This is a genomic window from Metallosphaera javensis (ex Hofmann et al. 2022), from assembly GCF_022064045.1.
GTDB lineage: Archaea > Thermoproteota > Thermoprotei_A > Sulfolobales > Sulfolobaceae > Metallosphaera > Metallosphaera javensis.
This window is the reverse complement of the sequence record NZ_JAKNCW010000003.1, coordinates 1-55,859: the sequence shown is the minus strand read 5'-3', so window position 1 is coordinate 55,859 and position 55,859 is coordinate 1. Positions and strand designations below refer to the sequence as shown.

Annotated in this window: 63 protein-coding genes (1 of these 63 running past the window's edge); 32 read left to right on the top strand and 31 right to left on the bottom strand. The window is 47.5% G+C overall.

Annotation, left to right across the window (positions count from 1 at the left end; translation table 11 throughout):
* Positions 1–25, top strand: partial view of a hypothetical protein gene (locus tag L3N51_RS03340; RefSeq protein ID WP_238025447.1) — the 3' portion only. The gene continues 269 nt to the left of window position 1, outside the view; the window shows 25 of its 294 coding nt (coding positions 270–294); its start codon lies beyond the left edge, outside the window; its stop codon occupies positions 23–25.
* Positions 26–180: 155 nt separating this feature from the next.
* On the opposite strand, the gene L3N51_RS03335 is transcribed toward L3N51_RS03340, so the two are convergent.
* The 3 genes from L3N51_RS03335 to L3N51_RS03325 are packed head-to-tail and all read right to left on the bottom strand — an operon-like array spanning position 181 to position 2,354.
* On the bottom strand, positions 181–411 hold the full coding sequence (locus tag L3N51_RS03335; RefSeq protein ID WP_238025446.1) for an Lrp/AsnC ligand binding domain-containing protein: 231 nt from the start codon (positions 409–411) through the stop codon (positions 181–183).
* 36 nt (positions 412–447) lie between these two features.
* On the bottom strand, positions 448–1,626 hold the full coding sequence (locus tag L3N51_RS03330) for an ABC transporter permease (protein ID WP_238025442.1): 1,179 nt from the start codon (positions 1,624–1,626) through the stop codon (positions 448–450).
* Complete coding sequence (locus tag L3N51_RS03325; protein ID WP_238025439.1) at positions 1,623–2,354, bottom strand: ABC transporter ATP-binding protein; 732 nt, start codon at positions 2,352–2,354, stop codon at positions 1,623–1,625. The genes L3N51_RS03330 and L3N51_RS03325 overlap by 4 nt, the downstream gene beginning before the upstream one ends.
* Before the next feature lie 43 nt (positions 2,355–2,397).
* Between L3N51_RS03325 and L3N51_RS03320 the strand changes: the two genes are divergently transcribed.
* Both L3N51_RS03320 and panB read left to right on the top strand, forming a co-directional pair.
* Positions 2,398–3,075 carry a hypothetical protein gene (locus L3N51_RS03320; protein ID WP_238025639.1) on the top strand — a complete coding sequence of 226 codons (678 nt, stop codon included), beginning with the start codon at positions 2,398–2,400 and terminating at the stop codon, positions 3,073–3,075.
* Positions 2,969–3,757 carry a 3-methyl-2-oxobutanoate hydroxymethyltransferase gene (panB, locus tag L3N51_RS03315; protein WP_238025437.1) on the top strand — a complete coding sequence of 263 codons (789 nt, stop codon included), beginning with the start codon at positions 2,969–2,971 and terminating at the stop codon, positions 3,755–3,757. Before L3N51_RS03320 ends, panB begins: the two co-directional genes overlap by 107 nt.
* On the opposite strand, the gene L3N51_RS03310 is transcribed toward panB, so the two are convergent.
* Positions 3,736–4,536, bottom strand: a complete 801-nt coding sequence (locus L3N51_RS03310; RefSeq protein ID WP_238025434.1) for a 4-phosphopantoate--beta-alanine ligase — start codon at positions 4,534–4,536, stop codon at positions 3,736–3,738. The two genes, panB and L3N51_RS03310, sit on opposite strands and share 22 nt — an antisense overlap.
* Entirely contained in the window at positions 4,491–5,234 is a 744-nt protein-coding gene (locus L3N51_RS03305) for a GHMP kinase (protein ID WP_238025433.1), read from the bottom strand. The genes L3N51_RS03310 and L3N51_RS03305 overlap by 46 nt, the downstream gene beginning before the upstream one ends.
* 52 nt (positions 5,235–5,286) lie before the next feature.
* Here L3N51_RS03305 and L3N51_RS03300 point away from each other — a divergent pair, with 52 nt between their 5' ends.
* On the top strand, positions 5,287–7,545 hold the full coding sequence (locus L3N51_RS03300) for a 4Fe-4S dicluster domain-containing protein (protein ID WP_238025432.1): 2,259 nt from the start codon (positions 5,287–5,289) through the stop codon (positions 7,543–7,545).
* A complete protein-coding gene (locus L3N51_RS03295) occupies positions 7,542–8,105 on the top strand; it encodes a nucleotidyltransferase family protein (RefSeq protein ID WP_238025431.1) in 564 nt (187 codons plus the stop codon). The genes L3N51_RS03300 and L3N51_RS03295 overlap by 4 nt, the downstream gene beginning before the upstream one ends.
* On the opposite strand, the gene cutC is transcribed toward L3N51_RS03295, so the two are convergent.
* From cutC to L3N51_RS03260, 7 genes are all read right to left on the bottom strand, one after another.
* Entirely contained in the window at positions 8,050–8,562 is a 513-nt protein-coding gene (gene cutC / locus L3N51_RS03290) for a glyceraldehyde dehydrogenase subunit gamma (RefSeq protein WP_238025430.1), read from the bottom strand. The two genes, L3N51_RS03295 and cutC, sit on opposite strands and share 56 nt — an antisense overlap.
* Positions 8,563–8,567: 5 nt before the next feature.
* Complete coding sequence (gene cutB, locus L3N51_RS03285) at positions 8,568–9,404, bottom strand: glyceraldehyde dehydrogenase subunit beta (RefSeq protein WP_238025429.1); 837 nt, start codon at positions 9,402–9,404, stop codon at positions 8,568–8,570.
* Between the two features lie 33 nt (positions 9,405–9,437).
* The gene (locus tag L3N51_RS03280) at positions 9,438–9,569 is read right to left on the bottom strand and encodes a YHS domain-containing protein (protein WP_425597987.1); all 132 of its coding nucleotides are present in this window, start codon (positions 9,567–9,569) and stop codon (positions 9,438–9,440) included.
* A gap of 17 nt (positions 9,570–9,586) precedes the next feature.
* Positions 9,587–10,324 (bottom strand): uroporphyrinogen-III C-methyltransferase, encoded by a 738-nt coding sequence (gene cobA / locus L3N51_RS03275; protein WP_238025428.1) that lies wholly within the window; start codon positions 10,322–10,324, stop codon positions 9,587–9,589.
* Positions 10,325–10,387: 63 nt separating this feature from the next.
* Positions 10,388–10,978, bottom strand: coding sequence for a hypothetical protein (locus L3N51_RS03270; RefSeq protein ID WP_238025427.1), 591 nt, complete (start codon positions 10,976–10,978; stop codon positions 10,388–10,390).
* Between the two features lie 5 nt (positions 10,979–10,983).
* Positions 10,984–11,226, bottom strand: coding sequence for a hypothetical protein (locus L3N51_RS03265; protein ID WP_238025426.1), 243 nt, complete (start codon positions 11,224–11,226; stop codon positions 10,984–10,986).
* A gap of 9 nt (positions 11,227–11,235) precedes the next feature.
* Entirely contained in the window at positions 11,236–12,054 is an 819-nt protein-coding gene (locus L3N51_RS03260; RefSeq protein WP_238025425.1) for a hypothetical protein, read from the bottom strand.
* A gap of 172 nt (positions 12,055–12,226) precedes the next feature.
* Between L3N51_RS03260 and L3N51_RS03255 the strand changes: the two genes are divergently transcribed.
* Together L3N51_RS03255 and taw21 are read left to right on the top strand one after the other, a co-directional pair.
* A complete protein-coding gene (locus L3N51_RS03255; protein ID WP_238025424.1) occupies positions 12,227–13,348 on the top strand; it encodes an amidohydrolase family protein in 1,122 nt (373 codons plus the stop codon).
* A complete protein-coding gene (gene taw21, locus L3N51_RS03250; RefSeq protein ID WP_238025423.1) occupies positions 13,311–14,081 on the top strand; it encodes a tRNA 4-demethylwyosine(37)-methyltransferase Taw21 in 771 nt (256 codons plus the stop codon). The genes L3N51_RS03255 and taw21 overlap by 38 nt, the downstream gene beginning before the upstream one ends.
* Before the next feature lie 6 nt (positions 14,082–14,087).
* Here the strand turns inward: taw21 and L3N51_RS03245 are convergent, their stop codons facing one another.
* Positions 14,088–14,315, bottom strand: a complete 228-nt coding sequence (locus L3N51_RS03245; protein ID WP_238025422.1) for a hypothetical protein — start codon at positions 14,313–14,315, stop codon at positions 14,088–14,090.
* Positions 14,316–14,398: 83 nt separating this feature from the next.
* On the opposite strand from L3N51_RS03245, the gene L3N51_RS03240 reads away from it, so the two are divergent.
* Both L3N51_RS03240 and L3N51_RS03235 read left to right on the top strand, forming a co-directional pair.
* Complete coding sequence (locus L3N51_RS03240; protein ID WP_238025421.1) at positions 14,399–15,685, top strand: glutamine synthetase family protein; 1,287 nt, start codon at positions 14,399–14,401, stop codon at positions 15,683–15,685.
* Positions 15,685–16,662, top strand: a complete 978-nt coding sequence (locus L3N51_RS03235) for an alcohol dehydrogenase catalytic domain-containing protein (RefSeq protein ID WP_238025420.1) — start codon at positions 15,685–15,687, stop codon at positions 16,660–16,662. Before L3N51_RS03240 ends, L3N51_RS03235 begins: the two co-directional genes overlap by 1 nt.
* Here the strand turns inward: L3N51_RS03235 and rtcA are convergent.
* Positions 16,643–17,647, bottom strand: a complete 1,005-nt coding sequence (gene rtcA / locus L3N51_RS03230; RefSeq protein ID WP_238025419.1) for an RNA 3'-terminal phosphate cyclase — start codon at positions 17,645–17,647, stop codon at positions 16,643–16,645. The genes L3N51_RS03235 and rtcA overlap by 20 nt on opposite strands.
* Before the next feature lie 12 nt (positions 17,648–17,659).
* Here rtcA and L3N51_RS03225 point away from each other — a divergent pair, with 12 nt between their 5' ends.
* Positions 17,660–18,103, top strand: a complete 444-nt coding sequence (locus tag L3N51_RS03225) for a hypothetical protein (RefSeq protein ID WP_238025418.1) — start codon at positions 17,660–17,662, stop codon at positions 18,101–18,103.
* Here L3N51_RS03225 and L3N51_RS03220 read toward each other — a convergent pair.
* Together L3N51_RS03220 and L3N51_RS03215 are read right to left on the bottom strand one after the other, a co-directional pair.
* Positions 18,077–19,126: a DNA polymerase IV gene (locus L3N51_RS03220; RefSeq protein WP_238025417.1), complete on the bottom strand. Its 1,050-nt coding sequence runs from the start codon at positions 19,124–19,126 to the stop codon at positions 18,077–18,079. The genes L3N51_RS03225 and L3N51_RS03220 overlap by 27 nt on opposite strands.
* Complete coding sequence (locus L3N51_RS03215; protein ID WP_320056937.1) at positions 19,123–19,953, bottom strand: PfkB family carbohydrate kinase; 831 nt, start codon at positions 19,951–19,953, stop codon at positions 19,123–19,125. Before L3N51_RS03215 ends, L3N51_RS03220 begins: the two co-directional genes overlap by 4 nt.
* 207 nt (positions 19,954–20,160) lie before the next feature.
* Here L3N51_RS03215 and L3N51_RS03210 point away from each other — a divergent pair, with 207 nt between their 5' ends.
* Complete coding sequence (locus tag L3N51_RS03210; protein ID WP_238025416.1) at positions 20,161–21,519, top strand: RuvB-like helicase; 1,359 nt, start codon at positions 20,161–20,163, stop codon at positions 21,517–21,519.
* Here the strand turns inward: L3N51_RS03210 and L3N51_RS03205 are convergent.
* Both L3N51_RS03205 and L3N51_RS03200 read right to left on the bottom strand, forming a co-directional pair.
* Positions 21,505–21,975, bottom strand: coding sequence for an NUDIX hydrolase (locus L3N51_RS03205; RefSeq protein WP_238025415.1), 471 nt, complete (start codon positions 21,973–21,975; stop codon positions 21,505–21,507). The two genes, L3N51_RS03210 and L3N51_RS03205, sit on opposite strands and share 15 nt — an antisense overlap.
* Positions 21,976–22,043: 68 nt before the next feature.
* On the bottom strand, positions 22,044–22,640 hold the full coding sequence (locus L3N51_RS03200; protein ID WP_238025414.1) for a hypothetical protein: 597 nt from the start codon (positions 22,638–22,640) through the stop codon (positions 22,044–22,046).
* Positions 22,641–22,855: 215 nt separating this feature from the next.
* Between L3N51_RS03200 and L3N51_RS03195 the strand changes: the two genes are divergently transcribed.
* From L3N51_RS03195 to L3N51_RS03175, 5 genes are all read left to right on the top strand, one after another.
* Positions 22,856–23,731 carry a mechanosensitive ion channel family protein gene (locus L3N51_RS03195; RefSeq protein ID WP_238025413.1) on the top strand — a complete coding sequence of 292 codons (876 nt, stop codon included), beginning with the start codon at positions 22,856–22,858 and terminating at the stop codon, positions 23,729–23,731.
* 86 nt (positions 23,732–23,817) lie between these two features.
* Positions 23,818–26,406 (top strand): COG1361 S-layer family protein, encoded by a 2,589-nt coding sequence (locus L3N51_RS03190; protein ID WP_238025412.1) that lies wholly within the window; start codon positions 23,818–23,820, stop codon positions 26,404–26,406.
* Between the two features lie 35 nt (positions 26,407–26,441).
* Positions 26,442–26,585: a hypothetical protein gene (locus L3N51_RS03185; RefSeq protein WP_238025411.1), complete on the top strand. Its 144-nt coding sequence runs from the start codon at positions 26,442–26,444 to the stop codon at positions 26,583–26,585.
* Entirely contained in the window at positions 26,570–27,292 is a 723-nt protein-coding gene (locus L3N51_RS03180; RefSeq protein WP_238025410.1) for a helix-turn-helix transcriptional regulator, read from the top strand. The genes L3N51_RS03185 and L3N51_RS03180 overlap by 16 nt, the downstream gene beginning before the upstream one ends.
* Complete coding sequence (locus L3N51_RS03175) at positions 27,289–27,702, top strand: hypothetical protein (RefSeq protein ID WP_238025409.1); 414 nt, start codon at positions 27,289–27,291, stop codon at positions 27,700–27,702. The genes L3N51_RS03180 and L3N51_RS03175 overlap by 4 nt, the downstream gene beginning before the upstream one ends.
* On the opposite strand, the gene L3N51_RS03170 is transcribed toward L3N51_RS03175, so the two are convergent.
* Both L3N51_RS03170 and L3N51_RS03165 read right to left on the bottom strand, forming a co-directional pair.
* On the bottom strand, positions 27,699–28,127 hold the full coding sequence (locus L3N51_RS03170; protein ID WP_238025408.1) for a PaREP1 family protein: 429 nt from the start codon (positions 28,125–28,127) through the stop codon (positions 27,699–27,701). The genes L3N51_RS03175 and L3N51_RS03170 overlap by 4 nt on opposite strands.
* A gap of 47 nt (positions 28,128–28,174) precedes the next feature.
* Positions 28,175–29,473: an APC family permease gene (locus L3N51_RS03165; protein ID WP_238025407.1), complete on the bottom strand. Its 1,299-nt coding sequence runs from the start codon at positions 29,471–29,473 to the stop codon at positions 28,175–28,177.
* Positions 29,474–29,559: 86 nt separating this feature from the next.
* On the opposite strand from L3N51_RS03165, the gene L3N51_RS03160 reads away from it, so the two are divergent.
* The 3 genes from L3N51_RS03160 to L3N51_RS03150 are packed head-to-tail and all read left to right on the top strand — an operon-like array spanning position 29,560 to position 31,238.
* Entirely contained in the window at positions 29,560–29,952 is a 393-nt protein-coding gene (locus L3N51_RS03160; RefSeq protein WP_238025406.1) for a hypothetical protein, read from the top strand.
* Between the two features lie 29 nt (positions 29,953–29,981).
* The gene (locus L3N51_RS03155) at positions 29,982–30,461 is read left to right on the top strand and encodes an AAA-associated domain-containing protein (RefSeq protein WP_238025405.1); all 480 of its coding nucleotides are present in this window, start codon (positions 29,982–29,984) and stop codon (positions 30,459–30,461) included.
* Between the two features lie 42 nt (positions 30,462–30,503).
* Positions 30,504–31,238 (top strand): VIT1/CCC1 transporter family protein, encoded by a 735-nt coding sequence (locus L3N51_RS03150; protein ID WP_238025404.1) that lies wholly within the window; start codon positions 30,504–30,506, stop codon positions 31,236–31,238.
* Here the strand turns inward: L3N51_RS03150 and L3N51_RS03145 are convergent.
* The gene (locus tag L3N51_RS03145; protein WP_238025403.1) at positions 31,216–32,145 is read right to left on the bottom strand and encodes an MBL fold metallo-hydrolase; all 930 of its coding nucleotides are present in this window, start codon (positions 32,143–32,145) and stop codon (positions 31,216–31,218) included. The genes L3N51_RS03150 and L3N51_RS03145 overlap by 23 nt on opposite strands.
* Before the next feature lie 59 nt (positions 32,146–32,204).
* On the opposite strand from L3N51_RS03145, the gene L3N51_RS03140 reads away from it, so the two are divergent.
* The 7 genes from L3N51_RS03140 to L3N51_RS03110 all read left to right on the top strand — a co-directional run bounded on the left by L3N51_RS03140 (position 32,205) and on the right by L3N51_RS03110 (position 37,837).
* Complete coding sequence (locus L3N51_RS03140; RefSeq protein ID WP_238025402.1) at positions 32,205–33,536, top strand: DEAD/DEAH box helicase family protein; 1,332 nt, start codon at positions 32,205–32,207, stop codon at positions 33,534–33,536.
* The gene (locus L3N51_RS03135; RefSeq protein WP_238025401.1) at positions 33,523–34,968 is read left to right on the top strand and encodes a DUF790 family protein; all 1,446 of its coding nucleotides are present in this window, start codon (positions 33,523–33,525) and stop codon (positions 34,966–34,968) included. The genes L3N51_RS03140 and L3N51_RS03135 overlap by 14 nt, the downstream gene beginning before the upstream one ends.
* A 5-nt stretch (positions 34,969–34,973) precedes the next feature.
* Positions 34,974–35,588: an HAD family hydrolase gene (locus L3N51_RS03130; RefSeq protein WP_238025636.1), complete on the top strand. Its 615-nt coding sequence runs from the start codon at positions 34,974–34,976 to the stop codon at positions 35,586–35,588.
* A gap of 43 nt (positions 35,589–35,631) precedes the next feature.
* The gene (locus tag L3N51_RS03125) at positions 35,632–36,507 is read left to right on the top strand and encodes a hypothetical protein (protein ID WP_238025400.1); all 876 of its coding nucleotides are present in this window, start codon (positions 35,632–35,634) and stop codon (positions 36,505–36,507) included.
* A 242-nt stretch (positions 36,508–36,749) separates the two neighbouring features.
* On the top strand, positions 36,750–36,938 hold the full coding sequence (gene mcu7 / locus L3N51_RS03120; RefSeq protein ID WP_009071314.1) for a DNA-binding protein Mcu7: 189 nt from the start codon (positions 36,750–36,752) through the stop codon (positions 36,936–36,938).
* Positions 36,939–37,085: 147 nt separating this feature from the next.
* Positions 37,086–37,439: a hypothetical protein gene (locus L3N51_RS03115; RefSeq protein WP_012020541.1), complete on the top strand. Its 354-nt coding sequence runs from the start codon at positions 37,086–37,088 to the stop codon at positions 37,437–37,439.
* 131 nt (positions 37,440–37,570) lie between these two features.
* A complete protein-coding gene (locus L3N51_RS03110) occupies positions 37,571–37,837 on the top strand; it encodes a hypothetical protein (RefSeq protein ID WP_238025399.1) in 267 nt (88 codons plus the stop codon).
* A gap of 4 nt (positions 37,838–37,841) precedes the next feature.
* Here L3N51_RS03110 and L3N51_RS03105 read toward each other — a convergent pair whose 3' ends face one another.
* Entirely contained in the window at positions 37,842–38,780 is a 939-nt protein-coding gene (locus tag L3N51_RS03105; protein ID WP_238025398.1) for an RsmB/NOP family class I SAM-dependent RNA methyltransferase, read from the bottom strand.
* A 415-nt stretch (positions 38,781–39,195) separates the two neighbouring features.
* On the opposite strand from L3N51_RS03105, the gene L3N51_RS03100 reads away from it, so the two are divergent.
* Positions 39,196–41,532 (top strand): M1 family metallopeptidase, encoded by a 2,337-nt coding sequence (locus L3N51_RS03100; protein WP_238025397.1) that lies wholly within the window; start codon positions 39,196–39,198, stop codon positions 41,530–41,532.
* On the opposite strand, the gene L3N51_RS03095 is transcribed toward L3N51_RS03100, so the two are convergent.
* From L3N51_RS03095 to L3N51_RS03085, 3 genes are read right to left on the bottom strand one after another with little or no spacing between them, the layout of a single operon-like run.
* Positions 41,507–42,214: a hypothetical protein gene (locus L3N51_RS03095; protein WP_238025396.1), complete on the bottom strand. Its 708-nt coding sequence runs from the start codon at positions 42,212–42,214 to the stop codon at positions 41,507–41,509. The genes L3N51_RS03100 and L3N51_RS03095 overlap by 26 nt on opposite strands.
* Before the next feature lie 8 nt (positions 42,215–42,222).
* Complete coding sequence (gene leuS, locus L3N51_RS03090; RefSeq protein WP_238025395.1) at positions 42,223–45,039, bottom strand: leucine--tRNA ligase; 2,817 nt, start codon at positions 45,037–45,039, stop codon at positions 42,223–42,225.
* Between the two features lie 55 nt (positions 45,040–45,094).
* Positions 45,095–46,150: a radical SAM/SPASM domain-containing protein gene (locus tag L3N51_RS03085; RefSeq protein WP_238025394.1), complete on the bottom strand. Its 1,056-nt coding sequence runs from the start codon at positions 46,148–46,150 to the stop codon at positions 45,095–45,097.
* 184 nt (positions 46,151–46,334) lie between these two features.
* Between L3N51_RS03085 and L3N51_RS03080 the strand changes: the two genes are divergently transcribed.
* Positions 46,335–46,574: a SelT/SelW/SelH family protein gene (locus L3N51_RS03080; protein WP_238025393.1), complete on the top strand. Its 240-nt coding sequence runs from the start codon at positions 46,335–46,337 to the stop codon at positions 46,572–46,574.
* Position 46,575: 1 nt separating this feature from the next.
* Here the strand turns inward: L3N51_RS03080 and L3N51_RS03075 are convergent, their stop codons facing one another.
* Both L3N51_RS03075 and L3N51_RS03070 read right to left on the bottom strand, forming a co-directional pair.
* Positions 46,576–48,216, bottom strand: coding sequence for a cbb3-type cytochrome c oxidase subunit I (locus L3N51_RS03075; protein ID WP_238025392.1), 1,641 nt, complete (start codon positions 48,214–48,216; stop codon positions 46,576–46,578).
* Between the two features lie 125 nt (positions 48,217–48,341).
* A complete protein-coding gene (locus L3N51_RS03070; RefSeq protein ID WP_238025391.1) occupies positions 48,342–50,267 on the bottom strand; it encodes a 4Fe-4S binding protein in 1,926 nt (641 codons plus the stop codon).
* A gap of 194 nt (positions 50,268–50,461) precedes the next feature.
* Between L3N51_RS03070 and L3N51_RS03065 the strand changes: the two genes are divergently transcribed.
* Positions 50,462–51,187 (top strand): ABC transporter ATP-binding protein, encoded by a 726-nt coding sequence (locus tag L3N51_RS03065; RefSeq protein WP_238025390.1) that lies wholly within the window; start codon positions 50,462–50,464, stop codon positions 51,185–51,187.
* Complete coding sequence (locus L3N51_RS03060) at positions 51,187–52,182, top strand: ABC transporter permease (RefSeq protein WP_238025389.1); 996 nt, start codon at positions 51,187–51,189, stop codon at positions 52,180–52,182. The genes L3N51_RS03065 and L3N51_RS03060 overlap by 1 nt, the downstream gene beginning before the upstream one ends.
* Here the strand turns inward: L3N51_RS03060 and L3N51_RS03055 are convergent.
* Positions 52,165–52,929, bottom strand: a complete 765-nt coding sequence (locus L3N51_RS03055; protein WP_238025388.1) for an enoyl-CoA hydratase/isomerase family protein — start codon at positions 52,927–52,929, stop codon at positions 52,165–52,167. The two genes, L3N51_RS03060 and L3N51_RS03055, sit on opposite strands and share 18 nt — an antisense overlap.
* A gap of 143 nt (positions 52,930–53,072) precedes the next feature.
* On the opposite strand from L3N51_RS03055, the gene L3N51_RS03050 reads away from it, so the two are divergent.
* Entirely contained in the window at positions 53,073–53,537 is a 465-nt protein-coding gene (locus tag L3N51_RS03050; protein WP_238025387.1) for a PadR family transcriptional regulator, read from the top strand.
* Here the strand turns inward: L3N51_RS03050 and L3N51_RS03045 are convergent.
* Positions 53,516–54,055 carry a thiamine-phosphate synthase family protein gene (locus tag L3N51_RS03045; RefSeq protein WP_238025386.1) on the bottom strand — a complete coding sequence of 180 codons (540 nt, stop codon included), beginning with the start codon at positions 54,053–54,055 and terminating at the stop codon, positions 53,516–53,518. The genes L3N51_RS03050 and L3N51_RS03045 overlap by 22 nt on opposite strands.
* 37 nt (positions 54,056–54,092) lie before the next feature.
* On the opposite strand from L3N51_RS03045, the gene L3N51_RS03040 reads away from it, so the two are divergent.
* Positions 54,093–54,338 (top strand): hypothetical protein, encoded by a 246-nt coding sequence (locus L3N51_RS03040; RefSeq protein WP_238025385.1) that lies wholly within the window; start codon positions 54,093–54,095, stop codon positions 54,336–54,338.
* 15 nt (positions 54,339–54,353) lie between these two features.
* Here L3N51_RS03040 and L3N51_RS03035 read toward each other — a convergent pair whose 3' ends face one another.
* The gene (locus tag L3N51_RS03035; protein WP_238025384.1) at positions 54,354–54,764 is read right to left on the bottom strand and encodes a DUF3211 domain-containing protein; all 411 of its coding nucleotides are present in this window, start codon (positions 54,762–54,764) and stop codon (positions 54,354–54,356) included.
* Between the two features lie 399 nt (positions 54,765–55,163).
* Positions 55,164–55,766 (bottom strand): transposase, encoded by a 603-nt coding sequence (locus tag L3N51_RS03030; protein WP_428846153.1) that lies wholly within the window; start codon positions 55,764–55,766, stop codon positions 55,164–55,166.
* Between the last annotated feature and the right edge of the window lie 93 nt (positions 55,767–55,859).

The following is a 55,859-nucleotide window of genomic DNA, read 5'->3' as shown; positions in this document are numbered from 1 at the left end:
GCAGGTAGAGATAGATCAGACCTGAGGAGTAATCGTTTTAATTTTGTCCACGATAAGTTACTGGGCCTATGGGATTGTGACCCTGGGTTCCAGGGAAGGATGAGCATAGGTGGGTCCCCTTTATACTAATAAGTGATGTAGCAGAGACGTTCTGAACAATGAGGAAAAGAAAAAAGCTGATTACATTGAAATAAGGGTTACAGTTCTAATTATGTTCGGGTTTCTCCTAATCTGACTGATTGTCCTGTTAATGTCGTCCAAATCCTTTCCTTCAATTTCTACCACAACGTCGTATTCTCCATATACTGCGGTCCCGTCCTTAACCCCCTCAAGTTTTTTTAATTCATTTAAAACTTCTGTTTCTTTCCCAATGGATGTAATTAATAACACATATGCTTTTAGGCTACCCATACATTAATGTACTACTTTACAATTAAAAACCTATCATCACTTAAGAAGCAGTCTTTCTGGGTTTAGTATCTTTGACGAGATCAAGATAAGAATAAGGGAGGCCACAAATGTCCCCAGGTAAAGGGAGATCATGGACAGGGTTAGACCAAATACCCCGTCTAGTAAGCCTCCCACAATTTGAACGTAAGGTATCAATAGAATGAAGGAGAGCGATCCCAGGGATCCGAAGTTGAGGATAAGGGAGGAGAACGACGCAAGCATGCCGAAACCCGTGATTATGAAGTTGATTATTTGAACGTTCCTCTGGGATCCGCCTATCAGGATCAGTAACACGAGGGAGATCGATGCGGTGAGCAGGACCATGAGTAGATATGCCACGATTACGGAAAGAGAGAAGCTTAGGGTCACCCCTGCATTTCCGCCCACTATGAAGGGGGCAAACACGGAGAAGGCCACTAAACCCACAAGGTCGCCAATTGACGAGATAGCCCCAAGGGCCATTGAAATTATCAACTTAGCTGATATAAACTGGAATGGAGAAATTGGAGAGGCGAGAAGGGATTCCAGGGTTTTCCTCTCCTTTTCTCCCAGTACTCCGTCAGTTAAGAAAAAGATCACCGGTGTGGCTGCTGGAAAGAGAATTAGCGAGATAACCCTAGCCAGTTGGCCCAGTCTGTCAGTGCTGCTCGAGGCCGCTTGCTTACTGGGTTTAATGTAACCCAGTTCGACCTCCAGCGGTTCCCTCACGGCAGAGGGAGAAACGTTCACGTGGCTCTCATTGGCAAGGAACGAGATCCTCTGTATTGACGTATTGTACAGGATTTGATAGAGGCCGTTGTTCACTATGGTCTGGGCATTATTTTGGGACGAGATAAGGACTACCTCCCTTACTACTGCGATCCTGTCTATGTTGGAGATGTTATTCGCGAAGCCTGGAGGGAAAATTATCTCAACATCAGGGACAATACTGAAGTTGTTAACGTAAACCACTCCACCATGACTTTTAACATAACTGGCCAGATCGTTCACGTACACGTTGTTCGAAGTGTCGTTATTTATTATCCCCACTGTGGGCGGTTGTGATGCCACGGACGCGTAAATTATTACGCCAATGAGTGGGAGGAGGAAGAGGGGAAGGAGAATTGAGGCAAGGAGAATCTTCTTATCCCTTTTCAGGTCTATCCATTCCTTTCTGAGAAGGTCGTAGAGCATCATCCCTCACCCACCAGTTTTATGAAGGATTCTTCCAAGTTCCTGGTCCCGGTCTCTTCAATTATTTCCTTAGGCCTGCCCAGCTTTATCCCCTTCCCGCTATTTATCATGAGGACCCTGTCACACATGTATTCCACCTCGAGAAGGTTGTGGGAGGACAGGATCAGGGTGGTATTTCCCTTCATTGATCGGATCATTTCCCTTATTCTAACGGAGGACTCCACATCCAGCGCGGAAGTAGGCTCATCAAGTATCGCCAGCCTGGGATTTACCATAAGGGTCCTGGCTATGATAAGACGTCTTTTCATACCCCTGCTGTACTCCATAGCCCTATCGTAAATCCTGTTCCCCAGGGACGCGATCTTCACCCCTCTCTCCAGAAAGGTCTCCTCAAGTTTCCTGTCACCCCTGGAGTAAATCCTCGCGTAGAATTCTAGGTTCTCTATTCCTGTAAGTCTATCGTATGGAAAGGCATCTTCAGGCATGTAAGATATGTAACCCTTCATTCTTGCTGACCTGGGACTCTCCCCAAATACCTTGACGTCACCAGAGTAACTTGTGATGATCCCGCTGAGTACCCTAAGCGTTGTGGTCTTACCCGCGCCGTTGGGCCCAATAATCCCAAAGACCTCTCCCTCCTCGACATCGAAACTAAGACCGTTGAGGATCATCTTTCGTCCCACACTCTTGTACAATGCTGTAACACTCACCGCTGGATGGTCCACGATCATACACTATTGAAAGTGGATTGAACTAATAATAATGTTTTCAAGAGTGTGTTTATTGATAGGGGGAATCAAGGATAGGCTAACTGAGGCTCTGCTGAAGTACGATAAGGCATCCATAATTTTGAGGGTAGCTATCTCCATAGTTGATGAGAGGGGTAGGGGAGAGGTAGGGGACTTCGATTATAGGACCTTGACATCCAGATTGTTGGAGTTGGGTTACGATTTTGAACCCAAGATGATATTGAGGGCGTTGGAAAGGGATTACGGAATTATTGAGACGTCCTATAAGTCAAGCAACCAGCACTGGTGGCGGTTCATAGACCTTGAATCGGTCAGGGAGTCCCTGGATCAGGGAGAGGAAGATCCAGAAATAGTCCTGATAAGGACCCAGGCCATGAGCCTTGGGCTGGAGGATCTGGAGAGGAAGCTTCATTCCCTCCTACAGAGGGGTGTTAAGAGTGACGTGGATAGGGCAATTTTCAGGAAAATTGCTTTTGAGGATCTTCCCCTCCTCCTAGACGTATATAGGAGATCGGTCCAGTTCGAAGAAACCAAGGACATTACCACCAGGATCAAGAAAATTTTAACGTTGGCCTCCAGAATAGCAAGGAACAGCAATGCAAAAATTAACTATTCGGGATTTCCTGAAAAAGAAGGGGAGAGAAAAGATAACCATGCTGACAGTCTACGATTACTCCATGGCAAAGATATTGGGGGAGAGTGAAATTGACGGGTTTCTGGTGGGAGACTCCCTGGGAATGAACGTCCTGGGTTTTCCGTCAACGCTTCAGGTCACCATGGATCACATGGTACACCATACTAGGGCAGTCGTGAGGGCGTCACCGAGGCAATTAGTAGTGGTGGATATGCCCTTCATGAGCTATGAACCATCCAACGAGGTTGCAGTAAAGAATGCCGGGATACTAGCCAGCGAGGGAGCCGACGCGGTGAAGCTTGAAGGGGGAGTTGAAGTATATGACAGGGTTGCCAACATAGTGAAGTTTGGTGTCCCCGTCATGGGTCATATAGGTCTCACACCTCAGAGATATCTGACCCTCGGTGGGTACAGGACTGTGAAGGACGAGTCCAGGCTCATCTCAGATGCTCTGGCTCTGGAAGAGGCGGGCGTCTTTTCCATAGTGATTGAGAACGTTTATGCGGAAATAGCCAGAAAGATAACTGAAAGGGTATCCGTGCCCACCATCTGTATAGGTGCCGGTCCTTACTGCGACGGCCAAGTGCTAGTTATTCATGACCTGCTGGGTATGGGGGATATTCAACCTTACTTCTCAAGGAAATACCTTGACCTGAAGACTGAAATCAGGGAGGCGGTTAAAAGATACGTTGATGACGTGAGAACTGGGAAATTCCCTGGGAAGGAAAACTACAAGTCAAGAGAGAGCTGAGATAACCTATCAGCCATGAACCTCATTGCGCTTTTCAGGATTTCCCTGTTATTGTAACTCGTCAGAATTTTCTTCCTTTCATCTTCTCTCAATCCCTTCACCTCTAAAATCTTGTTCCTCAAGGCTGGTATCGCCCTTGTCACATTGTCCACAATTGTCACGTTAGCAGTTAGGGAAGTCCTAGAAAGCGGGTTAAGGTCTATGGCTATCACTTTCTTCCCCATTCTCACGAGCGCCTCCGTCCTGTCACCATCCTCGAGGCCCAGCAGGACCACGTCAGCGGAGAATATTCCCCTCCTGCTCACCCTTCTCCTCTCGCTGAACAGCTCTGGGATGGTCTCCGAGGCATCCTCTCCCACACCGAGGACCTCCTTTGCTCCAGCATCCCGCAGGACTTTCTCTATTGCCCTCTCCCTCGTCTCATCCCTGTAAAAGAGGTTTACCTCAAGTTTAGCCGGAATAGTATCAGCCAGTTCTACTATCTCCCTTGGTACAAGCGCAGCTACGTTGCCATTGACCGAAATCACGGGGTTCTTTGCCTCCACCAAAAGAACCGCTGCCTCCAGGATAGCCCTCTCCGCGAAATCCCTGGTTCTCTCCCCTATGAGGTAATCAAAGCACTCACCTCTACCCTGTGCAATCAATCCTTGGGGAACAACCACGTCTTTATCAAGCGCTTCCACCAGTCTCTCCCTAATTAGTATGGACTCTCTTCTGGGATGATTTTCCGGCACTATTCCACGTACGCTCCTCGACTTGCGATCCTGTGTTTTATCCATGTGTCGGACTCCGGTTTCCCCAATTTAAGTATTAGTCCCTTCTTTCTGAAGGAGTTCGGATAGGGACTTCTGAACCCTAGTGCCTCTGTAAATTTTCTTGACACTTCAAAGAACTTTATCAGGGAGGGATTGCTTAGGAATTCGTCAATTAGGACTAACGAAATATCAAGAGGCTGAAGTATGGACTTCGTGGGGAGCATCTCCAGCGGTTTCGAGTAGATGTCCTCAGAGGATATGTCGAGGATCCTTATTTTTCCGTGGGGCGGAAATCCAGGTCTCTCCCTGTAAACTATGTTTCTACCAAAAAACTGGGAGACCACGTCTCCCAGTCCGTTCCCCGAAATGACCTCACTTTCATGGGCCATGAGTACCGCATGCTCCAGTTCCAAGCCCTTTATCTGTGACGCACCTAAGGCGTATGCCAGACTTATGGAGGCACTCATTCCGTATCCGAATCCCAGGGGTACTCCGCTCTCCATCTCTACCCTTACCTTGCCCATTCTGGCCTCTAGATATTCTATATTTTTCATTTTTACTAGATTTCCATTGAGATACACTCCTTCCCCTTGTGTCACCCTAGCGAAGGAGTAGGGCTCCAGTATCACCGTAATTCCCACGGAGCCTGACTGTTCAGCTCTCTCAGAGATGAAGGGACGCCAGACACCGGAAACACTGATAGGTATTACTACGTCAACCATTAGGTGATTTAAGGTAAATATATTTAAATGTTCTAACTTCTAGATCACCTAAATGCTATTAGACGCTTCCATCTTCAGTAGGGCCATTGCTGTTATGGGGTTGGAACCCATAAAGAAGCAGATGATAACTGAGGAGAAGGAGGTTATTATAGGCAGGGGAACCTCCATGTCGGGTTCCATATTACAGTACCTCAACCCCAGGGTTTCCATGGCCCCATCCAAGTTTGAGGATGGAAGCGTCTACAGGGTTGTGGAGAACAGGGGAACTTTCTCAAAGTTGGACGTGCCATCCGGTATCACCTTCAAGGAGCTTCTTGACAGGCTGTCTAGAGATAATCTATACCCGGCCCTATTTCCCATGTATCTAATGGGAAGCGTCGGCGGATTCGTTGCAACAAACGGTTCAGGATTTGGTAGTTACAAGTTCGGTTTTGTTAACTATAAAAAAATAGTCCACGAGTTCAAGGATAAGTTCACTGTTTCACTCTTGACAGTGAACTATGGAGAGCTAGTGGAGACATCAGAGGAATCAAAATTCTCGTGGACAGGTATTATCAGAGATGGAGAGGAAGTTTACTACGTCCCATCAATTTACTCTGGATTGCTCGAGAAAAGAAACGGCTCAGTCGATACGGCCAAACTGATAAACGAAATTTCTTCGTTGATGGAAAAGTTACTGGGTAATAACAAGATACCTATTTGCCTGCGGTTCGAGAAGGTTGTGGATGTACCCAACGTGGAGTGGGCTGTGGGTTACGTCATTAACTACAACTCACCATCTAGGCAGGTTGTGAAGTGCGGTTCCATTTCTAAGGACGAAATTGACGATCTATTCTCCTTCCTTAAAAAGAATCCTTCTGTGGTCCCCTTTCCCAACCTCCAGGGATATTCAGAGATAGAGAAAACAATACTCAATAAGTTTGATAAGGATATAAAGATTCCAAAATACGCCAACCCCATCAAGGCCGAATATCTAGAGGCCCTGAAGTGTGTAAACTGCGGTAAATGCCTGGATTCCTGTTTAGCTTACAGGACAACCCAGGACTACTCGAGGTCACCTCCAGGGAAATTCAGCAGGCTTTTCACAGGGGAGGTTAATTTTGAACCCTGTTTCGGGTGCATGGAATGCCAAGATGCATGCCCCGTTGGTGTGAATATTTCCAGCGTGACGGAAGCTCTACCCAAACTCAAGGAGAAAAAAACAGTGACGCCCATAGATACCCCTCAGGTCTCTTTTAGAATTAAGGAAATGGAAAAGATGGTGGATAGTAAGTATAAGAATAGACCCCCCGTCATGCTCTTCGCTGGATGTGCAGCCAAGTATGACATGCAAGGAATTGAAGGATTTTTGCAATTTTTGCTAGATAAAGGAGAAGAGCTCAACGATTACTCTCCAAGAGTTAAGGTGGTGGATGGATCATGCTGTGGTTTTGATAAACTGATCGCTGGAGATGTTGAAGGAGCCAAGGCAGACGTCATGAGAATTAAGGAAATGAAGGAGAAACAGGGGTTGAAAGGAGTGTATTTCCTCTGTCCAGAGGGGCTATACGTTTACAATAAGCTGAGTGGTGAACAGGGAGTTCTTGCATATGAACTCTTCAAGGATAAAGTGAATGGAACAGTACATGTAGGTTGTTGGGCTCGAAAACTAGGATATTCAGGGGAGGACAAGGAATGTGCTGGATCCTATTTCACTACGTATCACGGTAAGCTCGTGCAAATTAAGAGCAAGAAAGTTCTCACTATTTGTCCATTTTCCACTTGGAAATTCAATACAACCTCTGTATATGGGTCTTTTGCTAGGCTTGAGTCTACAAGGAGGCCTGTTGAGGAAATGAACATGGAAGTTAATGAGGAGGAGATAATAGACACGTTCAGGGAGGCGCTTAAGAACGCGATTCTACTGTCAGCTGATGAAGTTGCAGATAGGGCGAACTCATGGAGCCTAGGGGGTAAGTCATATTTCGTCCTCCTATCAGTCCCTGTTATAAGGAAGAAATTCACGAATACCCTAATACAGAAGCTAAGCCGTAATACTGAACTGAAAAACTATTTTAACAAATTAGTAAATAATCAGTTCTCTCTGGAGGAGAAATCCAGCAGGTGGAGCGAGATAGTTAATGGGATGAACTTCGATGAACTGGCTGATGAGCTAATAAAGAGGGTCGCCGATTCAGGGAAACTAGAATATGAGTCAAGGAATTTAGTTAATAAACCGGAGTTTAGATCTGCCGTACTGGAGGACATTCTGAAGAAGATAGTTACTCCATCAGTTATTCAAGATATAATAAAGAACATAGCATACATGTGAACGTGATAGGGATACTTGTTCTTGCAGGAGGAGAGGGGTCTAGGTTCAGGGGAAACAAGTTATTGGCCAAGATAAAGGATGTCCCCGTACTGGGATTGGTGCTGAACGCTTTACCTCGGGAAAGGGTGATAGTTGCGGGAAAGTATGCACCAGAAATTATTGCCCAGTTCCCAGACGAGATAATACTGTATAACCCCTACTGGAAAAATGGAATATCCACATCCCTTAAGTTGGGAATACGCTACTTCAGGGACTCCGAAGGCGTGCTGGTTGTTCTGGGGGATATGCCCCTCATAACTAAGGATACGATCTCCAAAATATTGAACCACTTTTCTCCTTCATGTAGTGCAGTGGTTCCTGTACATGAAGGAGAATGGGGTAATCCTGTCCTTCTCTCAAAAAAGTTATTTGATCAGGTGGATAACCTCACCGGTGACGTGGGAGCTAAGAACATTCTCAAAAAAAGGTCGGATCTGTGTTTCGTGGAGTGTGGGGAAGAAGTGCTCATTGACGTTGATACAGAGGCTGATCTAATCGAAGTTTCTCGGCGGCTGTCTTAATTGCCTCAACGATGTTCTGGTAACCGGTACATCTGCAAAGGTTACCAGAGATACCTTCTCTTATTTCCTCCTCTGTTGGGTTAGGATTCTCTTTCAGGAGCCAGACACTCTGCATGATCATGCCAGGGGTACAGTAACCGCACTGCAGAGCATGCTTATCCCAGAACGCTTCCTGAACTGGGTGAAGCTTTCCGTCCTTGGCTAGACCCTCGATTGTAGTGATCTCCGAGTTATCTGCCTCAACAGCTAGAAGAGTGCATGACTTAACGCTTTTTCCATTCAGGAGGACCGTACATGCACCGCAGTTTGATGTATCGCAACCTATATGTACTCCGGTGAACCCTAGATCTCTCAGAACATGTACAAGTAGTCTGCGGGGTTCCACTTCGGTCTCCACTTCCTTACCATTAACCTTGAAGGTTACCTTCACCTTTTGATCTTTCTCGTACACCTTCATTCTGTTCACCTCTTCAACGCATCTTGTAAAGCTCTCTTGGTCATAACCTTTGTCATCTTTTTCTTGTATTCAGCGCTTCCTCTTATATCCGAGGTGGGGTTAGCGTAACTCATAGCCTTCTCTGCTGCCTCCTCTATAAGCTTCTCATCCGGTGACCTATCTAGAAGTATTTTCTCCGCCTCAGTAGCTCTTACCGCCTTATTGTTGACGGCAGTGAGGCCTATCCTGACATCCTTAACTATCCCTGCCTCCTTCTTCAGGAGAACGGCTACCCCCACTATGGCGTAATCTCCTGCCCTCCTTTCCAGCTTCTTGTAGGCAAAGGAATACCCGTTGAAGTCAGGTATCACAACCTCCTTCACCAACTCTCCAGGATTTAGATCTGGGGAAAACATGTCCTTTGCGAAATCCCTGAAGGGTTCCTCCCTTTCCCCCCTGGTACCCTTAATCCTCACCACAGCATCCATTGCAATCAGGGAAGCGGGATAGTCAGCAGCCGGATCCAGATGAGATATTACTCCTCCTATGGTACCCATGTTCCTGACCTGGGGATCAGCTACAGTGGCTCCGGCCTCGCTCAACAAGGGCAGGTTAGCCTTCACAATCTCATAATGTGTAGTAAGCGCGCCGATCCTTATCTTACCGTCTTCCCTCTTGATGAAACGAAGGTCTTTCAAACCCTTCAACTCCACTAGATATGAGGGCCTGAGTATCCTGAGTTTTAACATGGGAATCAGGCTATGGCCACCAGCAAGTGCCTTGGCATCTTCATGCTTTTCCAGAAACTCATTTGCCTCATCTATCGAGTCGGGTATAACATAACCGAACTTTGGCGGGTACATATAACCCAATGATCCACAACGTATAAATGTTTTTCATGTACCTTGTTTCAAGTACTTCTCAGGTCTCTTTTTAAACTCCGCCATGCACATGGGGCTACAGAAATAGTATGTTTTACCCTTGTACGTGTATGTATAAGTAGATGCTGAAACTTCCTCTCCACACACGGGGTCCTTCAAATTTTTCAGCCTAAGACATTGTGGTAGTTCCACAATTTATTTCTTAACTTTACCACTTCTCCCACAATTATAACGGCTGGGGATGAGACGTTGTTTTCCTTAACGCAGTAATCCAGTCTTTCCAATGTGCACTCCACAACCCTTTGGGAAGGAGTGGTTCCCTTCTCTATAATGGCAACAGGTTCCCTCGGATCCCTAATCCCAAGAATGGCTTTCTTCACCTCATCTATCTTGGATATTCCCATCATAATCACGAGGGTTCCCTTCCTGGGAATATAGTCCGGATCTATACTGGAGCCATCGGCCTTGGATCCCGTAAGTACGCAGAATCCCGAGGAAAACCACCTTGATGTTACAGGGATTCCTGCATAGGCCGGAGCTGCTATGGCGCTGGTAACTCCCGGGACAACTTCGCAATCAATTCCCCTTTCTGTCAGGAAAGAGCATTCCTCCTCTCCCCTCCCAAACACGTACGGATCTCCACCTTTCAATCTTACTACGAATTTACCCTCCCTGGCCTTCTGAAGGAGTATTTCATTTATCAGGGACTGGTTATACGATTCGCCAAGGTTTTTCCCTGCATATATGAGCTCAGCGTCTTTCCTGGCGAATTTAAGTAAATCCTCGGAGACCAACCTGTCGTATACCACAACATCACAGGAGCTCAGAAGCTGTAGCCCCTTCACGGTGATGAGTCCTGGGTCACCAGGTCCAGCGCCAACCAGAACAACTCTTCCCTTCATCTCTGAACTACTATTTGCTGGAGTATAAAACTGACATCGTGTTGATCCAAGAGCTATGTTTACTTAAATTGCGTTAATCCTTCTCACAATGTAGACCCCGAACATTATACCCTCTAATAGCTTCACTCCATAAACTAGGATCAGCACGTTGTTCAGAAGAACTGTCTGAGACACCTCAAAGAGATTGGAGTAAATGTAAAGTAGAAGGACAAAGAACAGATCCGCTCCAAATCCAAGTGAATATAGAATAAATTTCTCCATGAACCTCAGGGAAGGTATAACATAACCAACTATAAATCCTCCAATAAACTGAAAGATGAAGGACATCACGAATATTATCTGCTGATGTAGCGCCACTGTATAGATCTGAGGAGTAAACCACGGGATCATGAGTAAAACCCCAATGATAATAAGGAGCCACGCTTTTCCTCTCAGCAGGACCGAGGTTACTGGAACCCTCTCCCCATCCTGATCCTCCACATATTTCTCGTTGGGTGTAGAGCTATGCAGCACATACCAGCCGAGCAACCCTCCTGCCAGAATGGGTCCCTGGTAGGAGATGAGTCTGAGCAGAGGATCTCCTAGTATATAGATAATTGCAGATATGAAAAGGAGTGCAATACCGGTGACCTCACCTATTTTAAGATAATTCATGATTATCACGGTAAGTGTATTATGTACACGACCTTTCCGTCTTCATTTTCCTTCTTGAGTATCTTTACCCCTTGGTCGCTCATGGCCATGGCCCACATATCAACTTGGTCAGCCTGTACACCGGGTGTGGCGAACACCTTGATATCTCTGTTACCTCCAGTTTCTAACCAGAATTTCATCAAGGTAACTGCAGGAGAGTTTGCCCCACAACCTCCCGATTGCTTCGTTAAGTCTACCTCATCGGTCATTTCACGCACCTAATATATCATGTTGGAACTGGCCCTTAAGATATTTTTGTTCTCGAGGTAATAGATTCTGTCCCATCCTCTCCTCCTCATTTCTTGGATTACGGATAGGATCACGGACTCAGCGTTACACAGCAGGGTAGTGCATTCGGTTAAGGATAAGTTATCCACTTCGCTCAAGAGTTTTCTCTCCCTATCATCACCGGAGGAGAGAAGTATTACCCTCCTGTCCTTGGTGGAAAATATTGGAGAGTGGAGGAATTGCTCAAACCTCTCTGCCCTACTGATTTCGCCAAAGATCTCTGACATCTTCAGAGAGGCAAAGTAGGCAATCCCGTAGTTCCCGGACTTTCCCACGAAGAATGGTTCATGGCCTAAAGGAAGAGGTTTACCCTGCTCTACCTTTTCCTCAATCCCGGCCAGTCCGTATAGGGTTTTGAGGGTGGAGAAGAAGGAGAGGGTTCCTGGAAGTTGTAACTTGGGCGTGTAGGGTATATCCACGATCTCATCAGCCTGCTCCGCAATCCTCGATCTCGGGTTGGCCGTGACCACGTAAATCTTGCTCCTACCTCTAAATTTTTCTAGTAACCATTGATAAACTACGGGTTTTCCTGAAACCGACACTATAACCAGAGATGCCGGAGGATCCCACTCCAGTAGGTCATACGGGTCGACGCATCTAAATTTTCCCTTACTTATTCCCTCTATGGCCAGGCATGCTGCGTAGGAATCTCCCGCTCCAGTTATCACTCCTCTCTCCAGTTTGACGTGTACCCTTGGTTCCACGTTGCGAATAGCGTTGGCCTCCTCCTCAAGAGCCTCTATAAACAAGGTATGATAAAATACGACTTCTCCGGTTATAAACGGCTAACTGAGAGGAACCGCATGATCACGAGAAATTCATGTGGTGCATTGCTGATGTTTGTGGCTATCCCGCTCTGAGGGGTGAGGTTTTCCGAACCTTTATAAGTTGAACAGGCTCTACTCAATTCAAGGAAGAATCTTGAAGATATTAATTAAGGCAGGATTGGCTTACGGAAAGACAGATGTGCTGAGAAATGTTCACTTGGGTATAGAGGGATCTAGGCTAGTGGCCGTGACTAGGGAGGAACCAGAGGACTTCGAGGACGCGGAACTTGTTCTAGGAGGCAGTGATAGAATCGTTTCTCCTGGGCTAGTCTCCACACATACCATTCTCTCACTTTACCCCTTCAGGTACTCAATAGTTTCAGGTAGGAAAAACCCAAACGATCTGGTTTCCTCAATGACGCAGAACGACGTTTATCATCTGGCTATCCTAGGTGCTTATCATCTTCTGAGGGTTGGAGTTACCACCGCAGTGACTGCAGATCCCTATCCGGAGAGCGCGGCGAGGGCCATGATTAAGGTGGGAATAAGACCCATAATTGCAGTTAACGTGGGTTGTAGCTGGGGCCCGTCGGACTGGAAACGGGAGTTCATGGTTCTCCACGAGAAGTGGAGCGGGGGAGAGACCAGGGTGGTTCTGAAACTGTGTGATGCCGAAGAACTTGGCGAGGTCACAGCCGTGTCCAATGAGCTCGGAGTTCCCGTCTTGATAGACAGGTCAGTCAACCTCACAGAGAACACGCCAAATAGGGTGATAGCTCTGGGTGGAGGATCCAGAGGAGATCTCTCAGTTGTGAAACAGCGCGGTTTGGGGCTCTCGTTTCTTCCGTCAGTGGAGGTTTGTAAGTTCACCCTGGGCTCGTACTCACCCTCAATTGCCTTAGATCTCAGCTTGAGGTATGACCCCAGAGCGGAACTGGGATTTGCCGTTTCCAGGTTATTGCTCACCCCTGAGGAGGCCTTCAGGTCAGCCACTCTCTGGGGTTACAATCAACTCCTCATGGGTTATCCTCTGGAGATAGGTTCCACTTCAGACCTGGTCGTTTATCAGGTGAACGAGCCTCCCTTCTATCCTCTTGACCTGACATCACCTTACGAGACATTAGTGTTCTCTACAGGAGTCCCAGAGACTGTGATTGTGGGAGGAGAGCCAGTCCTTGACGGAACTGTTCCCCTGAACGTGGGGAGCAAGGACGTGGAGGAGGTACAGGAGATTATCAATGAGTTTGGGGAAAAGTCGCATCTGGAAAAGAATTGAGATAATCGGGGACATAGCGGTCATTCCCATACCCTTCGAATACGAAATCAGCGAGTTAAAGAAATACGCAGAGGAGGTAATGGAGAGGACCAAGGTGAAGTCAGTGTGGGGCAGGAAGAGGGACGTTTCAGGGGTCTACAGGCTTCCCACCTATCTTCATCTGGCTGGGGAGGCTAGGAGCGACACCATTTACAGGGAACACGGTTGTTCCTACTATCTTGACATACGGAAGGTCTTTTTCTCAGAGAAGTTATCATATGAACACAGGAGAATAGCGGAAAAGGTCAGACCCGGGGAAAGGGTAGGAAACCTCTTCTCGGGGTTTGGTCCCATCTCAATTCTGGCTTACAAGTTGAGGAAACCAGAGGTAATATATTCCATTGACATCAATCCCTACGCCTATTACTTCATGATGGTGAACGTGGAGCTCAATGACGCGTATGGAGTAATACCCATGTATGGTGATGCGTTCGTCAGACTTAACCAGCTTGAACCCTTGGATAGAATAATCTCGCCCCTGCCAGAAAGGGATAGTGAGGCATATCAGCTGGCCTTGTCAAAGCTTAAGCCTGGAGGCTATCTTCATCTCTTCGCGGAGGTAGAGGTGAAACGGGGTGAAGATCCGGTGAGAAAGGCCATGGCTACTTTTCCAGGAGCGATAGAGGGAAGGGTGGTAAGAAGCGTTAACCCTGGAAAGTACCACGTCATTCTGGACATAAGGAAAGAGGTTTGACGCGTTTCATATCAGGCTTTTGATCCAAGAACCAGCGAAAAGTGTGGCATTCTTGAAATCCGTGAAGACTCCCCTAGACTTAAGGTATCCTCTAAACTTAACCTCAACCAGGTAAAGGAAGAGACCATTCTTAACTTCTCTACAGAAACGTATCTCATAATTCCCTATCCTTGTCACCCTCCTCTGACAGGCCATGACGCCCAAGTTCATTATTTCCAGTTCCTGTGGATCCACAGGTATTATTCCAACTTAGGCTAAATAACTGTTCCATCACCTAATGCTTTTATTTTGGATGGCCCACTAAACAGCAGATTAAGTTGTCAAGGACAGATCTCATTGAGACCCTCAAGTCCGGCAGAGTAGATTACGTGAGAGTAGAGTTCATAGACATCCTAGGTCACGTGAGAGGAAGATCCCTTAGAAGGGCAGAGTTTGAGAAAATAATGACGCAGGATCTTGGGGTTCCCTATGCCGAGTCCCTGGTCATGCTGGATTTTCAGGACAGACCATTGATGTCAAGGTACGAGGATATGATAGCTGTGCCTGATCCCCAGTCCTTCGTAATAATTCCCTACCTAGAGAGGACAGCCAGGGTACTTTCCTTTCTCTTTTCATCGGACGGGACACCGTTACCCTTCTGCACGAGGAGCCTCCTGCAGAGGGCAGTGAATAAACTGGAGGAGCACGGCCTCAAGCTGGAGACTTCCTTTGAGCCCACCTTCTACCTCCTCAGAAACAATCAGGGTAGCTGGGAGACAGCTGATATGGGAAAGGCCTTTTCTCCTGAGGGCCTTATGGATCAGCAGGACTTCTTGAAGGATGTGATCAAGCACCTTGAAATGGTTGGCGTGCAGGTGGAAATGATAAACAAGCATTACGGTCCCGGACAGTATGAGATCACCTTCTCCTCAGCTGACGTCATGAGCGCGTCTGACTATCTTATTACAGCCAGGGAAGTGATCAGGGACGTGGCTAAGATTCATGGAAGGATGGCTACATTCATGCCGAAACCCTTTGCCAATACACCCGGAAGTAGCATGGATATCTACCTGAGGCTGGTGAAGACCGATGGCTCCGATGCCATGCTGGATTCCAATGATCCCAAGGGAGTGGGGTTAAGCAGAACCGCCTATGCATTCTTTAGCGGAATCTTGGAGCACCTGGGATCAATCCTTGCAATAGCCTCCCCCACGATAAATTCCTATAAGAGGTTTAAGGAGCTGGTGACTCCAAACCTAGGCGGGATGGGTTCGGAGAGACACTTCCTCCTCAGGATACCCAGCAATATAAAGGAGCAGAAGGCGATAGAGTTCAGGCTTGCGGATCCGTTGACCAATTCCTACCTGCTGTTGTCGGCAATAATCTTGGCTGGTATAGAGGGTATAGAGAAGAACTTGGATACGGAAATTAACAGCGTTGTCAAGAGCATTCCGAGGGATTTGAGGGAAGCCCTGAGCTATCTGGAAAGGGACACCTCCCTGAAGTACTCCATAGGGGACGAGTTGATAAGGGCATTCCTTGAGCTGAAAACGAGAGAGATAGACGAGTATGAGTCTTTCATAACCCAGTGGGAAAGGGACGCATACCTCAAGGCAGGATGGTAATGTTAGCTGCAGTTCTCCGAGAGTTTGGAAGACCTCTCTCCTTAGAGGACGTTCCTACTCCTCCGGGATCCGTCAAGGTGGGAGCCACTGGGTTATGCCACGGAGATGTACATGTGCTTACGGGACAGTGGAGTTGGGACATCCAGACCAGGTTACCTCTGGTTTTGGGGCACGAGATATCCGTTGTGGATGAGAGGGGAAACACGTTTCTTGTTTATAACGCCAGGGGATGTGGCACATGCAAAGAGTGCAGGTCTGGGGTTCCACAGTTCTGCGAGAGGGTTGAGGTTCTGGGTATTCACAGGAATGGAGGGTTCGCTGAGAGGATTGATGTCTCAGGCTTCCCCCTGGTACCCGTGAGAGGTTCACCACTTGAGGTTGCTCCGTTGGCAGATGCGGGGGTCACAGCCGTGAGCTCGGTGGAGGGGATAACTGAGGGAAGCAGGGTTGCGGTGCTCGGAACGGGAGCAGTCGCGCTATTCTCTATCCAGCTTCTCAGGAACATCAATTCTGAGGTGTGGGTAGTGGGTAGGAACTCCCTGAAGCTTAAGAAGGCCAAGGAACTGGGGGCAGACGAAGTGGTCTTCACCAAGGGAGAATACTCCACAGATCTCTCTGGCTCCGTGGGGACAAGGAAATTCGACTATATTATAGACTACGTGGGCAGTGACCTCACCCTAAAGGAGCTACCATGGCTACTGAGGAGGACCGGTGAGCTCAGGGTTGTGGGCGAGTTTGGGGGAGAGCTGACCATACCGGGCCAGCTTCTGGTTCTCAGGGGACTCAGGGTTAAGGGAATACTTTATGGAACCCTGAGCAACTTAAAGGAGGTAGTGGAGTTATTTGAGAAGGGTAAACTTAGGACCTTAACGGTGCCCTATCCTCTGGAGGAGGTTAATCAGGCAATCATGGACCTTATGGAAGGGAGAATAGCAGGGAGGGCCGTAATTTATCCTCCTACTTCCTCCTTATCCTGATCCTAGAGGGGGACTTGCCTTCCAGGGTTACGTCCACCCCAAGGAACTTTCTCGTTACCTCTATGTTAGTTTCAGTGTGCTGGGTAAGGAACGAAGCTGAGTACTCCAAGTTCGCAAATGCTGAGAAGATCACCAGCATATCCCCCATGTGTGAGTCCACTCCGGCACCAGTTTTCAATTCCCTGACCAGATCTGTGCCAGCTTTTCTCCCAACGTTTTCCGCGGTAACTCCTATCTCTCCTATGCTATTTGCTCCCATGACCGAGGATCCGTAGGCTGCAAGCACTATTCCTGTGCCCTTACTTCCCTCCTTGGTTATCTCCTCCTCTATGTTCACGGGAACTTTGAACTCCTTCAAAACCTCCATTGCTCCCGTCACCTGCCTTCTGGCAATGTGGGATGGCAAGGAGGTGACATGTGATATCCCCCTTATCTCCCTCAACTCACCGAAATGGCTAAGGACCAAGTCACTCGGTTCACCCCTAAAGCCGTAGACCACCACCTCTCCTCCTCCTTCAGGATAGTGGCCCCTCCTCTTAACCTCTATCTTCCCGGTGATACCCATCTTCTCCAGAACTGGGATGAGAACAAGCCTCATGTAATCCACAGGAGGAGATAGAGGCACGTCAGTTCCTCCCCTTATCCTAAGGGAAATCTTTCTGTTGATCATCACCGGGATGGCGGTCATGGCAATTAGCGTCACGCTCCCAGCAGTTCCCACATCCACGGAGAAGTCTCCCTCAATAACGTTCCCAGGTTCAAATGCTAGCTCCGTAGATCCAAGGTAGTCCCCTCTCACCCTGGCGTTGGTGAGCATCTTCATAACCCTTACACTGGCTAGATGTTGGGGTTGAAGTCCCGGGTTCTTCCTCTTTGCCCTAATCCCCCTTATTCTGAATCCCCTTCCCGTGAGACATGAGAGTGTCAAAGACGATCTCAGGATCTGCCCTCCACCTTCACCGAAAGAGCCATCTATCTCGAGCACGGAAGTAGATTCATGAAGGTCAAAATAAAGGCTATAGCTAACCTTTCAGGTCACGAAAGGTTAGCTGTCATCCCCCTGGCAGTACACGGGAAGTATCTCCTGGGCCTGAACTTTTATGAGGACGTGGAGGGGGGAAGGCTAGCCAGATTCGTGTTGGTCGAGGACAAGTATGGAGAGGTAAACGACGTGAGGGTAGTGGAGGGCGATAAGGTGATAGTGAGGGCAGAGGGGGTGAGGGAGGACATGGAGAGACTATCAAAGGTCATAAGGGTGGAGAGAACTAGAGTAACCGAGAATATCCCTCTCATACTAAACCCCAGGGTGGAGTCCAGAATAGAAGGAGAGGAGAGGGGAGTTAGGGGGTATCTCAATTACGTGAACAGATATGGGAAACCGGATCTCAGGAAACTCGAGGGCGTAATATCGCTATCAGTGGAGGAAATCCTCGAGGGTTGAGGATCTGGTTATCTTACCCAGCCTCACCCCCACCCTCCTGAGTCTCCTACCGTCAGACTCTATGATTCTGCGCAATAACTCCTGTGCCACTGATAGTGCCCTGTCCTGAGAAATGCCAAACTTGAAGCTCCTTCCCTTGCTCACTATATCGAGGTCCTCCATGATTGCCACAACGTAGATCTCCATGGGTATACCATCCACCTTTGAATACGCTTCCACTATGGATTTCTTCAGGGATGGAAGTATCTTTTCAATGTCCCTGGTGTTCTCTGGTAAGGTGACATATCTTCCCCTGTGGGTTATTTCCCTAGTCTTCACAGGGTCGTGGTAAGTGTTATTTGCCAGACTTAACAGGTAATTTGCCTTGCTTCTACCCACCAGCCTAACCAGTTCCTCGGTCCTGTTGCTAACATCGCCCAGCCTGTTAATTCCAGCCTTCCTCAAAACCTCCTCTGTTATCTTCCCAACTCCCGGCACCTTGGATATGTCAAGATTATCTAGAAACTCCTTAACCTGCTCAGGATAAACTATTCCCAATCCGTCAGGTTTATTCATGTCAGCAATTATCTTAGCAATGACCTTGTTCGGGCCTACACCCACTGTCACCCTTAACTTCTCCTTTTCAAGTATTTCTGCCTTCAACCTCATCGCCAGTTCCCGGGCCTCATCAAAGTTTTTCACTCGTCGCGTTATGTCCAGGTAGGCCTCATCAATACTTGCCACCTCAAGTCTGTCACCGTAGTTGGATATAATCTCCATCACCCTCCTGGACATCTCCTGATAAACTTCCTTTCTCATGGGAAGAAAGATAGCGTCCTTTCCCATCTCCTTTGCCTTGATTATGGGCATTCCTGCCTTGATTCCCAGTTTCCTGGCCTCATAGTTTGATGTGGCCACGGCTCCGCTGTCCTTGCTCCTGCCAGAGTAAACGCAGACCACCACAGGCTTACCCCGCAACGACGGGTTCAGGATCTCCTCGATCTGCGCATAGAAATAGTCAAAGTCAACAAATAATACAATCATCTACAAATTACTTTTACTTCATTCTTTTTTAGCCTTTCTTCAACCTGCTCAAGGGTTGGGGAAGCGGTACCTCCTAGCCTTTCCACTTTAAGAGCCGAGGCCGTAATTGCAAAACGTAAAGCCTCCTCCACTGTCTCGTCCTGGGAATACTTAACGTTAAACGCTGCGTCAAACACGTCACCTGCTCCCGTGGTGTCCACAACCTTCACTTTGAGGCCATTTGCCTCGCACTCAATCCCATCCCCCAGTACCATGGCTCCTCTACTTCCACGCTTGATCACGACCAGCTTTGCGTCTATCCTTGACCCCAGCCTGCCGTACTCCACCTCGTTGGTGTAGATTATGTCCACCTTCTCCCCTCCATATTCCGCTGCATAGGGTCCCGGATCGTAACTGACCAGCCTTGCACCCTCGTCGTATATTACGGAAGTTGGAGGTACCGAGGCGAAGTGAATTACATCGAACATTCCCCTCATCTTGCTAACGTCTTCCGGCGTGGGAATCAACGAGTGGGTCTTCTTCCTGATCATGGATATCCTTCCATCCTCTCTCAGGAAGATTACAGTGAGGTTAGGCTCAGCGTCCACTTCCTCCACGTAATCAAGCCCAACCCCTTCTTCGGCCAGTTGAGTCATTAATGATTTCACTATGGGAGATCTGCCAATTTTTGCCAGTATCTTGGAGCCATGTCCCAACCTGTGCACGCTTAGTGCATAATTGGTCGCCGCTCCACCTGGAAAGATGTTTAATGTATCCGTATAGAAAGGATGATCTGGCTCAGGAATTCTATCTGCCTTCACGATGATGTCCACATTGAGCTTTCCCACCGATAGATGAACTGGTATGGTCAGTTAGCCGCCACCTCTTCACATTTCTGCCCCAAAGGTTATCATCATGGAGAAAAAGGTTATTGGCATAGACTATAAGATTTCCCCAGTTTTATCTCCCATCAAGGTTCCGGATCACCCGGACCATTTACGCAACCTTGGAAGTTAAATTCAAAAATATTGACGCAAAAAAATTGCTGATGTCCCATGGCTGAGATCAAAGAAGTTAGAAAAGTTGAGACTGGAAGGGCAAGTATTCATAGTCATATTACGGGTCTCGGCGTGGATGAAAATGGGAAGGCCAAATTTAAGGCCGATGGACTCGTGGGACAGGTTGAGGCCAGGGAAGCAGCCTGGGTGGTTGTACAGTTGATAAAACAGGGTAAAATGGCAGGTAAAGGAATCCTGCTAGTGGGGCCACCTGGAACAGGCAAGACGGCCTTGGCCGTGGGCATAGCCAAGGAATTGGGAGAGGACACTCCCTTCAACACGCTCAATGCCTCAGAAATATACTCCGTGGATCTCAAGAAGACGGAGGTGCTCACCCAAGCCCTAAGGAAGTCCATAGGCGTTAGGATAAGGCAAAGAAGAATGGTTTATGAGGGGGTAGTAAAGGACATCAAGATGAGGATTGCAAGGAGCAGGCTCAACCCATATGTTCAGATGCCCAGGGAGGTGGAGATAAAGCTTGCAACCAAGGATGAAGAGAGAACGCTCACCGCTGGCGAGACCATAGCTGAGCAGATAAGCAAGATGGGAATAAGGAAGGGGGACGTGATATGGATTGATGCGGAGACTGGAAACGTAGTCAGGACTGGAAAGGCCAAGGGAGTGGAGGGAGTAAAGACCTTTGACATAGACACTGGAAGAACCGTGGAGATCCCGAGTGGACCGGTAAAGAAGGAAAAGGAACTAACGAACACGTTCACCCTTTACGATCTAGATTTGACCCTAGCGGCTCAGAGCATTTCCATCACAGCGTTGTTCTCGCTGTGGAGTGAGAGGGAGGTTAGTCAGGACATCAGGAAACAGGTGGATGCCTACGTGAAGGACATGATCAATAAGGGTACTGCGGAGCTCATACCTGGAGTTCTCTTCATAGATGACGCACATATGCTGGATATAGAGACGTTTTCCTTCCTGACGAAGGCTCTGGAAGCTGAACTGGCTCCCATACTGGTTCTAGCCACTAATAGGGGGACCACAAAGATAAGAGGCACAGACGTTGAGGCGCCACACGGTATGCCCCTAGACTTACTTGACAGGCTCCTCATCATAACAACCAGGCCCTACAGCAAGGAAGAGAGCAGGGAGATAATCTCCATAAGGGCGGAGGAACTGGATATTGAACTGGAGCTAGCAGCTCTAGACGAACTCACCAACATGGCTGCAGAGGAGAGCCTCAGGTACTCAATCCAGCTACTTGAGCCATCACAGGTTATAGCAAGGAAATCTGGAAGGGGAGTGGTCAAGGCTGAGGATGTAAAGGAGGCGTCGAGGCTGTTCAGCGACCTGAAGAGAAGCGTTAAATATGTGAAAGAGTATGAGAACCTATTCCTTAAGTGATGACTGGTCGACGGCTTGGACTTGATGACTTGATCGTTGCCGGGCTGAAAGGAAATCCTTCAGGATTCTGTAGGTCATCCCCCAGATAATGTAGCCATGATACACGAAGTGGTCATTTTCTTCTCTAAGTTCACTGGGATCAACCCAAAACCACTTATCTACTTCTCCATCTATCTTCACCTGTGGTGAACTTGTGTAACCAACGAACACGGCAACTCTCATTTCCCTGTTGTGGGGAGAGTACATTCCTAGGTAACTTAAGTTGGTTGGTGTGATCCCCACCTCCTCCTGAGCTTCCCTCACGGCAGTCGCCTCGCAACTCTCATCCCCGTCCCTATGTCCGCCGGGAAGTGCCATATGTCCGCTCCAGGGATCTCCCTTCTGATCAGCCCTTTTTATTACTAGAAATTTCCCGTCATCCCTAAGAATTAGCACAACCGCAGCGTCACATTCCATAATTAGAATATTTGGCAACTTCATTATAAAGCATTAAAGTAACAAAAGCATCTAAATCAACTCTTCCCCTATAAGTAGAACCTTGGGACTATAGTCTTTCTATGTTTCAGAATCTTGATGGAGATATGAAGGTGCTCCTCCATAATCTGTTTCGTGAAGAGACTGCAAATACCCGCGTCCATAACTCTCATCATTGTCTCCCTCAAGGTCTTGGAGATCTCATCGGTGTTAATTCCCTTGATTATTTCCACCCCTTCTTTCAACGAGTCTTGTGTGGCCCATAGATTAAACCTAGTTACAGGGCTGTACAGTATTTGTTCCACGTAATAAAGCGGTTTCCAAGAGTCCAGGGCATGTCCGTGATCTATGATAAGACCCTTTCCATCTTTTGCCATAACATGTTCCCTCTTGAGATCCACATTTAGCAGGAATTCCTCAAAGGGTAGGGCCATTCCCAGCTCGAAAAGGTTAGTTACGTTGTTTCCTTCAAATTGCTCAAGACGATCCATAGAAAGTGCGTGTTTACCGTCCTCAAGTTTGACTAACTCAACCTCATTCACAGGAAGACCAAGGGATCTGCCCAGCACAGACGAGAAAAGCTCAGATGATATTTCTAGGGCAACGTGAACATCCCTTTCTCTTTTTGGCATTTTGATGAATTTCACTCGCTGGCAGTTCACCACTAGCTGAAAAAATTACTTGTTCTTGGTTTGGATTTTCCTCTCTGGTCTGGTATGTAGCGGAGATATATCGCTGAGTCCATGGGAGCGTGCTCCGGTCTGTTCAGCGAAAGCTGAGCTGATTGACTTAATCAGATTCGGGGAAAGTTGTCCAAAAAAGTCGTAAAAAATAAATGAAATGATAACCCAGTGTATTACCCATGAGTTCTACTAAACCATTAATAAGAATCCTCTTACTCTTAGTAATAATTGGAGCCTTAGTTTACGTTCTTCATGTGGTATTATCAACCATTATTGCCTCTAACTCCAAGCTAGTGCCTTACGTTAATTACGTTCAGCTTGGACTGGACGCTGCCCTAGTAGGTATTGGCGGTTATGTGGTCATTAGAATCATCAAATATGCTCTAGAGAATTACCTGGCGACTAGAGCCGACAAGGTAACCATGAGAACGGTGTCCCTCGTAGTGGATCTAGTCCTTTATACCCTACTGGTATTGGCTATTCTCTCGGCCCTAGGGGTTAATCTCACAGGAGCTGCGATCGGTGGCGCGGTAGGTGGTGTGGCCATAGGTTTGGCCGCTCAGACCGTGGTCTCTAACATTCTATCCGGGGTGATGGTAACATCTAGCAGGACTCTACGACCTGGAGATGCGGTAATACTCCAATCGTGGATCTGGTCACCCCCTATTGTTGGTGAGGCAGAAAGGGTAACCCTTCTCTTCACTGAGGTGAGGACCATATCCGGGAACCTGGTCAAGGTTCCAAACTCGGCTTTCCTAGGAAACACTGTGTTCACTAAACTAAAGGAGGATGGATCGTTCTCATATCCTTACGAGCTTACGGTTAATGCGGACGTGCCTGGTAACTTGTTGCTGGAGCGAGCTCATAACATAATAGAGGACGAATTTAAGAATATGAAGGCCCAGCCACCCGAGATCTCGTTCTATAACAAGAACGGATCTACCAACGTTTTTCTCGTTGTGATAAGGCTCGATGAGATGAGAAATCTCACCCGCTACCTTGATACCGTGAATAAGGCCTTCGAAAGAGCGTACTGGGAACTCAAGGGAAAGTAGCTGGACCGAGCCATGATTTAGTAATTACGATTTGAAACATCTACCGTTACATGACTTTAAATACTAAAGATATATCTTTAGCACCTATGAGATCAAGGTCTTTGTACACAATATTGATAACGGGGCTATTACTTCTTGGAACGTTTTTCGCGACAGTTCCGGTTTATGGGATTGGAATCTCATCTCCACAGTTGCACTTCATAATGTACGCCAGACCTTTGGAGGAACCACTGGCTCCGGGAATGACAAACGTTCCTATCAACTTTACCCTGATAAATGCAAACAATTTTGCCCTGTACAATGTAAATATCTCAGCATTTAGCGTGTATCCCTTTGAACTCATAAACTACTACAACAATACGCAGAACACAACAGTACTTCAGTGGAACCCGGGGCAGGTTATAAACGTAATTTACTACTATAACATTAACACCTCCGCCTCTAACGGTGTCTATAACATCAGCCTGAAGGTTGCGGGACCCATTGCCATTTTCCGTCATTTCCATGAAACCCTAAACGCCTCGGTGGCCATCCTTGGCTACACCAGGGCATCAGTTCAGGCCGTTTGGGGCTCCCCATCCTCGCCACAGCTGGTTGCTCCTGGTGATAACAACGTTCCCATAACCCTTATCATAGACAATCAAGGTAACGTGGAGATATCCAATGCCTCCCTACTTCTGACCTCAACCTATCCCATCAGGTTCATGCAGAACTACCTCAACGTGGGCTACTTACCTCCGGGCCAGCCCATAGAGGTCACAACTTACGCCTCAGTTTACCCCAACGCCACCTCTGGCGTCTATCAGATCCCGGCCCAGATCCAGTACTTCTCGCACAGCAGATTGACGACCACAATCTCTATTCCCATAACCGGTTACGCTAATTTCTCTGCAACCGCAGTCTGGGGAAGCACGTCCAACCCCATCATAGCTGGAGCTGGTAGTGCAAGGCTTCCACTCACCATCATACTAAACAACCTAGGCGACGTCAATGTGGATAACGTATCAATTACCTTCCCTCAAAACGAATTCCCATTACATTTCCTGCAACAGAGTGGTTACCTTGGGATAATACCGGCCGGGCTCTACTCTGAGACAACATTAACGGTCTCTGTATACTCTAACGCGTCACCTGGCGTGTATTACATTCGGGGAACTGTCAACTACTTCGACGAGAGGCAGACCATCTATGTGCCTGTGGCCATCCTTGGCTACACCAGGGCATCAGTTCAGGCCGTTTGGGGCTCCCCATCCTCGCCACAGCTGGTTGCTCCTGGTGATAACAACGTTCCCATAACCCTTATCATAGACAATCAAGGTAACGTGGAGATATCCAATGCCTCCCTACTTCTGACCTCAACCTATCCCATCAGGTTCATGCAGAACTACCTCAACGTGGGCTACTTACCTCCGGGCCAGCCCATAGAGGTCACAACTTACGCCTCAGTTTACCCCAACGCCACCTCTGGCGTCTATCAGATCCCGGCCCAGATCCAGTACTTCTCGGGAAAGGAGGTGATTAATACATTCATTACGGTGCCCATAGTGGGGTATGAGACCTTCTCCATATCCAGCGTATGGGGGTCAACGTCTTCCCCGTTGACTGCTGCACCGGGACAGACTAACCTGCCCTTAACCTTTATAATAAGGAATCTGGGAGACGTTAACGCGCTCAACGTGTCTCTCTACGTTACAAGCTCAGAGTTCCCCATTCAGTTCACGCAGAGCTCGATCATGATAGGAATAGTCCCAGCGGGTCAAATTAACGAGGGTAGCGTTACCGTGAACGTCTACCCGAATGCTACGCCTGGAACGTATTATATTCCTGTCGTTGTGCATTACAGCGATGTTAACGTAACCCAGTACGTGCCGGTCACCATTTATCCGCCAAAAATAGCCCTATCCCTCTTCACGGTACCGCCCCAGGTATTCCCTGGATTCTACGACGTGAGAGTTGACGGCGTTATAACAAATTATGGAACAGCGACTGCACAGAACTCATATGTATTTCTGCAATCACCCTTCCCGGTGGTTTCCCAGAACAACTTGACCATTGGAGCTATCCCACCGGGGGTACCTGTTAACGTATCTTTCCTGATTAATGTTCCCGACTCAGCGAGTCCAGGACAGTATCACCTTAACTTCACCATCTTCTACGATGGGGGTAGCTATACCAAGTCGTACTCCCTCACCGTGTATCCTAAGGCCAACCTCACGATAGTCAATGTGATCTATCCTTCCCTGCAGGCTGGCGATACCAAGGTTCCCATAACCCTTGTTCTTAAGAACGTGGGCAACGCCACAGCAAAGAACGTTAAGGCAATCCTTGGAACTTCAGACGTTATATATCCTCACGTTAGCTCATCTAATCCTCTCCAGGGACTGACAGCGTCAGAGTCAAGTCTTGGTGATATCGGTCCAGGACAGGAGATAAATGTCACGTATGTGGTTGATGTGAGCGGAGGAGCCTCCGTTGGTTCTTATCCATTAACCCTGACCCTGGTGTGGAACCAGACAGGATCATTCGTGCCATTCGTTCAAAACGATCATTTCTCCGTTACCGTGACTCCCCCATTAACTTCAGTGATAGTACAGAATCCTGCATTTTACATAGCTATCATAGTAGTAATTATAATCATAATAGTGGTTCTAATTTTGCTCAGAAGAAAGAAGTAACAACATTTTTTATCTTATTCTCTCTATTTTTATTCATGGTTGCTGAGCATTTGCTTAAGCTATTGGCATTCATTGTTCCAGCTTACCCAGCTATATCTGTGGCGCTAGCGTTTCTGTTCTATTTTGCCATCATTGCGCTAGCTGGAATAGCGGTGTTTCTGTCATGCGTCAAAGGGTAATCTTTCTGCTGGTGATAGCGTTGGCGTTGTTACCAGTTACCATTTCGCAGGTTAGTGCTACGTTTTACTATAATGGTACAGTGATACTTTACTTCAGCAGGCCCGAATGGATACTTGTTCCAAGCAACTGGACCTTGGTGACTACACAAGGTGTGCTAGAAAGAGGCGGATATGTGTATCCCGTTAACACATCAGAGATCAAGTTTCATGTGAGGACCCAGGGGGTTATTGAAGTCTCACAACCCAATATTTCTTCAGTTAGCGTCATTCTGCCCTTGAACTCTAGGATTACATATATCTCTCAGACCCCAACATCCCTCAATGAGGAGGGGTCATACATTAATATCACTTTCAGCACTGGGAACGTTACCGTACTGTACTATATTGTGGACCAGAATCCGTTCCTGAATCCATATATCTACAGTACGGGTGTTAGCAGTGGAGCTACTGCGTATCTGGCTTACCTTCTCTGGAGAAGGAGACCAACTCCTCAGGTTGCCCCGCCCAACGAACTTGACGACAGAGATATCAAGATACTTGAAGCCATAAAGGCGGGAGCAGATAACCTGAGTAAGATCTCCGAGCTATCGCTACTTCCTAGGACAACCGTATATAGGAGGGTGAAGAAATTGGTGAACCTAGGTCTCATAGAGGAGATAAGGGAAAGGGGCAAGGTTAAGTACGTAGTGAAGGGTGGTGCGAAGTGAGGACCGTTATCATTATCCTGCTCTTGGCCATCTCCCTGGGTTTTACCGTGTTTTCGTCCGTGAAACTTATCTCCACTACCGCCCCCACCCAAGCACCTCAAGGTCATCCCTTCAATCTCAACTTTACTGAAACGATTGTAGTGGACCGATCCGGGACCTATCTGGTGAAATTGACTGCCAACAGCACGGTGAAGTCCCTGTACGTTATTGCAATACTTGACCTATCCAGGGGAGATCATAGGACAATTGTTCTCACCCTTTCATCTCCATTACAGGTAGTCCATCTTCATAAAGGAATATATGAGGTTCAATTTTATGCTACGGGTATAACAAATGAAAATATATCAAAAACACAGTTAGAACAAATAATTAACTTAACGGTCATGTATCAAGGAGAGCACGACGATTAATAAAGAACCGCTATCTTGCAGTTGTTTACGAATTCTTTTACGTATTTCAAGTATTCTTGGACATCATCCTGTTGAAGAAATTCGAAAATGTAACCATCGTAATGGAGCCTTTTCCCTACTTCCCATGCATTGCCTACCCATTCCCCTAGTATGTCCTCCAGATAGATGGGGAGTTCCCTTAGCTCCTTTCTCACCCCAAAGTAGTCTGCCAGGGCCTTCAATCCCTCGACAATGGCCTTGAAAAGCATCTCGCTGGCCAGAACATGAGAGGTTTTCAGGGTCTCTTGAGCCTGTTCCAGGTAGAATTCAGCCGTGTCAAGCCTTATCTTCACAATCTCTTGGACGTTAAGTTTTCCCTCCAGTGCATCATTGGCCTCATTTCTGGCCTCCTTTCCGATTTCGATTATTGCTTCGGGTAGTTTCACACATGAATAATTGCTGGGTAGGATCTTATAAGAGGGATCATCAAATATTACTCTTCAGGGTTTCGTTGTCTTCTTCTCCTTAGTCCCTGAATTACTCCCATCACTACGAGAACTATACATGAGACTATGCCTACCACTAGTCCCTCTCCAACTTCAAGATAGATTGAGTAAAGGCCCACCACCATTAAAATGGCGGAGAGGATTCCTGGAAGGGTCTTCACTGGATTCAGCCCTAACTTGTTCCTGATCTTGGGAAGGCCTAGGGACAACGCGGTATGAGTAGCGAAAAGGGCAGTCAATGAACCTAGGAAAAAGTACTGATACCATTGCAGGAGATTCCCGGAACCTGAAATTCCTAGGTCAATTCCCACGAACAGTGCACCAACGAGCAAGGTGGACCTAGGAAGGCTAATCTTGAGAAGGGAAAGGGTAAGCCTAGATAATGCCACATACGCTGCTATAAGAGAACCAACAAGGCTGTTAATGGTTAACACCAGCATCACCAGGACAAATGATTGGCCCATGAACTGTTTCGCCACTATCAGCCCCGGGAACCCCGTGTTGGCAAGGGTCTCCACTCCCTGTTCAGAACCTCCAGCCAACACCAGATAAACGGAGGAAAACGCTATGGCACCTGAAGCCAGGAGGAAAGCAATCAGGTAAGATATGCTCACAGTTTTCCCTTTCCCACGTGCCTCCTTTCCCAGGAAGAAGGACGCACCTCCACCTGCTACAGTAAAGGAGGTTGCAATGGCACCGCTGAGTACCTGAGGTATCCCTGCAGAAGGCGTTAGCGGGAGTAAGGAGAATCCCTTATGCCCAATAACTGCTATGCCTAGTATCACTATTACCGCTATTTCCGCAAGTGACGTAACGAGACTATAGTAAAGGGGAGGTTTTACCCCCGTAATCATGAGTAGAAGTATAGCTAAGGGAAGTATCACTTCCGCTATCCTGTCCACCGTTCCAGGGACTCCCATCAGGGGTAGAAGTACTCCGGAGGCGTAGGTGGAGGTGGAGATTAAGTAGTACATGTAACTTCCCCAGTACATCCACCCCAGTACCATCGCCATCCTGTCGGGATACATGTTTCTGGAAAAAGTATAGGTACCCCCTTCGGAAGGGAACGCCTTTGACAGTTGATATCCCACATAAACCCAAAGGGAATACATTGCGACGCCCAGTATGGACGCAATGCCACTGGATGTTCCGGCCAGTGCCAGGGTGGCTGTCAAATATGCAGCCATGGAGCTTAACGGTGCGATTGACGCCAGCGATTGGCTGAAAACTAGATAGCCTGGCAGGGAGGACTCCCTTATCTCGAGCCTTTTGGATAGGCTAGCCATATGATGAAGACAAGGTACTCCAATATAAATACCACTGCAGTAAGTGACAGGATAACTTATTTCCCACCAACACTAGTTAACATAAGTTGAGGATCTACTCAATCCTGCTCCTAGGTTCGGCCATATGCCTCAGTATTGGAGGCTATCTTTTACTGGGCGTTGTACCTTCCATCCTCACCGCTATGACCTACGTGGTGGTAATAGTTTTGCTGGCCCTCTCGTATTTGGTGGAGAAAGGCATTGCCTGGGCTCTCAATCTAGGATTCATTCTAGGTATCCTAGCAATTCTGTCCTCTTCTCTTTCTCAAGCTCACATGCAGGCCCTTTCCCAGTTCGGTTCTTCGCCAAGAATAACCATCCTCGATGCACTCATGGTGATGGGTTTCTACGTTTTCCCCGTAGTCTATATTGTTTTCTGGGTTAGGGGGAGGGCATCCAGGAAATCCAGGGATCTCATGAATCAAGCTAAGAAAGATTGAAATATTCTGCTTTACATAGGTTTCTAGTTATGAACGTAATTAGTTCCGATGCCAGAATAGCGGACCTCCTAGGATTACTTTCAATCCTTCAGAACATATTTGGCGGAAAGGCAGACCTATATCAGATAGAGAAGGAGATGGAGGTGGACGTGGACGACCTGATGCCCATTGTTTATGCAGCCAACTCCATGGGCTTCGCCACTGTAGGGGAAGGTGATATCATCATAACTGATAAGGGGTCTGAGTTTCTCAAGTCCAATATCAGAAGAAGAAAGGAAATCCTCAAGGAGAGCCTAGTAAAGACCGAGCCATTCAAGACTGCGGTTGAACTGGGAGAGTTCACCTTGGACAGCCTCATGGAAGCTCTGGAGAAGAAAGGGGTACAGACATATAACAAGCCTGAGGGAAAATACGAACTTCAGTTAATACTTCTGGAATGGGGAGTCTACTCAGGCCTGATCTCCAGGGTGGACGAGGAAACATATAAGGTCAACTACGATAAATCGTAATTCTAGCAACTCTTTTAAATGAATCAGAATAAGTATGGGGTTATGGAACATAAGGAAATCCAACATAGAACGGAGGAGGCCGACGTCTTCAGGACAAAGGTCTTTGGAGTTCAGGATGGATTAATAGGTGTTGGAAGCATTGCCCTGGGCGCGGCAGGATTTTCCCACGACTCTCTTCTCGTTCTAGTGACGGGACTCATAGCCACCATAGCCCAGGCCTTCTCCATGGGCGTCGGAGAATTCATCTCCACTAGGGTGAGGATGCAAGTCTTCAACAACGAGATCAGGAAAGAGGACTACGAGATTCAGAATTTTCCGGAAAAGGAGAAAGGAGAACTGATCTCTTTCTACGAGGAGAAGGGATTCTCAAGGGAGGAGGCAGAGAAGATAGCTGAGATACTCATGAGGAACAGGAACGTTGTGCTTAACGAGATGATGATTCATGAATTGAAGATCTTTCCAGAGGAATTTGAGAAACCCGCCAAGCTCGGTCTGATCATGGCCCTCTACTTAGTGATCGGGGGATTGATACCCTTGATACCCTTCGGGATAGACGTAATATTCAGGATAGGTTTCGACGTTGCAATTCTGTCATCTGTGGCACTCATCCTGATAACACTCACCATTTTTGGATCAGCATCAACCAGGTATACTGGACTGCCCAAATGGAGGGGAGCTGGAGAGCAGGTAGCAACGGGTCTTCTGGCACTCGTGGGAAGTTATCTAGCGGGTTACGCACTTTCCTTCGTGTTTCCTATCCCTCCTGGTCTATTCTAAGAAGAGAAGCGAGGTTTCTCGGTATTCTAGCTGGCGAGTTATCCCTGGCGAAAAGCTCTCTCCTTTTAGCCTCAAGCTGAAGAGTCTCCTTGCCAAGGATTTCGGCTGCAGTGGTAAGCTTAACGCCCGAAGACTTGGCCACGTTATATAGGTCTGAAAGTACCTCCCTATACCTTAGATCCCTAAGAACGTGGTGATCTACTATCATGGTTTCCAATCCTGACTTGGCCAACCTCTCCATGTTCTTCACAGAGGTATGCAGTTGATCCTCTGTGAGGGCTCTGCCCACTAGGTAACTTAGGGGTCCGTCGATCACCAGGAAGTTGGGCTTCCTTTCTAAGGTGAATTTTACGTGTTCCTCGCTTGGAACTCCCTCCACGTCTGAGGTGAAGAGTATGGAGGAGTCTCCGTCGGTAATGAAAACCTGAATAACGTAGCCCAGCCTTACGTCTGCCCCGTGGGGCACAGGATGGGACACGATAATCCTGGTGTTACCCAATCTGTACTCTTTGCCATCAGCGTACGATATTTCCTTAGGCAAACCCTTGATGGCCCTAAGGAACTTGGGGGCCCTAATCTTACCTTGGCTGGGGTTTATATACGACTCCGGGTTCTTTACGAGAACTAGCTTATCCCTATATACCTCCTTTGGTATAACGTAACCCGGATCGTGATGATCGTAGTGATAATGTGTAACCACGAGTACGTCAGATTCCTTTGCCTTTTCCGTGATTTTCTTGGCGAGCTCCACCAGCGTATCTACCTCAATCCTGTGCGGAGGTAGACCGTATCTTCTTGGTGCCAAGGAAACAGCAGGATCTATGAGAATCCTCACGTCCTTGGTCTCCACCAGCGTTGCCTGTGACCTTACCCCCAGGCTCTCAAAGGCAATTGGTTCAATCTCCATAATCTAGTTAACATCAAATAATTTTTAACTTTAGGTCAAGTATTAAATCAGAATCAAGGTTGGTACTTCTGAAATATTTTAGGGGACTGCTTATTTCCGATCACTACGCCCCATCGCTCGAGTGGAGAGAGGAGTTTAAGGCCTACGTCGCACCGGCCTACAGGTATTATCAGGTGCTGGAGTACTTCAGGCAGGGAGGGATAGAGGTTAAGGATGAGGTAATGGATCCGATTCCCTTTCCGCTCATAAGGGATTCCCTGAAACTGAGGGATTATCAGGAAAGGGCCATGAGGGTATGGATGTCCAAGAAGAGAGGCGTGTTGGTGTTGCCCACAGGTTCAGGTAAGACCGCATTGGGAATAAAGGCCATTGCTAACCTCAGGGTGGCAACCCTGGTGGTCGTTCCCACGATTGAGCTCCTTCATCAATGGGGAGACAGAATAAGGGACTCCCTGGGTGTTAAACCGGGAATTGTGGGGGGCGGAGAGGATGACGTTCAGGGAATAACGGTGATTACGTATGATTCGGCCTATACCAAGGTAGAGAGGCTGGGAAACAGATTTCCCCTTGTGATATTCGATGAGGTTCACCATCTTCCTTCAACTGGCTACATAAACATAGGGGAACTGATGGCATCGCCCTACAGGATGGGATTAACTGCCACCCCAGAGAGGGAGGATGGCAGGCACGTTCTATTGAGGGAAGTGGTTGGTCCAATCCTGCTCAGACTCTCCCCATCACAGTTAGCCGGGAAATACCTGGCAGAGTTTAAGGTCGAGAAGGTCTATGTGGAGTTAACTCCCAGGGAGAAGGAACTGTACGAGAAGTTGAGGAACAAGTTTACCTCATTTCTGAAGAGGAGAAGAATCAGGATGGCCGGGCCCAGGGATTTTCAGAGATTCATATTCATGGCTGGAAGGGACAAGGAGGCCAGGGAGGCCTTACTGGCCTGGAATGAGTCGTTGAGGCTGGCCGTAAACTCTGAGAGTAAGCTAATGAAGTTGAGGGATATCCTCAGGGACTACAGAAACGAGAAGATAATAATTTTCACGAGAGACGTTGATATGGCCTACAAGGTATCCAGGGAATTCCTGGTTCCTGCAGTAACTTACCTTACGTCGAAGGAGGAGAGACAGGAGATCCTGTCCAAGTTCAAGAGTGGGGATTACAGGGTAATTGTTGCCTCGAACGTGTTTGATGAGGGAGTTGACGTTCCCGACGCAAGCGTGGGTATAGTGCTAGGAGGTTATGGAACCTCAAGGCAGATGTTACAGAGACTTGGGAGAATCCTCAGGAAGAAGGAGGGAAAGGTAGCCACACTCATAGAGATTGTAACCAAGGGGACAACTGATCATAACTTAAGCAGGAGGAGATCCAGTGCTACCAAGTGAGCTAGCAAGGTTCAGGATTTACGGGGACACCATCTATCCTTCCTTCGCTGGGGAGAAGGATCTGGAGCTAGTGAAGGAGATGATTCCCTTCTACAGGGTTGGTATCACTTACGGGGAGGTAGAGGAGAACGTCAAGCTATTGGAAAGGATGTATGGAAAGACCACCCAGGGAGCCAAGCTGGTGAGAGGTCTTCACAGGGTTATCTCCAGGTATATCACCCTGTCCGGGGAGTCCCCCGTAGATCCCAAGAGGATAAGGGAGGAGCTGTTTGCCGGGGGTCCCGCACTCACACTGGAGGAAAGGGAGAGGAGGTTAAGGGAGGTAAGCGAGAGACTCGGTGTTGATGCCGAGAGGTTCATGTTTGGGGATATGGATGAGAGCAAGGTAATCTCCAAGGTGGAGATACCCTCTCCGGAAGATATAGTAAAGGAGTATAACCTCTCTCTCCTTCAGACCATCCTGTTCAGGTCATACAGGGTAACCCTGAGCACGGAAGGAAACTGGAAAGACCTCTTGAGGACCGTGAAGAGACTTGGCCTCATGTATACCGCGTATCCCAACCCTGTGAGGATAGAAGTTATGGGTCCCTATACCCTTCTGAAGCCATCGGAGAAATATGGTAGAAACCTGGCCATTCTAGTGCCCTACGTAATCGGTTCAGGCAGGTGGAGCATAGAGGCCGAGATCATCTTGGGAAAGAGGAAGCGAAGGGTTTACCAGATGAAGGTGGAGAATCATCAGTGGATTGGAGGAAGGATGGAGCAGGGAAAGCTCTTTGATAGTTCAGTGGAGGAAGACTTCTACTGGAACTTCAGGGGAACGGTAAGGGATTGGAAACTGGAGAGAGAGCCTGGACCCCTTGTGGTCAACGGCAGGATATTTCTACCTGACTTCTTGGCTGTCAAGGACGACCTGAAGGTATACCTTGAGGTGGTGGGCTTCTGGACAGAGGATTACTTGAGGGAAAAGGTGAAGAAACTCCAGGGGACGCGAAATCTGTTAATACCCATCGTGAGTGAGGAACTAGGATCTGGGAAGATTGGCGATTTGCCAGTGGTCACGTTCAAGAGAAAGATTGATCCTGCAAAGGTATACCAGGCACTGAGAGAGATTGAGCAGTCTCTCCCAACAAGAAGGGTGGAATACGAACTGGACGGAAGTGACGTGGTATCACTCAAGGAACTGGCCACAAAATATGGGATATCCGAGGGACTCCTTCGTAAAAATCTTAGGGAATTTCCAGGATACGTTCTTCTCAAGAACTATTACGTTAGCCAAAAGCTCATGGAACAGCTTTCAAAGGAAGACTTCTCCGGTAGAAAGCTCCAGGAACTCGTTAAGGAAAGGGGAGAGTTCATAACTGAGGTGCTCGAAAGGTTAGGTTATAAGATAAAGTGGGTGAACATTGCTGAGGCGGTGATCACAAAGTGAAAGCCATGATTCTTGACTTGGATGGGACTCTCGCCACCACGGCTCTCCTTCACAAGGAGGCATGGGAGCTGGCCATGAAAAGGCTAGGAATCAGTGCAAACGTGGATCTTGACCTTCTCATGGGAAGGAGGACTCTGGATATAGCTAAGACTCTTGGTGGGGAGAGATACCAGGAGCTCTTCGAGGTTAAGAATGAGATATTTGACGAGTTGGTGGTCAAGAAGGCCACACCACTACCCTGCGCCAGGGAGATGGTGAATAAGGCTAGGTCAAGTGGATACTCCATAGCTGTTGTTACCTCATCCCTGAGGAGGTCAGCGTCCAGGAGTCTGGGGGCAATCGGCGTGACCCCCGATTTACTGGTGGCTGGTGATGACGTAGAAAAGGGAAAACCAGATCCCTTTCCCGTGATTCTTGCTCTCAATAAGCTAGGGGCATCGGCCTCAGAGAGCGTGGGGGTTGGGGACACGCTTCATGACTTCCACGCATTTAAGGGAGCGAGCCTGGGAAAAATCTTCATATTGAAGGGCGAACTGGGATTGAACCTATCATTTCTGGAGAGTCAGGGAGCCATCATAGTGGAAAGTCCGTGCGACGTGATAAAAGTCCTGAGACTTTAAGGATTATGAAAGAGTTTTTTATGCTAGGCTAGAGCATTTACTAATGAACAGAAACCTCATTATAGGTATAATCGCAGTGGTGATAATAGTCCTTGCGGGAGTTTTTGCCTTTCTGGAGCTTCATCACAACTCATCCAACATTGTAGCATCAGGCGGACCAACTTTACCCACTCAAAGTCAAATAACTCAAGATATTCCAGGGAAGTGGAAAGTGATCTCTTTGGGAGAGATAAATTCTTCACAGTTACTGTCCGGAATGTATCCAAATGCACTTTCGCTGTATCAAGAGTACGTGGAGCCCTCTGGTTCCAATACGACAGTTGTTTCAATCTCAATAGTCAGCTATGCGGGTCAGCCCAACGCCACCACAAGCCTTCCACATGCCGTGGTGGGACATTATTTGATAGAGGTAAATGCCACAGGTAATGTTTCGCAATCCATTCAGGAAAGTTTCCTGTCCTTGGCCAAGGCAGACCTGATAGGTGGAAACGGTACGATGATAACGATGCCGAGCTTCATGTATCCCAGCTCTTCATCTCTACCCCTGGTTGAATACGCCGTGAGTAACCTGACCTCACAACAGGGTAACTTTACACAGTATTCAGCGTATTATCTAGGTACCACTTCAACAAGTGGTGAATCCCTCGGAGTTGATATACTACATGGTACCAATTCAACCAACTTGTATAACTACCTATACTCTACCACCATAATACCCTCAAATGGGTCGTCCAAAGGACCCTCATCCCTTGCAGTTAACGGAACCCTGAACGGAGCTAAATACTTTAATCTCTCCGTAAATGGCACCTTTGGACAAACATTCTACTATGTTGGACTTAAGGGAGAGTATGTGGTCCTGGTTCAAGCTCAACCCAATCAAAATTTTCAGGCATTTGAGTACATCATTGAAAGACTTTAAGGTAAATTTCTTTTCAAGATTTTTCTCTAAATCTTTCCCCCATCTAGTCAGTATTATCCATGGAAACTAGCTTCTTTTTGACTATAAATAAAAGACTTTTTTTATTAGTTAGGAGTTGTTATCCAATCACTCTCGATAAAATTTGGTCCCTTTAAAAGGAGTTTTTAATTAAGGTATTATCATTAGTAGTACTTACCTTACTATCGTAAGGTTTATAAACGTTGATACCGTATTAACATTCAATGGCAACCAAAATAAAGTTCAAGTATAAGGGTCAAGACCTAGAGGTGGACATAAGCAAGGTAAAGAAGGTCTGGAAAGTAGGAAAGATGGTGTCCTTCACCTACGACGACAACGGTAAGACCGGAAGAGGCGCTGTTAGCGAGAAGGACGCACCCAAGGAACTACTGAACATGATAGGAAAGAAGTAAAAAAGACCCTTTTGACTAAATGTTTTCTTTTTCTCTTCTCTTGAATTTCATTATATTTCTAATTTTCTATGTTTATTAGCTCAAGCATTAGATCATTGGATTTATACACTATTTTATAAGCTATGAGTTGAAGTAGAGTTGATCTAAATGAGAATAGCTCTCACATATGATAAGGAGAGAAACCTTAAGCCATTGGAGGAATCAGAAATCATTGCAATAATTGACGAGGAGAAGAGAGAGGTGGAGCAGTATGAGAATCCAGCATATGCCATGAGTAAGGAAGCTACCATGGCTGCGATACTGGAGTTGGAACCTGAGGCAATAATAGTTAAGAATCAGTTCTTGTGTCCAGGTTCCTACATGATGAGTTATGGAAGAATAAAGTACATACCCACTACCTATAACACTCTGGACGAGATTCTGGAGCACCTAGAAGAGGTCAAGAAGGGTATTAGGGAGGATTTGGACGAAGAGATGTATGCAGAGGCATATCCAGAATAACCTTTTTAGATATGCCCTAAGATGTAATAAGGGTTTAGATGGCTCATCTGTTAATTGGAATTTTGATTTTTATTTTGTCCTTAATAATTTCGTGGGTAATAGCTTCTATACCTGTGTGGTTGTCCGCTAAGTTGTTTTCATCTAAGGCCAGTTTGGGAAAGGCCATGCTTGCAACGTTTGTGGGTATACTCATCTTCTTAATTCTGGATAGACTGATTAGCCCGTTCAGTCACTTCATTGCCCTCATTGTGGGTTTCATTGCAGTGCTCTGGGTATTCAAGACAATATTTGATGTGGGCTGGTTGAGCTCTCTGGGCATAGCCATCGTTGCGTTCATTATCACCTTGATCATTCTGGTTATTCTGGCAGCCATAGGCCTTGGTCTATCGCTGTTGTGAAAGTTCACCTGGTCATGTGAGGCTCTATCCTTGAGATGAAAAACCCCTCTGAATAGTCGAGATGTGGATAAGTTCTCATAACCTTCATCCATACCTTGGACTTTCTGTAGCCCTGGTGAAGAGGATCGTCTGTCAGTTTCACCAGATACCTAGAAAATTCTTCAACCTGCCTTTCACCTTCGTCCGGGAAGAGGGAGCATGTGGAATACACGACAGGAACGCCTAGAGATAGTGCCCTTCTCAGTATCCTTTTCTGGACGTTAACGAGCTTAAGGAGTTCGGTCTTGGTCAGGCGAAGCGCAATCGAGGGATCCACGTTTATTGTTCCAGAGTTGGTGCAGGGGGCGTCTATCAGGATCTTATCCGCATTCGTAATCCAGAACTCGCTTCCGTCTGCAATTACTAGATCCACGTTCTGGACTCCCCATCTTTGAAGAAGCCTTCTCTGTACCTCAACCCTCTTCATGGATACGTCCACCGAGATCACATATGATCTATTCTCTGTGAGCTGTTGTATGAGGGAGGTCTTAGTACCGGGCGCTCCACCTATTTCAAGGATTCTCTCTCCGGGCTTCGGATCGAGAACCTTCACCACTATTACGCTGGACTTATCTTGTGGTATAAGTATACCCTCCCTGAATTCGGGGAGAGAGGACACCTGAGGGGATATCCACTCCACAAGGTAGCTAAATTCAGGGTCAGGCCTGAAAGAGTAACCCTTCTTTTTCAGCCTCTCCAGGATATCCTGCAAGTTATTTTTCAGTGTGTTTAACCTTACCCAGTTCTTCCTTCTCAGAAGTTTTCGTAATCCCTCATCCCCAAGGAGAGGTCTAACTCTCTCGAGGATCCACTTGGGGAGGGAGAAGGGATCAGCCCCCACGGAGAGGGCTACCTTTACTGCCTCTGGGGACTTCAGGTCCAACAGTGGGTACAAGCGCTTCACGTGAGGGAGAGCCCAAACAACATTCCGATATGTTTCGAAGCAACCAGGAACGCTCTCACCTATCTCCCTTACGGCCTTCTTGAAACTGGATTCCAGCGATGAGGAATCCAGATGCCTGAGGGCCCTGACAATGACCTTAACACAGTTATCGTTAGTAGGAGTGCTTTCAAAGGGCTCACCGAATCTCGTCTCTCATCACTGTCCGGACATTGAAGGATTGATGCTATGAACTATAAAACTTGGGCCTCTCGATATCCGAAAGGGACAGGTTAATTCATTTCTATAGCACGCAGAGTGGTTGGTCCAGATCCAGAAAATAGCCTATCTTTACGTAGGGTTCAGGAACCATGGAAAGACATTTACATCAGTGGTCAAGTCCATAAGTTTTTTAGTTGAACGATGTTCACATGGTTTCATGAAGATAAACTCGTATGATATTCATGTAATTTTCAATTTTAAGGAATTGAGTTACAGGGGAACAGAGGTCATCAACTTAGAGACTGAGAATGGAGTGGAACTTGACGCCGTGGGACTGGAGATTCATTTAGTGGAGGTTGACGGAAAGCCTATCACTTTCCAGCAGGATGAGAACAAAGTGAAAATTGGAACGGGTAAATTCTCGGGCAACCTCAAGGTAACCTTCTCGGGAAAAGTTAGGGATACCCTCGTTGGAATATACAGGGCACCCTATGATGGCAGTTACATGATATCCACGCAGTTTGAATCGAGTCACGCTAGGGAGTTCATACCATGCGTGGATCATCCAGCATACAAGGCCAAGTTCAGATTATCTGTGACAGTGGACAAGGGACTGCAGGTAATCTCCAATATGCCGGTCAGGGGAACAAGGGAGGAAAAGGATCAGGTTACCTACGAATTTCACGAGACCCCTCCCATGTCCACATACCTCCTCTACGTAGGAGTGGGCAAATTTGAGGAGTTCAGGCTGCAGAATACCCCCGAGATAATTGTGGCCACGGTTCCCGGGAAGATCGGTAAGGCGAGGCTCCCCGCCGAGATGGCGAGGGACTTCATAAAGAAGTACGAGGAGTATTACGGTATAAAATATCAGCTGCCCAAGGTTCATCTCATAGCTGTCCCAGAATTCGCCTTCGGTGCCATGGAGAACTGGGGTGCTATCACTTTCAGGGAGACCGCTCTGCTTGCAGACGAGAAGTCTGGATTCTCCAACATCAGGAGGGTAGCAGAGGTGGTGGCACACGAGCTAGCCCATCAATGGTTCGGAGATCTAGTTACCATGAAGTGGTGGAACGATCTATGGCTTAACGAGAGTTTCGCCACCTTCATGAGTTACAAGATAATAGACATGCTCAGGCCAGACTGGTATATGTGGGGAGAATTCCTCTTGGACGAGACGGCTGGGGCTCTGTTGAAGGACTCCATTCCCACTACCCATCCCATCGAAACTAAGGTTAACTCCCCGGAGGAGGTGGAACAGATCTTTGACGACATAAGCTACGGTAAGGGCGCGTCAATCCTGAGAATGATCGAGTCATACATAGGGAAGGAGGAGTTCAGGAAGGGTATTTCCAAGTACCTGGAGAAGTTCAGCTACGGAAACGCTGAGGGAAAGGACCTATGGTCCAGCCTTGAGGAGGCATCGGGTAAGCCTGTTTCCAAGATAATGCCCCACTGGATACTTGAGGAAGGATATCCTCTTGTCAGGGTGGAGATTAAGGGAGACGAGCTGGAAATTACCCAGGAAAGGTTTGGTCTACATCCCGTCCCAGATAAGACCTACCCTATCCCCTTAACTCTAACGGTTAACGGGGAGAAAAAGGACTTGGTCATGGAGGGTAAGAGCGTCAGGATCAGGGTAGGGCAGGTGAAGAAGCTCAAGGTAAACCTGGACAAGGCCGGGTTCTACAGAGTGCTATACTCTGATCTGACGCCAGTCCTAAACTCGGAGCTAACGCCAGAGGAGCAGTGGGGTCTAGCAAACGACTACTTTGCCTTCCTCCTTGCAGGGAAAGTCTCAAGGGACGAGTACTTCAGGACTGTGAGAAGTTTAATGAACGCCAAGCATCACCTTCCCGTGCTGGAGTTGGCAGATCAGCTCTCCATGTTGTACGCAGTGAATAGTCAAAAGTACGGGGATATTGCAAAGGAATTCCACATGAAGCAAGTGAAGGAGTGGAGTGGCAGGAATGACCCTGTGGGCAGGAGAACCTACTCCACCTTGGCCATGAACCTATCAAAGATGGACCATGAATTCGCGAAATCCCTCTCCGCTCAGTTTGCCCAGTACGAACAGTTGGACGGAGACCTGAAAAGCGCCGTTGCTGTAGCCTACGCCGTGTCCTCAGGTCCTAAGGTGCTGGATCAGCTCTTGACCCTCTATAAACAATCTAAATTTGACGAGGATAAAACTAGGCTTCTCAATGCCATGCTCTCCATGAACTCACCTCACTCTGTTGTCAATGTCCTTAGCATGGTATTCACGGGGGAGATGAAGAAGCAGGACATAATTAGATCCCTCCAGTACTCTCTATTCTATCCGGGCGTGAGGGATGCGGTATGGGAGTGGATAAAGATACATGCCAGGAAGGTTGCAGAGATCTATCAAGGGACCGGGATATTCGGCAGGGTTATGGCTGACGTAATACCCCTACTCGGAGTGGGGAGAGTTGAAGAGGTGGAGAAGTTTTTCGAGGCTAATCCAATAAGGGGATCCGAGAAGGGAATAAAGCAGGGAATAGAGATCCTTAAGGCGGTTTCAAGGATTGCATAGATAATATTGAATTGATTATTTTCATGGCATCTTCCACTTCAAGTTCGGTGTACACGTGATAGCCCTTTTCTTTCTCGGTTTCAAGCGGAGTGGAAGTAATCATTGCATTAGAATCTGAGACTATCACGCTGAAGCTTAGCTCGAAATCTATCTCCACGACGTGTAGGTGCTTGGTGAGGCTCTCCCTTACTCCCTTATATTCTTCTGCCATCCTTTCTCTGCTCTCCACCTTAACTGCAACCTCTTCCCTACATGCTTTCCTCTTCCTATAGGAGAAGTACAGCATGTAATAGATGATACCCAGACCCAGCAGAAGTGCTGGTACAATTTCTAAACCCCTTATGCCCTTAATAAGAAGAACAACCCATACTGCCCCTACGGTCACCAGCACTATCCATGGCAATCTGGTGTACAACTCAATCTTGTTGGAGAGCTCTTGGATTTCTTGGGATATCTTTTCCTCCTCATCCTTCATGTAACCTTTAGCCCTATTCTCGAGCCATCTGGCCCAGTTAAGATCTGAGGTAATTAGCCTTACATCCACTCCACTTCCGGCCTTCCTCAGAAGATCTTGGGCGATGGAATCTCTCAGCTTATCGGTCAGGACGATTAGCCTCTCAGTAGCGGAATTAATCAACTGACTTACTCTTTCAAATACTTCCTGCGTTTCAAGTAATTCCAAATTCCCACCTAGATTATTGCAATACCAGGTAGTAAGGGCAGGGCATTACTCTTTTTCCCCTTTAAGTCCGGTGCGCTGACATCATCTGACCTGTACACCTGGATCTCATCCACGTCCAATCTTCTGACGAGGAAGTTGAGATTCTCGGTTATCGTCTTGAACTCGTCCAGTGGGTAGACCACGACTAGATCTCTCAGGATTGGAGGTAGGGATTGGATCCTTTCCACAAGGCTTCTCAGGTATTCCTCTCTCTGTCCCGTCATTGAGCTAAGCTCCCTTAGGTTCTTTCTCTCCTTCAGTCCCCTCAATACAGTCCTGAGAATTCCTAGCTCGTCGGAGTTGGAGACGTAAATGATGAGCTTCTCGGGTTGCTTGCTGGCCATTGAGGAAATTTCCTTCACTTGGTTAATGAGGTGCCTTATGTATTCAAGCTGGATCACTGCCTGTCCATCGACCTCAAGTTCGTCGGGTGCGGGATATCTGGCGAGCGAGACAAAACCCTCATTGAATATGTGCCATATCTCCTCGGCAATATGTGGGGCTCCTGGTGCAATCAGTCTGGCCCAGACCTCCACGGCCTTTCTCAACACCCCCGTGTTAGGGGTACTTATCATGCTGAGGTAATCCCTGAGGATTTCATAATATTCGTACAGGATGATGTTGAACGCCTTTCTGAGGTCCAGGGAGCTCATCAGCTCGCCTACTTCCTTAACCTTATAGTGGATGATAGAAAGCAACCATTTTTCTGGAAGTCCCACGTTGTCGTTCTCCTTTAGCTTGGATACATTCACCGCCAGATCATACATCCTGCGTAGCTGATCCGTCACAGCCTTCACTGTGTTTACATCAAAGTCCGTGTCTTCCAGCAGTTCAGAGGAAATCGTCAATGCAAGCCTCACAGGGTCCACACCGTACTCCTCCACGGCCTTATAGAGCGGGTAAATGTTCCTGAAGCTCTTGCTCATCTTCTTCCCTCCAACCCTCACGAAGCCGTTAACCACTATCTGTCTGGGCAGGAGGCTCTCCCCGAATATGGCCAGATGGTTGTAAACCAGGAATGGAAGGTGGTTCTGAACAAGGTCTCTTCCGCTATGTCTGGAGTCAAGGGGGTACCAGTACGAGAACTCATTTCTGAGGTCCTTCAGTTTCTCGGGGCTTATCCCGGTGGTCTTACCGACCTCTGCTGGATCTCCATTTCCCAGCATCACGAAATCCCAGAACTGATCATTGAGTTTGGACGGGTCGTAATTCAGCTTATGTGCAACCGTGTAGAATGCAGTGTAGATGGTGGAATCGCTCAGGCTATCTATTATCTGGGATTCATCCCAGGGGAGTTTAACTCCAAGTCCTCTGCTTCTGGAACATGCCCTCCTCCTCATGGAAAAGATGGCCTTTGTCATATCCCTTCTAGCCTCTTCAGGGATGATGCTAATCCTGTCCAGTGCCTTCATGGTCCATGATTTCCACAGCGGGTTATCGTATGTTATGTACCATTGATCCCTGATCACCTTAACAACGATCTCCGCACCGCACCTGCAGTAAATTGGCCCATTGGATATCTCGTATACAAGGTCATGTTTCCCAAGACTCCTGAGCAGTTCCACTGTCTCTCTGCGGGCCTCAGGAACTCTCTTCCCTGCAATTCTGTCCTTAACGAGGGATCTCATGTAATCGGGCACCAGGTCCACGATATCCTCCCTCATAACGCCCTTGTAGTACTCCTCCCTGTAGAGGGTGTCTATGTAGTCCTTGAGTTCGGCCGGGTTCTTGGTACCCGCAAGGGCAAGAACTTCCGGTCCTGGGAAGTCACCGTAGCCTTCGGTGTTGATGACCGGAATCACTTCCACCTCATTCAGTACCTCCGATAGACCAAGGTAGTGTAGGGGCTCATGTGCGGGAACGGCCATTACGGAACCTGTACCCAGCCTGGCGTCTACATATCTGCTTCCGTACACCTTCACGTCCCTTCCAGTTATGGGGTTTTTCACGGTCAATCCAATCAGGTCCTTTCCCTGGACCTCCCTCTCGGGGACGAGCTCCCTCTGATAGCTAAGCTTCTTGAACGCCTCCTTGGAGAGAACCCAGTTGGAACCTCTCACGATCACGTAAGTGGTTTCAGGGTTTATCAGGACTGCGTTTGCCCCAAATACGGTCTCCGGTCTGGAGGTTGCAGTGGGAAAAACCACGTCCTTACCCTCAAATTCTATCACATCCATCTCCTGGATCTCAGGCTCCACGTCTCCCTTGGTGTCATGCATTCCCACAGGGAAATTGTCATTGGGGCAATAACCCACGGCGTCGGTGGACGTGGTGATGAAGCCCTTCTCCTTCAGCTTCCTGAATTGCCACTTTATGAATTGTTCAAATCTGGGGTCAATTGTGGTGAACTCCCTCCTCCAGTCCACGCTAAGTCCCAGGGCCTTGGCCATCCTTTTCATATCGTCCCTGAAATACTCGGCCAGTTTCAGGGGATCCTCGAACTCCTTAACCTTCTCAGGGCTGACCTTGTAAAGGTTGATGAAGTCGGAGATTATGTCCCTATCTCCCCTCTTGATTGACTCGGAGATGGAGAGAATGGGGGTTCCAGTGAACTGAAACGCGAAGGGGAAAAGAACGTTTTTCCCCATCATTCTCTGATATCTCGCCACTATGTCAGCGGTAATGTAAGTCCTTCCATGTCCTATATGGAGGGGGCTGTTGGTGTAGGGAAATGCCACGGTAATGAAGTACTTCTCAGAGGTAGATGGATTGGCCTCAAATACCCTATTGTTCTCCCACTTTTCTTGCCATTTTTTTGCGACCTCATTGAAGAATGCTGAATCCATAGTGATTATACATGGGACGGTCCTTTATTACTTTGCGGTGTTCTTCATTAAGAGATCATGGTACTACTTCGGTGGAGTCCTTTGTGGGATCGTAGTAGAGGTCATTCAACGAAATCTTGCCCTCTCGTACCAGTGATTCCACGGTTGGAATGAGTGAGAGCACGGTTCGGAGATATTCCTTGTTGATGTCGTCAACCACCTTGAATCCTTCCTCCCCCCAGTACTTTTCTTGGGAGGCGTAGAGACACCTTCCACCGCAAACTCTGTTGAATTCGCATGTCCTGCACTCGCTGGGTAGGGGTTCGTCCAGAAGCCTGAAGCCGGTGTTTACGTTACCCAATTCAGCCCACTTCTCTCTGACAGCTATTGGACATGAGATTATCCTCCCGTCCGTTGTGACTGACACTGAGTTATAACCGGCCCCGCAGGGTGATCCCCTGTAACCTCCGAAATAGTGGGCACTTATCACTCCGAGGATGGGAATTATCCTCAAAATTCTACCCTGTTTGAGGGATTCCTCAAATAGCCTGACCAGCGACCTTACTCCCGGGAGGTAGCTGGTTTTGGCCCATTCCTCTACGTTCCATCTGTCCGTCCATACCACGTTGAGTTGCCAGTGGATCTTGTCAAAAACTCCCGTGTTGAGCAGATATGTAACTTCCTCGTAGATGTCACTGTCCTGCGTAACCGTCATTCTGGCTATGGTTTCTACGCCAAGCGATTTAAGGTAACTGGCGTTGGTTATCACCCTGTCGTGAATCCCCCTACCCCTATGCTTATCCGTTATCTCCTTTCTTCCGTCTATCGAGAGAAGGGCCACATTCATTCTCCTCCAGTACTTCTCAGGGAGAAGTTTCACCATAGTCCCGTTGGTCTGTATACCATATCTTGAGGCCTTTACTGTGTCCATGAACTGGGCAATAAATCTGGGGTTAGATAGTGGTTCTCCGCCGTAGAAAATGACCGTAGGGTCGGGGTCTCTGGAGATCAGTTCCCTCAACTTCTCGACGTTATACTTTACCTTCCAAGGAACTACCTCCTTCTCAAAGGAACCGCCACAGTAATCACAGGTTAAATTACACTTACCTGAAGTGAAGATTAACCAAAGCACATTCATGGTGAAGATGTTTCACTTAAAAAGTGTGGTATAGACTCTCACCGCTAAACTATAACTTGAAAGAATAAGTTGATGTTACCCAAGGACCGCGTGAAGATCCTCCGTTCCCATTAATAAATTTGAATTATTACTCTATTTAGGTAGTTAACTATTTAACTGAGGTAAACTTGATCATCTCATGCACACAGTTAAGATAGTTTATTGCAGGCCCTGCGGTTATCTGGATAGGGCCCTGGAGGCCTCAAGGGAAGTTCTCTCATATTTTGATGACGTAAAGGTAGAGTTGGAACAGGGGAAGAACGGTATTTTCGATGTGTACGTGGATGGGGAACTAAAACTTTCTAGGTATCAGCTAAAAAGATTTCCAGAAGTTGAGGAAATTCTAAAGGAAGTAGCTAATAAAAAACAGCTGGCTTAACTTATCTTATTATCTTCATCCTCGTGAAGAGGCTCTTTATTTTGGTCTCCTCTGCCTTTATCAGGCCAATAACGCTGGGAGCGCTGAAACCTGATAGCTCAGGGGCTCCTAGCTGTAGTGCCACCGTGTTAATGGTCTCGCCTATGGAGAGCCCCTCCAGATTTGCAGTTCTTCCTTTCAGAAGCGTCAATACCAGATTTCCAAGCCAGGCCAATGTTGCGACGTCAGCTATCAATGCACCCAGCGCAGATATCAGCTCTGGAGTAACATACACGGGCGTTCTTGGGAATACCTCTGCTCTTCTCGTAAGACCTGCAAGTCCCAGGGCATCAAATCCGTAGACTACCATGGTTGTTCCTATCATGTATCCAATCATGTGTAACCATCCAATCTTGGTGGAGTACCACATCCTTCCCGTGAGCATTGGAACCATGTAATAAAGCGTGGCGAAACCGGCGGGAACGATCGAGTAGAATATCATTGCGTGGAAATGACCTGGAACCCACATTGTGTTGTGAATGATGGAGTCGAAGGCTATGTTCGCGTTAGAAATTCCCGTTACACCTGCAGCGATCGCCCCCGCGAAGCTTATGCTTATCCACATGGAGATTAGATTGATCTTTACTGATGCTCCCTTCACGGTAGCCCATAGGTTGAAGAAAGTTAGCATGGAAGGTACAACCACGGCGTAGGTGAGAACTTCCTGCATAACCTTCACAGAGACAGGGAAGTTCACCATGTAGAGATGATGAATTGGAACATTATTGGAGAAGATGAGGTACATGAGCGCAGCTATTCTCGCCATCTTGTCGCTGTACAGGGGTTTGTTCGCAAGTAGGGGAATTAGATAGTACATGGAAGCTACAGCCGGCATCCATACTATGTACACGATGGAGTGTCCAAGGATCCAGAACGCTATCTGATTGGCTATTACGTTCATTCCAGTTACTCCAGCAATTGCCAGAAGGTCCCACGTGTTAGCAGCAGCCTCACCGCTCCATCCTATGGCAATCATTAACGCCGTCATCAGGGCGTAAACCGTGAAAATAGGTAGTTTCTCCTTTGTGGTCTTTGAGGCCAGGTAAAAGTGGTATATTAGCCAGATAACGAACATATAGGTTCCAATATCTAGTAGCTCCATTCCGATGTACCACAGCGGGCTCAGAACGTACTGTGAGTAGTTGGGTAATCCAAGGGGGGCTAGATAATACCAGGAGCCTGCAGAAAAGTAGTTATCGTTGAAGGTTGGATAAAGGACTATGGGCCCCTCAAGCAGCATGAAGGAAATATTGAAGATGATGAAGGAGAGATTCATGAACCACTTGGCCCTGGGCTCCATCTTCAGAATTCTGAGGGACAGGAAGGCGAAGACAGCTATCTCCAGCTGGACGGCGAATCCGAACAGGTCCCTAGCCCCGTGAAGCGTAATGGACCCGTAATATTCCTGAGAGGTCAGTATGAAATTGGAGGACGTCGCCCATACCGCTTCCTGAATCCTCGCCATCAGGGCATCTATTATGCCAAGCATTCCCCATATCAAGCTCATTACAATCATTGCCATGGTGATTCTGGATAACCAGTCCTTGTCAAGTTGGAAGACTTGTTTAACGAAGTTTACCAATCCGCTTATGGGAGTTTCCATACTATCATTAACAAGGATAACCAATATATACGTTTGTCTTATAAAAGTTAAAATTACTCCATTAACTCTGACGAGAAATAATTGATAGAAATTTAATAAAATAGGAAACTAAATAAATCAGGAAATCACTTTAATTTTTCCTTGAGCCACGACCTTATGTCGTAGAAGGTGATATTGTCGTGAGGGCACGCCTCGGCGCAGTCACCCACGCCTATGCATCTCATGGACTTGAACTCTCCCTTCCTAATGAAGTTTCCAGGTAGGTCCGTGTTGCCTACTGGGCACGCCTCAGCACAGGCCTTGGTCTCACACTTCACGCACAGGCCTGGATCCTTAACCCTTAGCCTGAACAGTCCCAGTCCTCCAAAGAACTGATTGAAGGTGCCCCAGGAGCACCATCCCTGGGTAACACAGGCATAGGAACCCATGAAGGGGATGGAAATGAAGACAATGTACCACAGGAAATTGAAGTAGAAGGAGTAAAGGAACACTGTGGGATCATTTCCAAACACGGTGAGGTTCAGGACTCCAATCTGATCTAGATAGGAGATCACTGCAAAGGCAAGGAGGGAAACCCATACTGACAGGGCAATGACCTTATACCAAGGTCTTAGTTTACTAGAAAGGGTCTTTCTTCCCAGTTTTGAGGTCCTATTGAAGTTCTTGAGGGAATCATAAAAAGTTCCCTGATACATGGTGGGAGCGGTGCACGTTACGGAGCATATCTGCCTTGAGCCGAAGAGGAAAGATAGGATTGCGCTCACCACGTATGTTCCCACTATACCCGGGAGTAGGTATTTGATCGCGACTGGACCAAGGGTGCCTAGGCCCATGCTCCACATGTAGGGTATGTAGGGTATCTTGGATGCCAGAGGGGAGAATGAAGGTAGATAAATGGTGTAAATTGCATACGCCGACACCATCAGTGCAAGCCTAACCTTGTTCTCACGTAGCCTCACTTGTCCTATCCTGAACACAGCAAGCATTCCCATCTCAGTTCCCATCATGATGAGAAACCAGATAGAGCCGGTAACTGAACCAAAGATGGAAAGGAAGTCAAAGATCGCTCCCAGTCCCAGGTCCAGGGTGGGATTTACGAATCCTAGGGACAGGGAAGAAAGGAATCCCGATACGCCCGTGGCAAAGTTTCCAGTCACGAAATCTAGGACTCCTCCCATGAACCACTCCATTATAAAGGTAACAAGGATGAAAGAGAACGTCCAGATAGCGTCCCTTGTGTAGTTTCCTTTCAGGTGGCTCGGTCCTTGAATTGCCCTGTAAATGAACCACGTCATTCCAGCCAACATGGAGAGGTCAAATACGTACCAGGTCCCGGACAGGTAATAGGTGAAAAGTCCCGCCATCATAAAGGTGAAGAGGAGCATGATTTCCAGCGAGGTCATGGTCTCCTGAGTTTTCTTGAGCCTGTCCCTATAGAGCGTCTCGTAAATGAGGATAGTCGCTACAATCATTAGACTGGCGTTCAGCCAAGTGGTTACAGTTATGAAGGTAGAATCATTGGGGAAAATAACTGGGGCTATACCCATAATGGGGAGGGCGACAATCAGGTAGTTTCTGAGAGTCCTCTCCATACTCCTGAGCGAGTAAAGAAGGGTGAATATCATTTCAGATATCATGACGCCAAAATACCAGTAATTCTGAACACCGAGCAGGGGGTTTCCCAGCTGTTTAGTCAGGATTGAGTAGAATGTCTCTCCCATCAATGCCTCCGAGATGGCCATGGTCAGAGCAAAGAGCAGGACTGTGTACCACCTTCTTGTATTAGGTTTCCTGTTAATGGTAAAGAGAATCGGTATGAGGCCGAAGATCATGTACGCAGAATTGGAGGCCAAAGCCAACGCCTCGGTGGTCTGATTAGGAGAGGAGAAGAACACTGAGAGAGAGGCGAACATAACTACCATGCTTCCGCTCAGGTAGAGCACAAGGAGGAAGCCAATTCCGTTTATTCCTTTCTTCACTAGGTAAATTAAGTAAATGGAGAAAGCGGTCATTAAAGAGGCAACTATAAGGAAGATTGGCAGATAGAACATGATCATCAGTCCATAATAAAATCAAGATGCAATGTTAAATATCTTAACCTAATATTCCTAGACGTCATTGGTTTAAACTTGAGTGATCATGGGTTCAGGATAGACTGGATTTGTTAACCTTCACACTAGCCCCATAGTTAATTACGGATTTACGATAAATTAATTACTTTCCCTTATTCAGATATATCGGACTCATGAGAATAGTCGATGTGGAGAACCTCTGGAAAGTTTACAACAGGCGAAAGGAGGCCTTAAGGGGAATAACCTTTCACGTGGAAAGCGGAGAGATATTTTCGTTGCTCGGTCCCAATGGAGCGGGAAAGACAACCACGGTGAAGATACTTTCCTGCATAACTAAGCCTACCAACGGAAAGGTTGAGGTGATGGGGTTTAATGTCCCTGAGCAATGTGACAAGGTCAGGGAGAGAGTTGGGGTTGTACCGCAGGAATTTCAGGGATTCTCTGATCTAACGGTAGAGGAAAACATCAGATATTTCGTGAAACTCTACAAGGGGGACAAGTCGCAGGTCGAGGAGCTGATGAAATCCCTGGATCTAATTGAGTACAGGAAAACTAGGTTCAGGAACCTCTCTGGCGGGTACAAGAGGAGAGTGGCCATTGCATGTTCTCTGGCAGGCGACCCAAAGCTGCTTTTTATGGATGAGCCCACCGTGGGACTTGACCCAAGGTCTAGAAGAGACGTGTGGAATCTCATAACTGACGTGAAGAAAAGAGGGATATCTGTTCTGCTTACCACCCACTATTTGGACGAAGCTCAGAAGCTCTCCGACAGGATTGGCATCATCTTTAATGGGAAGATAGTTAGGCTTTCAACTCCTGGGGAACTCATGGAGGAGTTCAGGAAGCAGACTCTGGAGGAGGCCTATCTAGCTCTCATGGAATCTCTGGGTGATGCTTGATGAGGAATGCTCTGATCACTGCCTGGGCCATCATAAAGGACAACCTGAGCAGTAAGACAACCCTTTTCTTTGTGATCTTCTTCCCGCTTTTCCTGACGCTTATTTTCGCCCTGGGATTCGGGGCCGCGGCGGAACCTCATGTTATGGTCATGGTAAACGGAAACCCCTCTCTGGCCAGTTACCTGAACGGCACTCAACTTTTCACGGGAATTGTGGGATCGGACGAGAGGGAAGCCCTTCTTCACAATTACGTTTACGTTTCGGTAAACGGGAGTAAGGTTGACATAGTGTATCCTCAACAGGATAACTACCTAGTGCCCTCCCTGGAAGCCATTATTCAGAATTACCTCTCAGGGGTCAATACAGTTTCCTTCCACGTTTCTTCGCAACAGGGCTTCACCTATTACGATTACGTGATTTCAGGCATGATAGGTGTTATCTCCTTGTCGAACGGTGTATTTGGGGTTACGGGTGTGGCCGCTGGATATTACAGGGATAGACTGGTGGATAGGATAGCAGCCTCTCCCCTCAGGAGCTACGAATGGGTTATGGGTTTGATAGTATATGAAATCGTAATAACCCTGATCTCCACGGTTCCCATACTTCTCTTGGGTCTTGCCTTCGGATTCTTACCGCTTATCAGCGTGTCATTCGTCGCGTTCTTGGCCATCTCCACCCTGATGTTTGCGGGATTGGGGGCCGTAATTTTCGGCCTGAGCCCCAAGGACAAACTGTTCGTAGCCCAGACAGCGGCTAACGTTCTTGTATTTCCCCTCATGTTCCTCAGTAACGCCTTCTTTAACCTCAGTGCCTTTCCTCCCCTTCTCAAGCCCATAGTTGCCTACCAGCCTCTCTCTGTGATAAATGATGTCATCAGGGATCTGGTAGTCTATAACGTTCTACCCTCGCTCTTTGACGTGGGCTACATAGCAATCCTCACCGTGGCATTCGTATACGTGGGGGGAAGATTAATGAAACTAAGAGAAACCGACTGAGGACCAGGAAGGGGTGGTTTTGGAGAAGAAAGAGCTTATGCCCTCCTTGGCCTCGTCTGATGTCACTTGAGTGGCGAGTTCGTCAAATGCCTTCTCCAGATGAGGTATCAGGCTCAGAAGTATCAATTTCCTCATTCTTACTAGGGCCGATGGGGACATGGCCTTTAACCTGTTGAGGACCTCCATAAGTCCCTTATCCATGTCTTCAACCTCGTAATCTATCAGCCCCACGTTTATTGCCCCCTGCGTGTCCAGTTCCTCTCCCAACATGGCCAGCTTCCTTGAAGCCCTGTGTCCTAGGAGATAGGGTCCAATGGAGACCAAAACTGGTGGGAAAACTCCCAGCCTTCCTCCTGGAGCGGCGAACCTAGTCCCCTTCTTCCCAATCACTAGATCAAGAGCAAGGAGAAGTTCCATGGAGGCACCATATGCAACCCCCTCCACAAGTCCTATGGTAACTTTATTCAGGGATAACATTTTCACGAACAGATCTTTCATGTGGCCGAAATAGACCCTGGCGTATTCCTTGTCGCCATTGGCCTTCAACAGTTCCTTAACATCAGCGCCGGCCCCGAAATTCCCGTTCTCTCCCCTTATCACAAGGTAGTGGGGATCCCTTATCTTTTCAATCTCAGAGAGAGAGTCTATCATTTCTATCATGAACCTGGTGGTGAAAACGTTATACTTACCACCAGTGTTGAACGTAAGGAGGAGATATCCCTTCCTCTTTTCCAGAGTGACATCCATGATTCATGTATAATCTCTTCATCATTTTAAGGATAGGAGTTGACAGAGTATGTCCACTGAGAACCAGTCAAAAGGAGTTAGCGGTCTAGCCCAGCACTTGGAACGCGTAGAATTATTTTACTCTTGTTAAATACACTACCATAATGAAGATGAACTTAGAGAGACTGAGACGAGGGGCTCTGAAGTTCCTCATAATGGACGCGCTTCACCATAAACCCATGCATGCGTATGAAATAATGAAGACCATTGAGGGCAAGTTCAATGGAGTGTACAAGCCGAGCCCGGGATCCCTTTACCCAGTCCTTAAGAACCTGATTAATGAGGGATTAGTCAAGGTGGAGGAACACGACGGTAAAAAGGTCTACAGTCTAACGGATGAAGGTCTCAAGAAATGGGCGGAGGCAAAGGCTAACGTGAAATCCGTATTCTCGACGCCGGTGGATTACAGGAAACTGGTTAGCATGCTCTTTGACATTAGCCTCGTACTTTACAGCTATAGGGAAAAAATGGTAAACGAGAAGGTGTATGACGAGGTAAGCTCCGTTCTCATGGAATGTCGCGCCAAGATAGAGAGGATCCTGGAGTCTCAAAGCAGTGAGAGCAAGTGAATTGCCCTGCTAACCACCTCAGATGGATTCCTCCCAAGGATAAATAGCCCAGGCTCCTTGCCGAAATCTCCCTTGTCCACGATCAGTTCCGGCACTCTTCCCACTTCCCTTACAGCCTTCTCTATCATGAAGTTCATTGTTCTCCCCTCCACAGGCTTCTGCGCCTGAGGTTCTTGAGAGCGGTCAAAGAGGTAGGGGTTTAGTCTGAGAAACTGTGGGTAGTACGCAAGATTGATGGCGCTCCTAATGTCAGGATCATACTTCATGGCTGTGAGAATGACCCTCGCCACGTGATCTGAGGCTCCAAATGCAGGGGGAAGACAGTAAATGGCCCTCTGGAACGCTGTGGTTATCCTCCCGGGTATGGCAGCTACATCGTTCGACTCCTTGGCGTTTCTGACTGCATATCCAATGTTAGTCCTAACTTCAGGTATTAAGAGATACGATCTTTCTTGAGAAACAAATTCCTTAACAGCTTTCTCTAGCTCCTGAAGCACAAGCTTCCTCTCGTCGTCCATGATTAATGATATAATCCCGGATCATAAATAATGATTGATGAAGACCCTCCACGTCTTTCCTCTACCTCCAGGTGAGGATGAGAGGAGGGACATAGCAGTTCTTGAAAACATTGGCAAGAGATTTGACCTGGGAAGGTTGAGATACTATGATAAGCTTAGCGAGGGGAAGTACACCTTTTTATATGCTAGATTTGAGAAGGGAAAGGTCGTGGTAAAACACGATGAAAACGTTGGATTGGCTCTGGTGAAAGCGAGGAAAATGAAGGTTAAGAGAAAGAAGTAAGCGGTAATCTGTCGCTTAAAGGGTCTTTCTTGCCTTCTCCTTTCCAATCTCCTCGTCCAGTTTAGAGGCGAAGTCAGAGAACCATCTGTCCATGAAGAATATCCCAGACAGCTTTTCCATCTTTCCTTCATACTCCAGTCGCAGATCAACCTGTCCTTCATTTACCTTGATTATCAATCTACCGTTTCCCTGTCCTCCTCCTGCTGAAAGATAGAAGCCGTAAATTATCTCGCCCTTGACAATTACTGAACCATGCATGTGAAACTTTGTGGTCAGAAACCTTCCCTCTGCATTAAAGGAATTTCCCTCAACCGTTACTTCCTTAATGGGAGGAAAGAGCCGCGGAAGCACAAAGGAGGGATTCACCAGTATTGTGGAGACTGACTTTCTGTCGTGCGTTGTACTAACCGTTATAGACTTATCCATAGTTACCTAATAGTGCGAAAATTCTTTGTTATAAGATTTTCTTTACTTCGCATACTACATAAATAACAATGAGATGCACCATTAAGAAAATGTTAAAAGAATGTCAGGAAGGGGGATTTCACAGTGTGGTCATTTGGCATATTTGAGTTTCAAGGAATTCAATGCGAAGTCACGAAGTCATAAGACAAATTTATGCAAGCCTTACGACGCTATGGGGGTCTTACAATATAGTCCTAATACAGTGAAACGAAATAAATGGAAGGTATCATTGGGCCATTCAGGTCTCCATTGCGAATTGAATTCTAGTTCCTTCATTTCTCATTATTCAATGTAGGATTAATTGAGTGATGACGTCTCGATCGTAAAGAAAACGAAAAGTATATGGATATTATTCCATTTCTACAAAAAATTATCCAAAATGTTGTAGTTATCGGCGATGGCCCAGACGATCTGGGTTAGCCTGTGGGGCGTGTGGCACTTGCCGAACCTCCTCCTCTCCACCAGGGAGTTGAAGGACTCCACTAGGTTGTTGGTGGAGAGGAGGCGCTGAAGTTCTTGAGGAAGGGAGAGGAAGGAGAGGAGACCGCGTTCCACCAGTTCCTTGATCCTGTCAGGTAACTCGGCGAGCAGGCCAGACACGAGGAGGTCGACCTCCTTCCTTTCGTCGCGGTCTAAGCGCCTCTTGACGTGGTTGAGGCAGAGCTGCCTCTTCGCGTCTATTTCCGAGAGCTCAAGCGCGGAGTCCACGGACCTGACCATGTCCGCAACCACGAGCTTGAAGTTGAACTTCCTCCACACCCTTGCAAAAAGCCTCCAGTAACTCCTCGCGTCCTCCTCCTTAGCCAAAACGAAGTCCAGCACAGCCTTCCTACCCTCGCGCGTGACGCCTGTCACCAGGAGGACTCCCTTCCCTCCCCTGAGCTTGACCCACTTCCCGTCAGCTATCACGTACCGGAAGTCTCCCTCAACCTCAAGCTCAGGGGTCCAGAGCCTCGCGTTCATCTTCCCTCCCAGCACTGAGTAGAACGTGAGTTCCTGAGCACATCTTCCTCCTCCCTAAGCAACTCCCTCTCAACCCCCGTCCTCACCCTCCCC

What these genes read in the sequence shown, in the direction of transcription:
- L3N51_RS03335 (WP_238025446.1), bottom strand. Translation starts at nt 411, where the DNA reads ATGGGTAGCCTAAAAGCATATGTGTTATTAATTACATCCATTGGGAAA.
- L3N51_RS03330 (WP_238025442.1), bottom strand. Translation starts at nt 1,626, where the DNA reads ATGATGCTCTACGACCTTCTCAGAAAGGAATGGATAGACCTGAAAAGG.
- L3N51_RS03325 (WP_238025439.1), bottom strand. Translation starts at nt 2,354, where the DNA reads ATGATCGTGGACCATCCAGCGGTGAGTGTTACAGCATTGTACAAGAGT.
- panB (WP_238025437.1), top strand. Translation starts at nt 2,969, where the DNA reads ATGCAAAAATTAACTATTCGGGATTTCCTGAAAAAGAAGGGGAGAGAA.
- L3N51_RS03310 (WP_238025434.1), bottom strand. Translation starts at nt 4,536, where the DNA reads ATGGATAAAACACAGGATCGCAAGTCGAGGAGCGTACGTGGAATAGTG.
- L3N51_RS03305 (WP_238025433.1), bottom strand. Translation starts at nt 5,234, where the DNA reads ATGGTTGACGTAGTAATACCTATCAGTGTTTCCGGTGTCTGGCGTCCC.
- L3N51_RS03300 (WP_238025432.1), top strand. Translation starts at nt 5,287, where the DNA reads ATGCTATTAGACGCTTCCATCTTCAGTAGGGCCATTGCTGTTATGGGG.
- cutC (WP_238025430.1), bottom strand. Translation starts at nt 8,562, where the DNA reads ATGAAGGTGTACGAGAAAGATCAAAAGGTGAAGGTAACCTTCAAGGTT.
- cutB (WP_238025429.1), bottom strand. Translation starts at nt 9,404, where the DNA reads ATGTACCCGCCAAAGTTCGGTTATGTTATACCCGACTCGATAGATGAG.
- cobA (WP_238025428.1), bottom strand. Translation starts at nt 10,324, where the DNA reads ATGAAGGGAAGAGTTGTTCTGGTTGGCGCTGGACCTGGTGACCCAGGA.
- L3N51_RS03270 (WP_238025427.1), bottom strand. Translation starts at nt 10,978, where the DNA reads ATGAATTATCTTAAAATAGGTGAGGTCACCGGTATTGCACTCCTTTTC.
- L3N51_RS03265 (WP_238025426.1), bottom strand. Translation starts at nt 11,226, where the DNA reads ATGACCGATGAGGTAGACTTAACGAAGCAATCGGGAGGTTGTGGGGCA.
- taw21 (WP_238025423.1), top strand. Translation starts at nt 13,311, where the DNA reads ATGAGTTTGGGGAAAAGTCGCATCTGGAAAAGAATTGAGATAATCGGG.
- L3N51_RS03235 (WP_238025420.1), top strand. Translation starts at nt 15,685, where the DNA reads ATGTTAGCTGCAGTTCTCCGAGAGTTTGGAAGACCTCTCTCCTTAGAG.
- L3N51_RS03225 (WP_238025418.1), top strand. Translation starts at nt 17,660, where the DNA reads ATGAAGGTCAAAATAAAGGCTATAGCTAACCTTTCAGGTCACGAAAGG.
- L3N51_RS03220 (WP_238025417.1), bottom strand. Translation starts at nt 19,126, where the DNA reads ATGATTGTATTATTTGTTGACTTTGACTATTTCTATGCGCAGATCGAG.
- L3N51_RS03210 (WP_238025416.1), top strand. Translation starts at nt 20,161, where the DNA reads ATGGCTGAGATCAAAGAAGTTAGAAAAGTTGAGACTGGAAGGGCAAGT.
- L3N51_RS03205 (WP_238025415.1), bottom strand. Translation starts at nt 21,975, where the DNA reads ATGGAATGTGACGCTGCGGTTGTGCTAATTCTTAGGGATGACGGGAAA.
- L3N51_RS03195 (WP_238025413.1), top strand. Translation starts at nt 22,856, where the DNA reads ATGAGTTCTACTAAACCATTAATAAGAATCCTCTTACTCTTAGTAATA.
- L3N51_RS03190 (WP_238025412.1), top strand. Translation starts at nt 23,818, where the DNA reads ATGAGATCAAGGTCTTTGTACACAATATTGATAACGGGGCTATTACTT.
- L3N51_RS03185 (WP_238025411.1), top strand. Translation starts at nt 26,442, where the DNA reads ATGGTTGCTGAGCATTTGCTTAAGCTATTGGCATTCATTGTTCCAGCT.
- L3N51_RS03180 (WP_238025410.1), top strand. Translation starts at nt 26,570, where the DNA reads ATGCGTCAAAGGGTAATCTTTCTGCTGGTGATAGCGTTGGCGTTGTTA.
- L3N51_RS03165 (WP_238025407.1), bottom strand. Translation starts at nt 29,473, where the DNA reads ATGGCTAGCCTATCCAAAAGGCTCGAGATAAGGGAGTCCTCCCTGCCA.
- L3N51_RS03155 (WP_238025405.1), top strand. Translation starts at nt 29,982, where the DNA reads ATGAACGTAATTAGTTCCGATGCCAGAATAGCGGACCTCCTAGGATTA.
- L3N51_RS03150 (WP_238025404.1), top strand. Translation starts at nt 30,504, where the DNA reads ATGGAACATAAGGAAATCCAACATAGAACGGAGGAGGCCGACGTCTTC.
- L3N51_RS03145 (WP_238025403.1), bottom strand. Translation starts at nt 32,145, where the DNA reads ATGGAGATTGAACCAATTGCCTTTGAGAGCCTGGGGGTAAGGTCACAG.
- L3N51_RS03130 (WP_238025636.1), top strand. Translation starts at nt 34,974, where the DNA reads ATGATTCTTGACTTGGATGGGACTCTCGCCACCACGGCTCTCCTTCAC.
- L3N51_RS03125 (WP_238025400.1), top strand. Translation starts at nt 35,632, where the DNA reads ATGAACAGAAACCTCATTATAGGTATAATCGCAGTGGTGATAATAGTC.
- mcu7 (WP_009071314.1), top strand. Translation starts at nt 36,750, where the DNA reads ATGGCAACCAAAATAAAGTTCAAGTATAAGGGTCAAGACCTAGAGGTG.
- L3N51_RS03115 (WP_012020541.1), top strand. Translation starts at nt 37,086, where the DNA reads ATGAGAATAGCTCTCACATATGATAAGGAGAGAAACCTTAAGCCATTG.
- L3N51_RS03100 (WP_238025397.1), top strand. Translation starts at nt 39,196, where the DNA reads ATGAAGATAAACTCGTATGATATTCATGTAATTTTCAATTTTAAGGAA.
- leuS (WP_238025395.1), bottom strand. Translation starts at nt 45,039, where the DNA reads ATGGATTCAGCATTCTTCAATGAGGTCGCAAAAAAATGGCAAGAAAAG.
- L3N51_RS03080 (WP_238025393.1), top strand. Translation starts at nt 46,335, where the DNA reads ATGCACACAGTTAAGATAGTTTATTGCAGGCCCTGCGGTTATCTGGAT.
- L3N51_RS03075 (WP_238025392.1), bottom strand. Translation starts at nt 48,216, where the DNA reads ATGGAAACTCCCATAAGCGGATTGGTAAACTTCGTTAAACAAGTCTTC.
- L3N51_RS03070 (WP_238025391.1), bottom strand. Translation starts at nt 50,267, where the DNA reads ATGTTCTATCTGCCAATCTTCCTTATAGTTGCCTCTTTAATGACCGCT.
- L3N51_RS03065 (WP_238025390.1), top strand. Translation starts at nt 50,462, where the DNA reads ATGAGAATAGTCGATGTGGAGAACCTCTGGAAAGTTTACAACAGGCGA.
- L3N51_RS03060 (WP_238025389.1), top strand. Translation starts at nt 51,187, where the DNA reads ATGAGGAATGCTCTGATCACTGCCTGGGCCATCATAAAGGACAACCTG.
- L3N51_RS03055 (WP_238025388.1), bottom strand. Translation starts at nt 52,929, where the DNA reads ATGGATGTCACTCTGGAAAAGAGGAAGGGATATCTCCTCCTTACGTTC.
- L3N51_RS03050 (WP_238025387.1), top strand. Translation starts at nt 53,073, where the DNA reads ATGAAGATGAACTTAGAGAGACTGAGACGAGGGGCTCTGAAGTTCCTC.
- L3N51_RS03045 (WP_238025386.1), bottom strand. Translation starts at nt 54,055, where the DNA reads ATGGACGACGAGAGGAAGCTTGTGCTTCAGGAGCTAGAGAAAGCTGTT.
- L3N51_RS03040 (WP_238025385.1), top strand. Translation starts at nt 54,093, where the DNA reads ATGAAGACCCTCCACGTCTTTCCTCTACCTCCAGGTGAGGATGAGAGG.
- L3N51_RS03035 (WP_238025384.1), bottom strand. Translation starts at nt 54,764, where the DNA reads ATGGATAAGTCTATAACGGTTAGTACAACGCACGACAGAAAGTCAGTC.
- L3N51_RS03030 (WP_428846153.1), bottom strand. Translation starts at nt 55,766, where the DNA reads ATGAACGCGAGGCTCTGGACCCCTGAGCTTGAGGTTGAGGGAGACTTC.